The organism is Nostoc sp. (genome assembly GCF_036917155.1).
In the GTDB taxonomy this organism is placed as follows: Bacteria; Cyanobacteriota; Cyanobacteriia; order Cyanobacteriales; family Nostocaceae; genus Nostoc.
This window is the reverse complement of record NZ_JBALDZ010000096.1, coordinates 1-57671: the sequence shown is the minus strand read 5'-3', so window position 1 is coordinate 57671 and position 57671 is coordinate 1. Positions and strand designations below refer to the sequence as shown.

At 41.9% G+C, this 57671-nt stretch carries 55 protein-coding genes and 1 pseudogene; 24 read left to right on the top strand and 32 right to left on the bottom strand.

What is annotated here, in order from left to right:
- Positions 1–150: 150 nt before the first annotated feature.
- Complete coding sequence (locus V7K67_RS14365; RefSeq protein ID WP_334732417.1) at positions 151–288, top strand: hypothetical protein; 138 nt, start codon at positions 151–153, stop codon at positions 286–288.
- A gap of 103 nt (positions 289–391) precedes the next feature.
- Positions 392–580, top strand: coding sequence for a hypothetical protein (locus V7K67_RS14360; RefSeq protein ID WP_334732418.1), 189 nt, complete (start codon positions 392–394; stop codon positions 578–580).
- Between the two features lie 823 nt (positions 581–1403).
- Here V7K67_RS14360 and V7K67_RS14355 read toward each other — a convergent pair.
- A complete protein-coding gene (locus tag V7K67_RS14355; RefSeq protein ID WP_334706083.1) occupies positions 1404–2306 on the bottom strand; it encodes a S1 RNA-binding domain-containing protein in 903 nt (300 codons plus the stop codon).
- Positions 2307–2414: 108 nt separating this feature from the next.
- The gene (locus V7K67_RS14350; protein WP_335167063.1) at positions 2415–3155 is read right to left on the bottom strand and encodes a dienelactone hydrolase family protein; all 741 of its coding nucleotides are present in this window, start codon (positions 3153–3155) and stop codon (positions 2415–2417) included.
- A 299-nt stretch (positions 3156–3454) separates the two neighbouring features.
- On the opposite strand from V7K67_RS14350, the gene V7K67_RS14345 reads away from it, so the two are divergent.
- Complete coding sequence (locus V7K67_RS14345; protein WP_334732420.1) at positions 3455–4438, top strand: GntR family transcriptional regulator; 984 nt, start codon at positions 3455–3457, stop codon at positions 4436–4438.
- Positions 4439–4562: 124 nt separating this feature from the next.
- Entirely contained in the window at positions 4563–5156 is a 594-nt protein-coding gene (locus V7K67_RS14340) for a Uma2 family endonuclease (protein WP_335167061.1), read from the top strand.
- Here the strand turns inward: V7K67_RS14340 and V7K67_RS14335 are convergent.
- The 4 genes from V7K67_RS14335 to tig form a co-directional block, all read right to left on the bottom strand.
- Positions 5153–6073, bottom strand: coding sequence for an alpha/beta fold hydrolase (locus V7K67_RS14335; protein WP_335167059.1), 921 nt, complete (start codon positions 6071–6073; stop codon positions 5153–5155). The two genes, V7K67_RS14340 and V7K67_RS14335, sit on opposite strands and share 4 nt — an antisense overlap.
- Positions 6074–6222: 149 nt before the next feature.
- The gene (gene clpX, locus V7K67_RS14330) at positions 6223–7563 is read right to left on the bottom strand and encodes an ATP-dependent protease ATP-binding subunit ClpX (RefSeq protein ID WP_292849512.1); all 1341 of its coding nucleotides are present in this window, start codon (positions 7561–7563) and stop codon (positions 6223–6225) included.
- A gap of 9 nt (positions 7564–7572) precedes the next feature.
- Entirely contained in the window at positions 7573–8271 is a 699-nt protein-coding gene (gene clpP / locus V7K67_RS14325) for an ATP-dependent Clp endopeptidase proteolytic subunit ClpP (protein WP_069071412.1), read from the bottom strand.
- Positions 8272–8608: 337 nt separating this feature from the next.
- Complete coding sequence (gene tig / locus V7K67_RS14320) at positions 8609–10051, bottom strand: trigger factor (protein ID WP_334732424.1); 1443 nt, start codon at positions 10049–10051, stop codon at positions 8609–8611.
- An 823-nt stretch (positions 10052–10874) separates the two neighbouring features.
- On the opposite strand from tig, the gene V7K67_RS14315 reads away from it, so the two are divergent.
- The 6 genes from V7K67_RS14315 (at position 10875) to V7K67_RS14290 (ending at position 18104) form a co-directional block, all read left to right on the top strand.
- Positions 10875–11912 carry an aspartate-semialdehyde dehydrogenase gene (locus tag V7K67_RS14315; protein ID WP_334706074.1) on the top strand — a complete coding sequence of 346 codons (1038 nt, stop codon included), beginning with the start codon at positions 10875–10877 and terminating at the stop codon, positions 11910–11912.
- A gap of 176 nt (positions 11913–12088) precedes the next feature.
- Complete coding sequence (dapA, locus tag V7K67_RS14310; RefSeq protein ID WP_334732426.1) at positions 12089–12973, top strand: 4-hydroxy-tetrahydrodipicolinate synthase; 885 nt, start codon at positions 12089–12091, stop codon at positions 12971–12973.
- Positions 12974–13249: 276 nt separating this feature from the next.
- Positions 13250–15019 (top strand): ribonuclease J, encoded by a 1770-nt coding sequence (locus V7K67_RS14305; RefSeq protein WP_334706072.1) that lies wholly within the window; start codon positions 13250–13252, stop codon positions 15017–15019.
- 129 nt (positions 15020–15148) lie between these two features.
- A complete protein-coding gene (locus V7K67_RS14300) occupies positions 15149–15709 on the top strand; it encodes a Uma2 family endonuclease (protein ID WP_335167056.1) in 561 nt (186 codons plus the stop codon).
- Positions 15710–15846: 137 nt separating this feature from the next.
- Complete coding sequence (locus V7K67_RS14295; RefSeq protein WP_335167054.1) at positions 15847–16995, top strand: hypothetical protein; 1149 nt, start codon at positions 15847–15849, stop codon at positions 16993–16995.
- 731 nt (positions 16996–17726) lie between these two features.
- Positions 17727–18104, top strand: coding sequence for a Mo-dependent nitrogenase C-terminal domain-containing protein (locus V7K67_RS14290; protein ID WP_335155325.1), 378 nt, complete (start codon positions 17727–17729; stop codon positions 18102–18104).
- A 111-nt stretch (positions 18105–18215) separates the two neighbouring features.
- On the opposite strand, the gene V7K67_RS14285 is transcribed toward V7K67_RS14290, so the two are convergent.
- A complete protein-coding gene (locus V7K67_RS14285; RefSeq protein WP_335167052.1) occupies positions 18216–20072 on the bottom strand; it encodes a caspase family protein in 1857 nt (618 codons plus the stop codon).
- Positions 20073–20272: 200 nt separating this feature from the next.
- Here V7K67_RS14285 and V7K67_RS14280 point away from each other — a divergent pair, with 200 nt between their 5' ends.
- From V7K67_RS14280 to V7K67_RS14270, 3 genes are all read left to right on the top strand, one after another.
- Complete coding sequence (locus tag V7K67_RS14280) at positions 20273–20764, top strand: hypothetical protein (protein WP_334729985.1); 492 nt, start codon at positions 20273–20275, stop codon at positions 20762–20764.
- A 195-nt stretch (positions 20765–20959) separates the two neighbouring features.
- Positions 20960–21136 carry a 50S ribosomal protein L32 gene (gene rpmF, locus V7K67_RS14275; protein ID WP_335167050.1) on the top strand — a complete coding sequence of 59 codons (177 nt, stop codon included), beginning with the start codon at positions 20960–20962 and terminating at the stop codon, positions 21134–21136.
- Between the two features lie 239 nt (positions 21137–21375).
- Positions 21376–21981: a sulfite oxidase-like oxidoreductase gene (locus tag V7K67_RS14270; RefSeq protein WP_335167048.1), complete on the top strand. Its 606-nt coding sequence runs from the start codon at positions 21376–21378 to the stop codon at positions 21979–21981.
- A gap of 88 nt (positions 21982–22069) precedes the next feature.
- Here the strand turns inward: V7K67_RS14270 and V7K67_RS14265 are convergent, their stop codons facing one another.
- Both V7K67_RS14265 and V7K67_RS14260 read right to left on the bottom strand, forming a co-directional pair.
- Entirely contained in the window at positions 22070–23452 is a 1383-nt protein-coding gene (locus tag V7K67_RS14265; protein ID WP_335167046.1) for an aldehyde dehydrogenase, read from the bottom strand.
- Positions 23453–23633: 181 nt separating this feature from the next.
- The gene (locus tag V7K67_RS14260; RefSeq protein WP_334729982.1) at positions 23634–24782 is read right to left on the bottom strand and encodes a hybrid sensor histidine kinase/response regulator; all 1149 of its coding nucleotides are present in this window, start codon (positions 24780–24782) and stop codon (positions 23634–23636) included.
- 172 nt (positions 24783–24954) lie between these two features.
- On the opposite strand from V7K67_RS14260, the gene V7K67_RS14255 reads away from it, so the two are divergent.
- From V7K67_RS14255 to V7K67_RS14245, 3 genes and pseudogenes are all read left to right on the top strand, one after another.
- Positions 24955–25299 carry a CU044_2847 family protein gene (locus tag V7K67_RS14255; RefSeq protein WP_334729981.1) on the top strand — a complete coding sequence of 115 codons (345 nt, stop codon included), beginning with the start codon at positions 24955–24957 and terminating at the stop codon, positions 25297–25299.
- 9 nt (positions 25300–25308) lie between these two features.
- On the top strand, positions 25309–25677 hold the full coding sequence (locus V7K67_RS14250; protein WP_334729980.1) for a S1 family peptidase: 369 nt from the start codon (positions 25309–25311) through the stop codon (positions 25675–25677).
- Positions 25655–26245: pseudogene (locus V7K67_RS14245) on the top strand (ATP-binding protein); the annotation flags it as partial. The gene V7K67_RS14250 and the pseudogene V7K67_RS14245, both read left to right, overlap by 23 nt.
- Positions 26246–26700: 455 nt before the next feature.
- On the opposite strand, the gene V7K67_RS14240 reads toward V7K67_RS14245, so the two are convergent.
- The 4 genes from V7K67_RS14240 to ureC form a co-directional block, all read right to left on the bottom strand.
- Positions 26701–26928: an HNH endonuclease gene (locus V7K67_RS14240; RefSeq protein WP_334729978.1), complete on the bottom strand. Its 228-nt coding sequence runs from the start codon at positions 26926–26928 to the stop codon at positions 26701–26703.
- On the bottom strand, positions 26847–27152 hold the full coding sequence (locus tag V7K67_RS14235) for a hypothetical protein (RefSeq protein ID WP_335167043.1): 306 nt from the start codon (positions 27150–27152) through the stop codon (positions 26847–26849). The genes V7K67_RS14240 and V7K67_RS14235 overlap by 82 nt, the downstream gene beginning before the upstream one ends.
- A 270-nt stretch (positions 27153–27422) precedes the next feature.
- Positions 27423–28382 carry a transposase gene (locus tag V7K67_RS14230; RefSeq protein ID WP_334729976.1) on the bottom strand — a complete coding sequence of 320 codons (960 nt, stop codon included), beginning with the start codon at positions 28380–28382 and terminating at the stop codon, positions 27423–27425.
- 3 nt (positions 28383–28385) lie between these two features.
- The gene (gene ureC / locus V7K67_RS14225) at positions 28386–30101 is read right to left on the bottom strand and encodes an urease subunit alpha (RefSeq protein ID WP_335167041.1); all 1716 of its coding nucleotides are present in this window, start codon (positions 30099–30101) and stop codon (positions 28386–28388) included.
- 79 nt (positions 30102–30180) lie between these two features.
- On the opposite strand from ureC, the gene V7K67_RS14220 reads away from it, so the two are divergent.
- Positions 30181–30558 (top strand): GxxExxY protein, encoded by a 378-nt coding sequence (locus V7K67_RS14220; protein ID WP_335167039.1) that lies wholly within the window; start codon positions 30181–30183, stop codon positions 30556–30558.
- An 89-nt stretch (positions 30559–30647) separates the two neighbouring features.
- On the opposite strand, the gene V7K67_RS14215 is transcribed toward V7K67_RS14220, so the two are convergent.
- The 6 genes from V7K67_RS14215 to V7K67_RS14190 all read right to left on the bottom strand — a co-directional run bounded on the left by V7K67_RS14215 (position 30648) and on the right by V7K67_RS14190 (position 35259).
- Positions 30648–30953 (bottom strand): urease subunit beta, encoded by a 306-nt coding sequence (locus V7K67_RS14215; protein WP_334729993.1) that lies wholly within the window; start codon positions 30951–30953, stop codon positions 30648–30650.
- A 14-nt stretch (positions 30954–30967) separates the two neighbouring features.
- Complete coding sequence (ureA, locus tag V7K67_RS14210; RefSeq protein WP_114081110.1) at positions 30968–31270, bottom strand: urease subunit gamma; 303 nt, start codon at positions 31268–31270, stop codon at positions 30968–30970.
- A 25-nt stretch (positions 31271–31295) separates the two neighbouring features.
- The gene (locus tag V7K67_RS14205) at positions 31296–32135 is read right to left on the bottom strand and encodes an urease accessory protein UreD (protein WP_334729973.1); all 840 of its coding nucleotides are present in this window, start codon (positions 32133–32135) and stop codon (positions 31296–31298) included.
- 60 nt (positions 32136–32195) lie between these two features.
- The gene (locus V7K67_RS14200; protein ID WP_334729972.1) at positions 32196–33482 is read right to left on the bottom strand and encodes a photosystem II assembly protein; all 1287 of its coding nucleotides are present in this window, start codon (positions 33480–33482) and stop codon (positions 32196–32198) included.
- Positions 33475–34413 carry an SPL family radical SAM protein gene (locus V7K67_RS14195; RefSeq protein WP_335167037.1) on the bottom strand — a complete coding sequence of 313 codons (939 nt, stop codon included), beginning with the start codon at positions 34411–34413 and terminating at the stop codon, positions 33475–33477. The genes V7K67_RS14200 and V7K67_RS14195 overlap by 8 nt, the downstream gene beginning before the upstream one ends.
- A gap of 66 nt (positions 34414–34479) precedes the next feature.
- Positions 34480–35259, bottom strand: a complete 780-nt coding sequence (locus tag V7K67_RS14190; RefSeq protein ID WP_335167035.1) for a class I SAM-dependent methyltransferase — start codon at positions 35257–35259, stop codon at positions 34480–34482.
- An 85-nt stretch (positions 35260–35344) separates the two neighbouring features.
- Between V7K67_RS14190 and V7K67_RS14185 the strand changes: the two genes are divergently transcribed.
- Complete coding sequence (locus V7K67_RS14185) at positions 35345–35533, top strand: ParA family protein (RefSeq protein WP_265276492.1); 189 nt, start codon at positions 35345–35347, stop codon at positions 35531–35533.
- Positions 35534–35615: 82 nt separating this feature from the next.
- Positions 35616–36971: a competence protein CoiA family protein gene (locus tag V7K67_RS14180; RefSeq protein ID WP_335167032.1), complete on the top strand. Its 1356-nt coding sequence runs from the start codon at positions 35616–35618 to the stop codon at positions 36969–36971.
- 154 nt (positions 36972–37125) lie between these two features.
- On the opposite strand, the gene groL is transcribed toward V7K67_RS14180, so the two are convergent.
- Together groL and groES are read right to left on the bottom strand one after the other, a co-directional pair.
- Positions 37126–38760, bottom strand: coding sequence for a chaperonin GroEL (groL, locus tag V7K67_RS14175; RefSeq protein WP_334729965.1), 1635 nt, complete (start codon positions 38758–38760; stop codon positions 37126–37128).
- A gap of 128 nt (positions 38761–38888) precedes the next feature.
- Positions 38889–39200, bottom strand: a complete 312-nt coding sequence (gene groES, locus V7K67_RS14170) for a co-chaperone GroES (RefSeq protein WP_012407590.1) — start codon at positions 39198–39200, stop codon at positions 38889–38891.
- Positions 39201–39549: 349 nt separating this feature from the next.
- Between groES and V7K67_RS14165 the strand changes: the two genes are divergently transcribed.
- Entirely contained in the window at positions 39550–39744 is a 195-nt protein-coding gene (locus V7K67_RS14165; RefSeq protein ID WP_334729964.1) for a hypothetical protein, read from the top strand.
- 601 nt (positions 39745–40345) lie between these two features.
- Positions 40346–41023 (top strand): response regulator transcription factor, encoded by a 678-nt coding sequence (locus V7K67_RS14160; RefSeq protein ID WP_012407592.1) that lies wholly within the window; start codon positions 40346–40348, stop codon positions 41021–41023.
- Positions 41024–41107: 84 nt separating this feature from the next.
- On the opposite strand, the gene V7K67_RS14155 is transcribed toward V7K67_RS14160, so the two are convergent.
- The 9 genes from V7K67_RS14155 to V7K67_RS14115 all read right to left on the bottom strand — a co-directional run bounded on the left by V7K67_RS14155 (position 41108) and on the right by V7K67_RS14115 (position 53617).
- Positions 41108–41416: an NIL domain-containing protein gene (locus V7K67_RS14155; protein WP_334729962.1), complete on the bottom strand. Its 309-nt coding sequence runs from the start codon at positions 41414–41416 to the stop codon at positions 41108–41110.
- A 434-nt stretch (positions 41417–41850) separates the two neighbouring features.
- A complete protein-coding gene (locus V7K67_RS14150; RefSeq protein ID WP_334729961.1) occupies positions 41851–43218 on the bottom strand; it encodes a hybrid sensor histidine kinase/response regulator in 1368 nt (455 codons plus the stop codon).
- A 479-nt stretch (positions 43219–43697) separates the two neighbouring features.
- Positions 43698–44693 carry a chemotaxis response regulator protein-glutamate methylesterase gene (locus V7K67_RS14145; protein WP_335167029.1) on the bottom strand — a complete coding sequence of 332 codons (996 nt, stop codon included), beginning with the start codon at positions 44691–44693 and terminating at the stop codon, positions 43698–43700.
- 154 nt (positions 44694–44847) lie between these two features.
- The gene (locus V7K67_RS14140) at positions 44848–47106 is read right to left on the bottom strand and encodes a hybrid sensor histidine kinase/response regulator (RefSeq protein WP_335167027.1); all 2259 of its coding nucleotides are present in this window, start codon (positions 47104–47106) and stop codon (positions 44848–44850) included.
- Positions 47106–47822, bottom strand: a complete 717-nt coding sequence (locus tag V7K67_RS14135; RefSeq protein ID WP_334729958.1) for a chemotaxis protein CheW — start codon at positions 47820–47822, stop codon at positions 47106–47108. Before V7K67_RS14135 ends, V7K67_RS14140 begins: the two co-directional genes overlap by 1 nt.
- A 9-nt stretch (positions 47823–47831) precedes the next feature.
- Positions 47832–49658 carry a methyl-accepting chemotaxis protein gene (locus V7K67_RS14130; RefSeq protein ID WP_335167024.1) on the bottom strand — a complete coding sequence of 609 codons (1827 nt, stop codon included), beginning with the start codon at positions 49656–49658 and terminating at the stop codon, positions 47832–47834.
- A 291-nt stretch (positions 49659–49949) separates the two neighbouring features.
- A complete protein-coding gene (locus V7K67_RS14125) occupies positions 49950–51716 on the bottom strand; it encodes a HAMP domain-containing methyl-accepting chemotaxis protein (RefSeq protein WP_335167022.1) in 1767 nt (588 codons plus the stop codon).
- Between the two features lie 122 nt (positions 51717–51838).
- Positions 51839–53119: a CheR family methyltransferase gene (locus V7K67_RS14120; RefSeq protein WP_334729956.1), complete on the bottom strand. Its 1281-nt coding sequence runs from the start codon at positions 53117–53119 to the stop codon at positions 51839–51841.
- 21 nt (positions 53120–53140) lie between these two features.
- Positions 53141–53617, bottom strand: coding sequence for a chemotaxis protein CheW (locus tag V7K67_RS14115; protein ID WP_334729991.1), 477 nt, complete (start codon positions 53615–53617; stop codon positions 53141–53143).
- A 116-nt stretch (positions 53618–53733) separates the two neighbouring features.
- Here V7K67_RS14115 and V7K67_RS14110 point away from each other — a divergent pair, with 116 nt between their 5' ends.
- Together V7K67_RS14110 and V7K67_RS14105 are read left to right on the top strand one after the other, a co-directional pair.
- On the top strand, positions 53734–54360 hold the full coding sequence (locus V7K67_RS14110) for a WD40 repeat domain-containing protein (RefSeq protein WP_335167020.1): 627 nt from the start codon (positions 53734–53736) through the stop codon (positions 54358–54360).
- Positions 54361–54593: 233 nt separating this feature from the next.
- Positions 54594–55022: a hypothetical protein gene (locus V7K67_RS14105; RefSeq protein WP_335167018.1), complete on the top strand. Its 429-nt coding sequence runs from the start codon at positions 54594–54596 to the stop codon at positions 55020–55022.
- Positions 55023–55157: 135 nt separating this feature from the next.
- On the opposite strand, the gene asnS is transcribed toward V7K67_RS14105, so the two are convergent.
- Positions 55158–56549 carry an asparagine--tRNA ligase gene (gene asnS, locus V7K67_RS14100; protein WP_334729953.1) on the bottom strand — a complete coding sequence of 464 codons (1392 nt, stop codon included), beginning with the start codon at positions 56547–56549 and terminating at the stop codon, positions 55158–55160.
- Positions 56550–56651: 102 nt separating this feature from the next.
- Positions 56652–57014, bottom strand: a complete 363-nt coding sequence (locus V7K67_RS14095) for a hypothetical protein (protein ID WP_334729990.1) — start codon at positions 57012–57014, stop codon at positions 56652–56654.
- A 233-nt stretch (positions 57015–57247) separates the two neighbouring features.
- On the opposite strand from V7K67_RS14095, the gene V7K67_RS14090 reads away from it, so the two are divergent.
- A complete protein-coding gene (locus tag V7K67_RS14090; protein ID WP_292730277.1) occupies positions 57248–57526 on the top strand; it encodes a DUF6439 family protein in 279 nt (92 codons plus the stop codon).
- Positions 57527–57671 lie beyond the last annotated feature (145 nt).

Genomic DNA, 57671 nt, shown 5'->3' with positions numbered 1-57671 from the left:
GGAGGGAATGTAAGACCAAAAAAAACTACGGAGTTTTTGAGGCTATTCCCGATGAATTGGGAAGATCAGACTTCAGTCGTAGGCAAGTATGAGTAGTTCACTACTCTAAAAATTATCCCCCATATCTTTGTAGATGTGGGGGATAGGTTAATGAGATTAGTTTTACTGGCTCAACAAGTTGATAACTTGTTCAAGCGACATCTTAGCTTTGTGCAAATTGAGCAGGTTCTCTTGGTCGTATCGGTCAGGATAGCTCATTTTCCTGCCCTCCAGCGTTATCCGAATTAGTGCTGCATTACCAAAACCATGAAGGAAGAACTATCTACCAAGGATGATCCTCCAGAATTTTGCCGTCGTGCAATCCAGGAAGCATTAGATAAAGATAAAGAAAATGCCTAACCCTAAAGGTCATCCAGAAAATTTAAAACCATTTAAATCAGAGAGGGAAGAACCTTTAAGTGAGCGTCTTAACTTACGTGTCACAAAAACAATGAAGGAAGAACTATCAACAAAGGATGATTCTCCAGAATTTTGCCGTCATGCAATCCAAGAAGCATTAGATAAAGATAAAGAGAAGTAATCTCAAAGGGATAGTTGTCACAAGTGTGTGAATTACTGAGATGAGTCAGCAATCAAGCATATTGCTTTCTCAATGTGCTTGATTACTTGCGGAAAACACCAAAATGAGAAAGCAAACTGGGGTTTGAGAAAGTAAAAGCTCCTTTTGAGTAAGTCAAATGCTATTTTGCTTATTAAATTCGACTTGATCCATTTTTTAGATGCAATACGGTTCGGATAAGGTTTTTTGATGACACGCCCTAAATCGCAAAGACGGCGATTTATCGCGTCTCTTGCCTTAACCGAACCATATTGCGAGTGGTGATGTGATAGCAAAATCCAGGTTGCAAATTTCGGGGTGAGCGAGTCATAAAGTGAGATAAATGATAAATTATTGTTTAGTCCTCTTCAGAGGACTTTTGCTATTAGCCGTAGGTTTCCAACCTATGGCGGGTGATGGGTTCAAATGTAAGATTCTGAACTCAGGTATTTGCATCATTGCAGAATGTTGGTATTGCACACACATCCGCCTCCAATACTGCTCGGATAAGCAGGGGAAGCAGGGGAAGCAAAACTCAACGCCAGCCTCCATTTCTCCCCCGGCTATTGAACAGCTTGCCTCAACCAAGAAATTCCAAAACCTACGCAGTATTGCATCCGCCTCAGAATAAATTCTGCGGCTAATAGCGAAAGTCATCTAAAGCTGACTGAAATTCTTGTTTTACCCGCATTCCCAGCCAGAGGTAGAAATTAGTCTGGGAAAACTTTTCACAATTTAAAATCCCCCCACATCTTTGTAAATGCAGGGGGATTTAAACGCTTTGTGCAAGCAGCCCAATTCAAAACTATTCAGATGCTTTGTTATTAGCTCTATTAGCACGCGCCTCAGCCGAAGCCATCACCTCATCGAAATTTTCTAGCACTTCGCCAGGAAAGTTTTCCAAAACTCTGGTAGAAAGAGCAACCCGTCCTTTACCCTCATCCAAGTCGATAATTACAGCTTTAATTGGCTGGCCAACTTGAAAGACTTTTTCTAAAGAATCAATGAATTTCTGGCTTACCTGCTTGATATGAAGTAAGGCACTCATTCCACTTAAATCGACAAATACACCAAAAGGTTTGATACCAGTAACTTTACCTTCCACCAGTTGACCTAGTTCTAATAAGCTGAAGTTGCTAGAACGAGTTGCTAAACGCTGAGAAAGGATGAGTTTGTTGGTATTGCGATTAATTTCCAAAAAACCCACAGTCAGATTTTGACCTTTGAGTGCTTCTAAATTATCACGCTCTGCCAGGTGCGATCGCGGGATAAATCCCCGCAAAGAAAGAATATCAACAGTTACACCACCTTTATTCACACCCATAACCCTTACTTGTACAGTTTGAGCATTCTCCTGCATTTCGGTCAATCGTTCCCAGATGTGCTGAATTTCCAACTGCTTTCGAGAAAGGGTCACTTGACCTTCTGCATCCTGATCTCGGATAATCAAAAACTGCATTTCCTCTTGCAATGGCAGCACCTCCGATAAATCGGTAACTGCTCTCAAAGAAGCCTCATCACGCGGCAGAAAAGCTGACGACTTGCCACCAATATCAACATAAGCGCCATCATGGTCAAGTTGGAACACTTTGCCATGTACAACCTGTCCCTTTTGAAATTGGTAGTCGTGTTTTTCTAGTGCTTTGGCAAAATCGTCCATTGTAAAGGGCGAATTGGCTGTTTGAGAAAGTTTCGATTCGGAATTCATGACTTTTGAAGATTAGTTGTTATTTGATATGGTGCAACTGAAGTTTAAATTGTCATTTGTCATTATGTTGTTCACTAATGACCAATGACAAACCTGGCTGCGTATGCTTCAGTTTAGTTGACCAAAGAGTTGTTTTACTTGCTCCCAAGCTTCGTCCGCAGCTTTAGGATTATAACTGGCACGGTGGTTACAGAAAAATCCGTGATCAGCTCCATCGTAGCGAAACACACGATGAGGAATTTTATATTTTTCTAACTCTGCTTCAACCTCATCTACTTGTTCGCTTGGGATGCTGGCATCTTCTGTACCAAAAAAGGCATAGAGAGTACCTGTGATTTCTCTGGTACGGGTGACAGTAGGAGCTACACCCCCTGGTGTGTGGGTGGTAACTCCAGCACCATAGAAGGAAGCCGTAGTTTTAATATCTGGCAAGGTGGCTGCAAGATATGCGACATGACCACCAAAGCAGAAGCCAATACAGCCAAAACCATCTTTTTTCACTTGAGGCAGATTTTTGAGATAGTCAATTGCTAGTTGAATATCGCTCAATAACTCTGAGGCTTGAGTTTGCATGGCGTAGTTTCTGCCCGTTTCAATATCTCCGGGTGTGTATCCGGTTTCAAACCCAGGAGCAATCCGTTGAAAAAGAGCAGGTGCAATTGCTACATACCCAAGTTGGGCAATCCGTTCTGTAACTTCCCGAATGTGAACGTTAACACCAAAAATCTCTTGTAATACCACGACTCCTGGGTAAGAACCAGGTTCTTTTGGTTCTGCCAGATAAGCAGACACTTGAATATTATCTTGCAAAAGATTAACCGTTGTGGTAGTTGTTGCTTGCTCTGTCATAATAATTTTTACCAGTGCCGTGTGATTATTTGATATAACTATGCCAGTATGCCCAGCTTTTTCCTAATTAAATTATCAATTACCAATAGTGAGCGCATTAGAAATTTGTATCAGAAAAACTTTATATGTAAATAAACATATTTGAGATGTAGCAAATACATCTGTACACTGAAAGAGTGCTGAGTTAAAAGTGCTGAGTAGGCAAGCAACACTTAATACTCAAACCTCAGCACTCAAAACTCAGCACGGGCTAAACGCCCCGGTACCGCTAACAGCACTTAGTATTAGGAGGTTTGGTGATGATTCAATTCCGTATTCAGCCAGACAGCGAAATTCCCGCATCAACCCAGCTGTTTAATCAAATCCGATTTGCGATCGCTTCTCGACAATATCCCCCTGCTTACAAATTGCCAAGCACACGGGCGTTGGCAATGCAAACGGGATTACACCGCAATACCATAAGTAAGGTCTACCGTCAACTAGAGGAAGACGGATTTGTCGAAAGTATGGCTGGTTCGGGTATTTATGTTCGTGCCCAAGGTCATGAGGGCGGTAGCAGGCTGCAATCACCAATTCTCAAACAAAATCCTGATACATATCAAGTTGTCCAGCAAGCACTTGACGAGTTACTCTCCCAAGGATGCTCACTGAATCAAGCTAGAGAGCTATTTTTAGCGGAAATTGACTGGCGCTTGCGTTGTAGTGCGCGGGTACTGGTTGCAGTGCCATCTTATGATATGGGTGCTGGTGAGTTGATGGTGTATGAGTTAGAGCGATCGCTAAAAATACCAGTGCAGTTGGTAGCAATGGAAGAATTAACAGCTGTGCTAGATAAAACTACCTCTGCGACAGTAGTCACCAGTCGATATTTTATCAGTAATGTGGAAGCGATCGCAGCTCCAAAAGCTGCACGCGTAATTCCTCTTGATATCTACGACTACAGCAAAGAACTCAGCATCTTGAAAACCCTACCAAAAGAAAACTGTGTAGGCATAGTTAGCCTCAGTTCCGGGATTGCAAGAGCCGCAGAAGTCATTCTCCACGGTTTGCGGGGGGATGAGCTACTAGTGATGACTTCGCAACCAAAAGATGCTTATAAACTCCAGGCAATGGTGAAACGGGCTGAGGTAATCATCAGCGACCAAGCCAGTTTTGCGGCAGTGCAAGCAGCTGTGCAAGCATCTGATGAAGATATTATTCGTCCACCAAAGCTGATTAAGGTTGAAAATTATATCGGCACTAATTCGATTAACTTGCTAAAACGAGAACTAGGTTTGAGTTAACCTAAAAATGGTAAATAAGTTTGTAGTAAGGACTTTAGTCCTTGTTTTAAGCACAAAGCGTGCTTAAAACGTACCAGGCAAAGTTGCTGTCAATTATCCAATAAAGGAACTATTGAGAGGCGATATGAGCATCCCACTTCTGAACTATCCCATACAAGAGAAACTAGTGACCGTCGCCGATGTTTCTTGGGAGGAATTCAAAGCTATTGAGGCACAGCTAAAGGACAACCGCAATGTCCGACTCTCTTATTTGTCAGGAATATTAGAAATTATGTCCCCCATTGGTGAAAAACACGAGGAAGTGAAAACAACTCTTGGATACTTGCTAGAAGCTTACATGAGAGAGTTAGGAATCCGGTTTTACGGTCGTGGTGGTAATACAATGGAAGAACCTGGGTATGCATCTGGCACACCCGATGAGTCTTACAGCATCAACACAAAAGGAGAAGTTCCTGACATTGTTATTGAAGTTATTGTTACTAGCGGCACAATTAACCGAAAAGAGTTATACAAACCCAAGAAAGTGCCTGAAGTTTGGTTCTGGAAATCTGACCAGATAAAAATATTCCGTTTAAATGCGAGTGGCGAATATGAGGAAGTACATCGTAGTGGTTTCTTTCCGAATTTAGACCCAACTTTGTTGCTGCAATATATCGGACATCCTGACCAATACGACGCTGTTGCTGAATTTGTGCAGGCTATCCGAAAAATCACTTAACCCAGCTGTGGCTCTGGCGTGTTAATTTGCAAAAATTCTTGTACCCGTTGCAGATAAGTTGGTACATCTTCCAACATGGGGAAATGCGCTGTGTTGGGAATCATCACAAATTCCACTTTGTCACTCAGTGCCGCTGCTTGACGCCCCATCTCGGCTGGAATAATCTTGTCATACTCCCCCGCAACGAGTAAAGTCGGCACTGTCAACTTAGCAAACTCAAGGGGCATCACTTCAGCTTGAGCCTTACTGACTGAAGTAAAAATTGTTCCTAAAGCTGCATCATAATCTGCTTCCAGAAAATCTTGTAAAAAAGCTTGCCGCTCAGAATGTGGTATGGAACTATATAAAAATCTGGCCATAAACATTCGGTCAACAAATGGAATTTTGCTTAACCATTTGGGACGGAATTTCACTACATAGCCACCGAATTTATGAAAGGCACTAAAGGATTTTTCGTCGTACTCAAAAATGCCGCTACAAGTTAAAATTCCTCGTTCAACTCGTTGGGGATAGCGGTTAAAAAATAAAGTGGCAACAGAAGCGCCCATTGAATGAGCATGGATATAAACACGCTGAATATGTAACCCATCTAGCAAAGCTGCCAAATCATCAGCGTATTCCTCTAACTCATAGGTTAACTCTCTGATTGCCTCTAATTCTTCCTGTGGGGACTCAGATTCAGCAACGGCTTCACTTGCTTGAGCGATGGTTGGCTTCCCATGAGAACGACCAAATCCCCGCAAATCGTAGAGTAAACAATCAAATTGTTCTGATAAAGCATTAGCAGTATTTTGCCAATACCTAGCCGAACCAGCCCAACCGTGGATGAAAACCATCACTGGTTTTACCAAAGAACCGGATGGTTTTTTCACCCATTCGTAGTAATGCTCAACGCCACGAACATTAATATAAGGCATTTTTGAAAGTTAGGAGTTAGGAGTTAAAAGTCGGGAGTTAGGAGTTAAGAGTTAGGAGTTAAGAGTGAGTATTTATTACGCTTCCCCTATCTCCCTCATCCCCCTCATCTCCCTCAGTCCCTACTCAGCACTCAGCACTCAGTACTGATTTAGGCTGATTCCGGCTTCGGTAGTGAAGACGGATGTATTATCAGTTCAGCAGTCGATCGCTTCTCGACCATTTCCCTTGTAACTGTACAGCGTGTCACATCCTTACGGGATGGTAACTCATACATTACATCCAACATTAGTTCTTCGACAATACCACGTAATGCTCTCGCACCAGTTTTACGGCGGTAAGCTTCTTGAGCGATCGCTCGTAAAGCATCTGCTTTAAAATCTAATTGGACATTATCCATCTTCAGCAGCTTTTGGTACTGCTTCACGAGGGCGCTGCGTGGTTGAGTCAGAATCGCCATCAACGCTTCTTCATCTAGCGGATCTACTACTGCTACCATTGGCATCCGCCCAATAAACTCTGGAATCAGGCCAAATTTTACTAAATCATCCGGTTCTAGATGGCGAAGAGTGTCTGCTGCTCGTTTCTCCTTCGATTGGCCTTCTCCCGGTTGCACAAAGCCTATTGCTTTTTTGCCAACTCTCTGATCTACAATCTTGTCTAAGCCCACGAAGGCACCACCACAGACGAACAAAATATTACTTGTATCAATCTGGATGCAGTCTTGATAGGGATGCTTGCGCCCTCCTTGGGGTGGTACATTAGCGATCGTTCCCTCTAACATTTTCAGCAAGGCTTGCTGCACGCCTTCGCCAGAAACATCGCGGGTAATTGACGTGTTCTCACTCTTACGAGCAATTTTGTCAATTTCGTCAATATAAATAATTCCCCGTTGCGCTTCCTCTATATCTAAATCTGCCACCTGCAACAGTCGCAGCAAGATATTTTCTACATCTTCTCCCACATACCCCGCTTCCGTCAGCGTCGTCGCATCCGCTACGGCAAAGGGTACATCCAAGATTTTCGCTAGGGTTTGGGCTAAGAGAGTTTTGCCGCAACCAGTCGGGCCAATTAATAAAATGTTGGACTTTTGCAGTTCTATGGCATCATCCGCCCCAGGTTTGCCACTGGCTTTAGACTGAATCACCGCCAGCCGCTTGTAGTGATTGTAAACAGCGACTGACAGCACTTTCTTCGCTTCGTCTTGACCAATAACGTGTTCGTCTAGATACTTTTTAATCTCTCTGGGCTTGGGTATTTGATTAAACGAAATACTAGCAGAGTGGGTACGCCGTTTTTCAGGTGGTTCTGCTCTTGGCGCTGGTTGTGCTGCCGCACCACTGGTATCGAGTAACTCCTCGTCTAGTATTTCATTACACAAGTCAACGCATTCATCGCAGATGTAGACTCCCGGCCCCGCGATTAACTTACGCACCTGCTCTTGAGACTTGCCACAAAATGAACATTTTAAATGGGAGTCGTACTTAACCATACCAGCCTCTTATTTCAGAATGGTGACGTTTTCCCCTGCTACGGGAAGATTTTGCCTGGAAATGACCTGATCAATCAAACCGTAGTTTTTTGCCTCTTCAGCCGACATAAAAAAGTCACGCTCAGTATCAGCTTCAAGTCTTTCTAAGGGTTGACCAGTATGGTGAGCCATTAACTGATTCAACTTAGCCTTAACATAAAGAATTTCTCTGGCTTGAATTTCAATGTCAATAGCTTGACCTTGAGCGCCACCAAGTGGTTGGTGAATCATAATCCGGGAGTCGGGCAGAGACATTCGCTTACCGGCAGCTCCTGCTGTCAACAAAAATGCCCCCATGCTCGCGGCTAATCCAAAACAGATGGTAACAACATCAGGGCGAATTTGCTGTATTGTATCATAAATTGCCATCCCTGCGTAGACGGAGCCACCAGGAGAATTAACATACAGTTGGATGTCTTTTTCTGAGTCTTCGGCGTCTAGGAATAACAACTGAGCCACAATTGAGTTAGCTACGGCATCGTCTATTGGTGTTCCTAAAAAGATAATCCGCTCTCGCAGCAGGCGGGAGTAGATGTCGAAAGCCCTTTCTCCCATACCAGATTGCTCTATAACCATCGGTACGATGTTGCTAGGGCTGCTCAACTGGGAGTTAATGTTTATTCGACTTAAGTTGCTGATTGGGGAATTTCCCGACTGCGATTCAAGCATACAAGCTTTCTTTGACGATAATTTAGGACAAATGTTTCAGCAGCCGATGCTGCCTTTTCACCGAATGGAATTTGTATAAGCTACGTGTTAACCATTATGCCTCATATAATTTCCTCTCGTGTAACACAGTATCAAGCTCAGGCGATAACCGGTGTCACTATTTGCCGAAAATTCATTAATTCTTTAATTATTTGTCATGGGGCATTGGGCATTGTTTATTTCTCCCCCTACTTCCTCATCTCCCCCTACTTCCTCATCTCCCCCTACTTCCTTACCTTACCCATTTCACCAGTACTTTAACTCAGAACTGGTGAATTCATGGCTGTGGGATTTTTGATTATCCTTCTGTGACTTCTGTGGAAGTTTCGCTGTTTTCTTCCTCAGTCTGGGGTGCATTAGCATCACCATCTGATTCTGCGTCTTCCGTTTCTTCCTCTACAGGACTCAAGGAACCTTCGGGTACAAGTTCAACTGAGGAATGTTCTAATAGCCAATCAATGGTTTTTTCGTTTGATAGTTCGTTTTCCACGATTGAGCGTAGTCTATCTTCATCAACCTCTTGTTCTTCCGGGTACTGTTCCAAAAGTTCTGTGACTCTAGCTGCGATTTCTTCTGGTGTTACCTTGATAGATTCGCGTTTACCAACTTCCCGCAAGGACAAGGAGCGCGTGATGCGCTCAATTGCTTCAGTACGCGATCGCTCCCGCAATTGCGGAATAATATCTGTAGTAAACAGCTTTCTCACATCCAATCCCTGCTGAGACAGCCGCATTGCTGTTTGGGTTAGCATTGCATCCACTTCTTGCTCAATCAATGTTGCTGGTAAGTCAACTTCTACGTGCTTGAGCAGTTCCGTTAACAAGGCTTCCTGCTTATTGGTTTTTGTTTTGTCGTCCGCCTCTTTTTGATATCGCTCTACCAAAGAAGCGCGTAACTCTTCTAAGGTTTCAAAATCGCTGATTTCCTGGGCGAAATCGTCATTTATTTCTGGTAGTTCCTTTTCCTTCAGTTCTTTGAGCGTCACGGTGAAGGTTGCCGCTTTTCCCGCTAAATCTTCATTAGCATAAGGAGTTGGGAACTGTGCCGCAATTTCTTTGGTTTCTTCAGGATTCATCCCCACGATTCCCGAAATAAAGCCGGGAATAAACTTATCTTCCTGCAACTCAACTTGAAAATCAGTTGCTTCGGCTCCAGGAATCGGTTCTAGTTCAGCTGCTTCATCTTCGCCCTCAACTCTGGCGAATGAACCTTTAAAATCAACTACGGCAATATCGCCAATTTGGGCTGCACGTCCTTCCACAGGAATCAATGTCGCCAATTCTTGACGTTCTTTATCTAGAGTGTTTTCTACTCGCTCTGGATCAAACTTGACTTCTTCAGCTTGGAAAAGCAAATCAGTGTACTGCACTAGATTCACTTCTGGTTCTACATCGACAGCAGCCGAAATCGTCAGGGGTTTTCCCGGTTCATAATTCTTAATCAAATCCTCAAAAGAGGAGCGCAATTGTGGCTGACCGATTGCTGGGATGGCTTCTTGTTTGACTGCTTGCTCAATGCCATCTTGAATTAGTTCTTCCAGCGCCGCTGCTTTGATTCGAGTTGTACCCAGCCGTTGTAGTAATATCGGCCGAGGTACCTTGCCTTTACGAAACCCAGGAATATTGGCAGTACTCGCTAAGTTTTTAATGACCTGTTCGTAAGTTTGCTTGGTAATTTCCGGCGTAATCTCTATTTCCAGGCCAATTTGGCTGGCGGGAAGTTTTTCCTGGGTGACTTTCATGCTTTGTCTCTAGTTTTCTGGTATTTTATACTCCGAGTACACACAAAACGCAATAAAATAATTGTTTGCGTTTATGGCTTGATGTCTCTTAGGGGTAATGGGAGTTTGCCAAAAGGTCTTGTGACATCCAAGGATGGATGTTTGTCCTGGGGCAAAGATCCAGTTTACTGCCAATGACCAAGGACTTGACATTTTACTTTCAGAACAATTTGATTAATGGGGCATTGGGCATTGGGCATCTTTCCCTACTCCTCTCTCACCTCTCACTCTTGGGAATTAATTATTCAGTGGGCTAATGCCGTGATATCCTGGTTCTCAACGAGTGGTTAGTACCCCCAAGTTAAAGTTATAGTATTGAGTCTAGCTATTATTGAGTTATGGAACGAGAGCGTATCTGTTACCTAACCCGATAGCTCTATTCGTATATTGTGCCGATTTTGTGCATTTTGATCTTAGTATATTCATCATCTTGGTAAACAGCTTTGCAGCCAAGATTGTTTGTTGCCTTAAAGGTGAGATGCCTGTTAAACATCTAAGTGCAGATATCTTCATTTTTCTGCCAAATGGCGATTTGTTGTATAATAATATATAGTTAGAATCGATAAAAATTATAAATGCATGTCCATTGTTGTAAAATGCAACATCACTTAACTTATTAAAGAACCAAGCGAATAAATGTATTAAATATATAAAAACAGAGTAAATTAGAGAAAAATCTAAACCTAATTCAAAACCTATTTCAAGACTGCGATCGCTACTTAATATAAAAATTTTCAATTGTTCCAAGAAATTGCAGATAAGTCTCTTAAAGGAGGAAGCAAGTTTGTCGAAATCCTATCGTTTAGCTATTTTGGGAGCGACTGGTGCAGTTGGCACTGAGTTGTTGGAATTATTAGAAAACCGTAACTTTCCGGTTGCTGACTTGAAGTTATTAGCATCGGAGCGGAGTGTCGGGCGATCGCTACGCTTTAAAGGGGAGAATATACCAATAGAGCCAGTGAGCGATCGCGCCTTTGAAAATGTCGATATAGTACTGGCTAGTGCAGGTGGTTCCACATCCAAAACTTGGGCAGCAATTGCCGTCGAAAAGGGCGCAGTGGTAATTGACAACTCCAGTGCCTTTCGGATGAACCCAGAAGTTCCCTTAGTAGTGCCAGAGGTGAACCCACAAGCCGCAGCGCATCACCAAGGCATAATTGCTAACCCCAACTGCACAACGATTTTAATGGCTGTGGCAGTCTGGCCGTTGCATAAAGTTAAACCAGTGCAACGCATCGTCGCTGCAACCTACCAATCGGCTAGTGGTGCAGGTGCTAGGGCAATGGCAGAAGTCAAAACCCAAACAAGCGCTATACTACAAGGACAGCCACCGATTGCCGAAATATTGCCTTACCCATTGGCATTTAATTTATTCCCCCATAACTCCCCATTAAACGATTTGGGTTATTGTGAGGAAGAAATGAAAATGGTCAACGAAACCCGAAAAATATTTGGCACGCAGCAAATCAGAATCACTGCGACCTGTATACGGGTTCCCGTACTCCGCGCCCACTCAGAAGCCATTAATTTAGAATTTGAGACTCCCTTTAGTGCGAAGGAAGCCAGAGAAATTCTAAGTTCCTCCCCTGGAGTAAAATTGGTAGAAGATTGGGGAACTAACCATTTTCCGATGCCCATTGAAGCAACCGGTCAAGATGAAGTTTTAGTGGGAAGAATTCGTCAGGATATTTCCCATAGTTGTGGCTTGGAATTATGGTTGTGTGGCGACCAAATCCGCAAAGGCGCAGCATTAAATGCAATCCAAATCGCCGAATTGTTAGTAGAGAAAAATCTACTCAAACCATTAGCTATTAGTCATTAGTCATTGGTCATTGGTCATTAGTCCTTTGTCATTGGTTAAGCAACGAAGGACAAAGGACAAAGGACGAAGGACAAAAGACAAAAGACTAATGACACTTGAAAGCAATTTGCAGATAGGTTATTACAATAGAGAACCACCAAGATATAAAAACATGGGTAATCAGGAGTGAAAAAAGGGTGGGAGATTTTGGCAATGTTTTAACCGCTATGATTACGCCATTTAAAGCAGATGGTAGTGTCAACTATGATGTAGCGGCAGAACTGGCGGCGCATCTAGCTAACAACGGTACAGATACATTGGTGATGTGCGGCACAACAGGAGAATCCCCGACACTAAGTTGGGATGAAGAATACCAGTTGTTTGTCGAGGTATTGCAGTCCGTGGCTGGAAAAGCCAAGGTAATCGCAGGTTGTGGATCAAATTCCACTAAAGAAGCGATCGCAGCCACCCAAAAAGCGTCTAAAATAGGAGTACATGGTTCCTTACAAGTTGTTCCTTATTACAACAAACCGCCACAAGCGGGATTGGAAGCGCACTTTAAGGCGATAGCACAAGCCTGTCCCGACTTACCATTGTTGTTATATAATGTCCCCGGTCGTACCGGACAAAACCTTCAGCCAGAAACAGTTGCCCGGTTAGCTGAGGTTAGCAATATTGTCGGGATTAAAGAATCCACTGGTAGTATAGATCAGGCAAGCGAAATTCGTCGCTTGACACCAAAAGAATTCCACATCTATTCTGGTGATGATTACATGACTTTGCCCTTGTTAGCGATCGGGGCAAAGGGTGTGGTAAGTGTAGCTTCTCATCTGGTAGGAAACCAACTACAGCAGATGATCCAAGCTTTTAGTGCCGGAAAAATTGAGGTAGCAAGCGACATTCATCTCCAACTGTTCCCGTTGTTTAAAGCCCTATTTCTCACTTCAAATCCCATTCCAGTGAAAAAAGCACTGAAACTTCAAGGTTGGGAGGTAGGTTCAACTCGTCCGCCGCTATGTGAAGCTGATGTAGAAGTCAGTCAAAAATTAGAAGCGGTTCTGAAAGAACTTAGTTTAATCTAGTCACCAGCTAGTTAAGCATTGGTAATCTACTCCTTACCAAAGATACATATAAACAACAATCATAATTGTTCATAAGTTGCAATTTAAAAACCTGTGCTAGGACTGATAGATATACTATGAATCCTTGAGTGTACAGTCGATTTTATTGAATAAAAAATTGAAATCTTCAATTAAAACTTGATTGCTTTCAGACTGACTTAAGAGACAGATGATGTCTTAAATGCAAGTTCGTTAACTATCAACTTAATTAACCACAAGTAACAATCTAAGGAGAAAATGGCTAAAAACGAAGCTAATAATTCCGCCTTGAAAATTATTCCTTTGGGCGGTTTGCACGAAATTGGGAAAAATACCTGTCTTTTTGAGTATGACGATGAAATTATTCTGTTAGATGCAGGATTGGCTTTTCCCACAGAGGCGATGCATGGAGTAAATATTGTTTTACCAGATACGACCTATCTGCGAGAAAATCGCCACAAAATTAAAGGGATGATCGTTACTCACGGTCATGAAGACCATATTGGCGGGATTGCTTTTCATCTCAAGCAATTTGATATCCCCGTGATTTATGGCCCCAGATTAGCAATGGCAATGCTAGAGGGTAAATTAGAAGAAGCGGGTGTTCGCGATCGCACAGAAATTAGAACAGTTTTACCACGTGATGTAGTGCGGATTGGTAAAAACTTTTTAGTTGAATATATCCGTAACACCCACTCCATCGCTGATAGTTTCACTGTTGCCATTCATACTCCCCTTGGTGTAGTCATTCACACAGGCGATTTCAAAATTGACCACACCCCAGTAGATGGTGAAAAGTTTGACTTGCAACGTCTAGCAGAACATGGCGAAAAAGGCGTTCTTTGCCTCCTAAGTGATTCCACTAACGCCGAGATACCAGGATTTACACCCTCAGAGCGTTCAGTGTATCCCAATTTGGAGAGAGTATTTAGTCAAGCACCTGGACGACTATTTGTCACTACCTTTGCTTCTAGCGTCCATCGCATCAATATGATTTTGGATATCGCCAAGAAGCAGAACCGTGTAGTGACGGTTGTCGGGCGTTCCATGCTGAACTTGATTGCTCATGCCCGCAATTTAGGTTACATCAAGTGTGAAGATAATCTGCTGCAACCATTGCACGCAGTTCGTAATCTCCCTGACGAAAAAGTTTTAGTTTTAACTACAGGTTCTCAGGGTGAATTGATGGCAGCAATGACCCGCATTGCCAACAAAGAACATCCTCACATTAAAATCCGCCAAGGAGATACAGTAGTATTCTCTGCTAACCCAATTCCCGGAAATACGATCGCTGTAGTCAACACCATTGATAAATTGATGATTCAAGGTGCGAAAGTGATCTACGGCCGGGATAAAGGAATTCACGTCTCCGGTCATGGCTGTCAGGAAGAACAAAAGCTGATGATTGCCTTAACCCGACCCAAATTCTTTGTGCCATTTCACGGCGAACATCGGATGCTAGTGAAGCACGCAGAAACGGCTCAGAGTATGGGCATTCCCGCAGAAAATATGATCATTATTCAGAATGGTGATATTGTCGAACTGACTGAAGATGCTATTCGCGTCGCTGGTAAGGTGCCATCTGGTATTGAATTGGTGGATACTACTAGTTCGGGTATGGTAAGTGCCAAAGTCCTGCAAGAACGGCAACGCATGGCTTCCGAAGGCATTATTACGATCGCCGCTGCCATTGATTGGAATGGTAAATTGTTGGCAAAACCAGAAACTCACCTGCGGGGTGTAGTAACAAGTGTAGAGCGATCGCTGTTACAAACTTGGGTAAAACAACGCATTGAAGAAATCCTCACTGTGCGCTGGTCAGAATTTGCTCCTGGCGGTGAAGCGGCAGATATAGACTGGGGTGGATTGCAAGGTACTTTAGAACGAGAATTGCAACGTTCCATCCGTCGGGAATTGCAATGTCAGCCATCTGTGACTTTGTTGATGCAAATCCCTGATGAGCCACCTGTAAAAGTTGCTGATGGGAGAAGGCGACGCACTCGGACTGCTGCTCAAGTAGCATCGTAGGGCAAGATAACAATTTAACAAAGAGGCGCAAAGACGCAGAATTTTTCTGAACGTCTTTGCGCTTTGGCGTGAGATAGGGTCTTTTATTATGGGTATAGTAGTTGCCTATAGTTATTGGAGGCGATCGCTATGACTAAAACACCAATAAAAATTAGTACTCTTGAGGAATACATCAATTTTGATGATGGTACCGACAAGCGTTATGAAATTGAGGATGAGGTGCTGGTAGAAATGCCTCCTGGTACTGGCAAACATGAGGCGATTATCACCCTACTGTTAGTTCGCTTTTTTTTAGAAATTCAAAAAATGGGACTACCTCTACAACCGCGCCCTAACGGTACAGAGGTGTTAACCAATAAACAACTTAGAAGACCTGATGTTTGTGTAATTACCAATGAACAGGCAAAAAGTATTGAGACTACCTCGGCTATCCTCAAAACTGCTCCACCTCTCTTAGTTGAAGTAGTAAGCCCTGAATCTATTGACAGAGACTATAACCAAAAAACCTCTGAGTATGCGGCGATGGGTGTGGTCGAGTATTGGATTGTTGATCCTCTGGAAAATAAAATAATTGTGTGTTTGCTAAATCAGAGCAGTTACAAGCAAACTGTGTTTATCGAAGACCAACGGATTGTTTCTCAAACGTTCCCAGAATTAACCCTGACAGCGCAGCAGGTGCTTTTAGCTTAAAGTTAGTTGTTGGTTTGTGCTATTGCTCTAAATTAACCTACAATTTGGCTGAAAAAGATTTCATAGCCTTACTAACCCGCCTTATTCTGGCATAATCCATATACTATACGGAAACTGTTTTAGACAAAGGGTCGAATATGCGTATCAAGCGTGAGCTTAAAAACAATCTGACTTATTTATATCTAGTTGAAGAGGGTTATAGCACTGAAAAAAAGCGTGGCGAAACCAGAAAAATTAAGGAGTTAGGAGTAGAAGAACCAGCAAAGCCACTCAATGGCATGACTGAAGAGTTCGCAGTTGTTTGGGCTGAGGGTAGAACACTAGGTAATGCCGTGCCATTTAGTGAAAGAGTTATAGGACAGTTTCCAGAAGAAGCTAGCGGTAGTGGTGTCATTCTCCCCTGCGACATAGTTCCATGCGGCAAGTTTCGCAACGGGGCACAGCGTTGGTGGTGTCGTACACATCAAGTACACTGGGGTATCAAGGCGGATTTGCAGCAGGCAGCGCAAGGGGATAGGGGTATAAGCTGCTCAAACTCCACCCAGCGTATGCATTACACGAAAAACCCGTTGGTGATTAATCCAGATGATTATTTAGGAGGGATAGGTATTTGGGCGGCGCTACCAAGCGCAATTAACACTACAGACGAACCTGATATTGATGGCGTTTTAATCCATGTACACGCCAGACCTTATTCACAGGGGAAAAAGAGTATTGATAACAACTACCCTGCGGTCGTAGTAACGTCATCTGACTCGCTGCCCTTAATTGCTAATACATTAATAAAAAGGGTTGTAATTGCTCCACCTTCAGCGCTGGCATACTTAGAGGCATTGATTGAGAACCTGCCTCTCGGTACACTCTATTGTCACAGTTGCCAGCACCCACACTTAGACCTTGGTGACTTCGCTAAAAATCCACACAAAAAGCACTTCTGCGGCAACTGCGGCGTTGATTCTAACTGGTCAAAAGAACCTATAGTCAGTAGTCCACTCTACGAATTAGCAAACAAACTCACAAAAAACCCAGATTTTGTTGAAAGTGATCGCACCCTTGACCTGAGAGACTACCAGGACTGTCAGATCAAGGTATGGTCATCGACACCAGCCGTTCTCTGGACTAGCCATCTACCCCAGGAAATGGGCATCCATGTCCATATCTATCAAGGGAAAAAAAAGATTGTAGATGACTCATTTGGAAAGGTTACAGGATTTGACGGTTCGTCTCTTGAGCGTGAAAAGCTGTTAACGACTATGTTAGATAAAGCAAAAAAAACTGCTGTTTGATACCTCAAAGAAAACTTCAGTACGATTGCCTTTGATAGAGCGATCGCCCTCAATTAACCTAGAAGACTGCGATTAACACTCAATATCATCGGCAGTAATGTCTAATGATAAGCCGCTACGCGTCTACGCCTAAAAAATCCTGCATAGGATAGGTTGCAATACTGTGTAGGTTTTTTCTAAAAAATAAAAATGTGTCAGTTGGGTTGAGGCTTTGCGAAACCCAACCTACGAATATTCTGAGACTATATCACTCTCAAATTGCCACTGCCAACCTAAGTTTTGTGAAATGTCATCGATGCTAATCGCTCAAAAATCAGTGCTTCTACGGCATTCAGCCAGCGATGAACAGGACACACTTACGTGAGAAAGTGGGAACACGGAGAGGAAAAAAGCCTTCTAGGATATTACTGATGTTTATACTTAGCAAAAATACTTTCAGAAAGACCTTATATTAAGTTGTGTAAATGTTACACTAAAGCCTATCCAATGATGGATGTCTTTACTAAAATTTAAACTGTGTCAAGTTATGAACAAGATCGTAATATTACACTACCGATCCCCAGAAAATTGCGATTAACTTGACGTAGTAATAAATTAGGTTCTGACTTAAGTGGCTAATCAGGTATTACATTATATCGCAGTCAGAACGCGATTTTTCCGGGAAAGTTCGTTGCCACGTTGTATATATTCATCAAAAAGGTGAATAGCCTCAATAACACAGAGGGTTAACCATGAAGGTATTCGACAATACCACCAAAAAGATTTTCCTGGCTAGCTGGGTATCAATCAATCAAGCAGAAACTACTGACCATAAAGCAACCCAGCTTAACCATTCTCCTTCCAAGCCTTACTGGGATATTCTCCAACCCTTACGGCAGCGAGTAGAAAACATTCAAGTCCGCGATCGCCAACTAGCTCACCGTTTGTGCAAAGTGATTCCATCTCAATGCCCCTTTGAGCGCGATGTCAAATTATTTGGGAAGACCTTGTTTCACATCCCACCCATGTGCAAGCTCAATCCCTTATATGAAGAAGTGGTTGGTTTACGTTTCCGAGCGTTGTGCTATCTAGCCGACGAGTGTGGCGAAGATGTATCGCAGTACTGCTAATACTGAGATATGAACGCTGAGGAAAAAGTTAGGAGTCAGGAGTAATCTGGTTGGGGATCAATAATATAACTCCTAATTCCTAACTCTTAACCATTTTTTATTATTTTTTTACTATTTCTTTTGCCATTTTTGAATGGCATCCTGAGCATCTTCATAAGCGGCTGTTTCCTCTGGCACTAAAGCAGCGGTTGCAATTGCGGCGTTGCGTTCTCCTTCGGCGGCACGACGCTTGGCCAGGTCTAAAATTTTCTCACTCCATTTATCGATCGATTTTTGGGCTGTATCGAAGCCTGGTTGATCTGCTGGTACTTTCTTGGCAACTTCGATCGCCCGATTGTAGGTAGATGCCTGTTCAGGCTTAATTAAGGCATTAGCTGCATCTAAAAGAGTTTTGTTGCTCACATACTGTTTACCCTCTAGCCGCCACAGGTTAATTGCTGCTTGTGCTTTGGCGTAGGGGGCTTCGTCTTTGGTGATTAATTGAGCAGCAGCAATAGCGCTGGCATACTGTCTTTGTTTAGCACGACCTTCTGCTAAATCTAAAATCATCTGGCTCCAAATCTGAATATTCTCTTGAGCTTGTTCGTACAGTGGTTCACCCGATTGAATTTTTCGGGCTGTAGAGATCGCCATGCTCAAATCGCTCGCCTGAGTTTGTCTGAGCGACATTTTCGCCAGGTCTAATACTGCTTGATTCCGTTTTTTTGACTCGGAATTAGGGACTATTTGGGCACTAGATTGATTTTTGAGTCTAACTGGTGGAGTGCGATTGCTTGGTAAATTCTCAATAACTTGGCGATCGCTAACATTAGCATTGGGTGATGTGCTTGATATTTGCTTAATTCTGAAAGTTTCTTGATTACGGAGAAAAACTACAGCGATTAAACCTGCTACCAGCAAGCTGCCTCCGCCCCATAAAATAAACTGTTTCCAAAAAGGGATGCTTGGCTGATTCGCTGGTAATCGCGAGACGTAGCCTTGGGAGGAATTGGGGATAAATCTTCCTCTCGCGTTCACTCCTAAAGAAGTTTCCGCCATTGGCTGGGCAACTAAGCCGCCTCCTGATTCCTGGACTTTTTGACTTTTCACCTGTTGCGAGGATTTCACAGTAGCTTCTCCTCGTCTGCCCTGACCTGCTGAAGTTCTAGAGGAATCGTCAAGGGGAGGAGCTGCAAGGGCAACAGCAAAAGATTCTTCAGGATAAATCAGCGGTTCTGCTTGAAACTCACTTTCCATTGCCAATTCTGGCAAAATTACTTGCTGCCTTGATGGGATGATAGTGGCAGGGTTTTGGACAGGACGCCAGTGGTGGTGACATAATTTGGGCATGATCAGGCTTAGATAGCTTTCTAAATCTGCCAAGTTGCTACCATTACCAGAACCCAAAGCTTCTAACAAAGCTGCTGTAAAGAATCCGTGACCTAGTTCGCTACTCTCATGGGAAAATTGCTCTGGTTGGCAAGAAAGAATTGTTGCGAGTTGTAGTTCTTGGGCTAGTTCTATGGTTTCTTCACCAACGGGGGCATCTGCTTGAGTGCCAAAAGCGCGGTTGATATCGAGTAGTAGTAATACATTTAGGTCAGCAAGTTGCAGACTTTGCATCAGCGATCGCAATTCTATGCCAGTTTCTTGCACGAGTTCGGGGTTGCCCTCTGCTGGCATTAAGTAATCTTTGCCCTTGTAGTTGACTCCATAACCGCTAAAGAATAACCACAGATAGTCTTCTGGTTGCCAACTTGTTGCTGCCAAATCTTCAAGCAGCAGCAAAATATTCTCCTTCGTGGGGTAAGTTGATCTATCCCCAATCGGCGGCGAAGTATCTGTCATGACTAGACAGTGTTCGGGGAGAAAACCTGCCTCTGTCACCAAAAAATCGTCTAGTGCCTCAGCATCCGCTTGGGCACAACTTAAAGGTTGAAATAACTGATATTGATTGATGCCAATCGCGATCGCCCAGTAATTTGCCATCCCGCTCTTTGTCAGTTATTGTTTGCTGGTCTAAAAATTGCGGTTGGCTTTGCCCAAAAAACAAAGCTAACCTGTGTCTTATAGTCTAGAGGATTCTAATTGAATCTTCAGTTAGAATGTAATTTTTATTACGCTAGTAAACCGGAAAATACCTTTTACCTAATTTCAATAACAGATCATCATTAAGGAGATAGAAGGTCATGAGCAAGATTTCTGCTCACCTACCATCATGGATCACTCCCTTTTCAGTTATTAGCCAAATTGCCAGAAGAATCCGGATAATTCCTTTAGTAGTTTTGCTCATATCTACCGTTCCTGCGTGGTTTTTGATGGAAGCGATCACACCGCAGGTTGTGCGAGCTTACACCGCTAGAGTTGATCTAGCTATTGACCGCATGCCAGAAGAAAACTATGAAACCATTCTCAGAAGGGCGGAAGCGGCCGCGAGGGCAGCTGCTCAAAGGAGTTTTGACCAAGATATCTTGGTGACAGATGTTTCGATCATTGTGTCCGTACAAAATGATGGCGCGATCGCACCAGTTCTGGCATTAGATGTCAGTCGTCCACAATGGCGATCGCGCCCTGATGCTCAAAATTGGGCCACTTACTTTAAAACTGCGCGATCGCTACTTTTCTTTGAAAATAACTCTAATACAGTTCCGGCAACTGGCGGTGTGCCAACTAAAAAATGACGGGTTTAGCCAGACACAGAGAGAAGTTCGAGCCAAGGAAGCCTTGGCTCGAACTTTTTCTCAGAGAGATACAAAGTCCCCATGTCCCACGTAACTTTTAACCCGACTTACTTAATTCCTAACTCAACTGTTGTCCTTCGCATCAGTGAATGGCCTAGAATAAGAAGGTTGTCAAGAATCGCGATATCTGCTGACATGGCTGTTCCTAAGAAGAAAACTTCAAAATCAAAACGAGATAAACGTCGAGCTACCTGGAGGCACAAAGCCGTCGTCGAAGCTCAAAAAGCCCTGTCTCTGGGCAAATCAATTTTGACTGGACGTTCTACATTTGTATATCCAACTGCTGAAGAAGAAGAAGAAGAAGAATCTTAACAATTCAAAATTCAAAATGTAAAGACATTTTCAGACGGGGATTTAAACCCCGACTGAAACTCACAAGCTCATTAGATCGAAAAAAATTGGTAGTGAGTAATTGGGAACATCCATTACCCATTACCTAATCATTCATAAGTAACGAGCAAGCAATCATATAAGAGTCAAACATTTGGTGCTGTTGGCAACTCAGCAAAAAAGCTTGTAAATATCTTGAGAAAACTCATTTTTCTCTAACTATGCTAGGAAAATTTTTTCAAAAACCAGCGAAAGAAGAGGGCGAACGCGTCCCTCCTGGTCAACACTTAGCTAAAGGTTTCCCTGTATTAACTTACGGTGAAACTCCCCAAGTCATCACTGAAGAATGGGAGTTTCGAGTTTGGGGTTTAGCAAAATCTGCTACCTTTGGTTGGTTAGACTTTATGGCGCTACCTCAACACGAATTCACGGCAGATTTCCACTGTGTAACGCGTTGGTCTAAACTCGATGTCAAATGGACTGGCATTAAAGTTACAGATTTTATGGGTCTGATTGAAGTAGATCCCAAGGTCGCCCACGTTATGGAACACTGCTATGGTGGCTACACTACCAATATTTCTGTAGAAGATTTTATCCGCGAAGAAAACTTCTTTGCCTTTAAAGTCTTTGGTGAAGACCTTCCATCTGAACATGGTGGCCCGATGCGGCTAGTTGTTCCCCATTTATATGCTTGGAAAAGTGCTAAGTGGATTAATGGTTTGGAATTTTTAGCTGGTGAAGAATTTGGTTTTTGGGAGCGCAATGGCTACCATCGCCGTGGTGAACCCTGGGCTGAGGAGCGTTACAGCAATGCTTTTGGGATTTAATAGTTAGGAGTTAAGAAGGAAACAGGTTAAAGGTTACAGGTTACAGTCAAGAAAAACTGTACCCTATCACCTGTACCCTTTAACCTTTTTAACCCAGAAGTTTCTTTATGAAAGGCAATTTACCCTGATATGGAGCGTACCGCCATTTTAAATCAAGCCAGAAAGAGTTTTGCAATACACTTTTGTTATGAGAAAATGTGTCAAAACTAGCTTTACCGTGATAGTTGCCAATACCGCTATCTCCTACTCCACCAAATGGTAAAGATGAGACACCAACCTGCATAACTGTGTCGTTAATACAGACTCCACCAGAGGAAGTTTCCTGTAAAACTCGCTTTTGCAGGTTTTTGTCTTGAGAAAATAAGTATAATGCCAAGGGTTTTGGTCTAGAGTTAATCAAAGCGATCGCTTCTGCAATGTCAGTATATTCAATGATGGGTAGAATCGGCCCAAAAATTTCTTCCTGCATTACCGAATCTTCTAAGGAGACATTATCAATCACTGTCGGGGCGATATAACGCTCTGAAGGTTGAGTTTTTCCACCAATTATAACTTTTCCATCTTTGAGAAAGCTAACCAGTCGTTCAAAGTGTTTTTCACTAATAATCCTGGCATAATCGGGGCTGTTAATAGGATTATCGCCATAAAATTCCTTTAAGTTTTTTTCCAGACCATCTATTAAATCTTTTTTGATTTTTTTATTAACTAAAAGATAGTCAGGGGCGACACAAGTTTGTCCAGCATTAATAAATTTGCCCCAAGTGATTCGTCTAATAGTGTGTTCAAGATTAACGTCAGTATCTACGATACAAGGACTTTTGCCACCTAATTCTAAAGTCACTGGGGTGAGATATTTTGCCGCTGCTGTCATAATAATTTTGCCGACGGCTGTACCACCAGTAAAAAAGATATGGTCAAACTTTTCTGCAAGTAGTTTTTGACTCGCTTCTACGCCTCCTTCAACCACCGCAATATAAGCAGGGTCAAAATGTTTGGCAATAATTTTAGAGATGATATGGGAAGTATGAGAAGCAATTTCTGAAGGTTTGATAATTGCACAATTACCAGCTGCGATCGCACCTATTAAAGGTGAGATAATTAACTGAAACGGATAGTTCCAAGGGCCGATAATTAAGACAACCCCTAACGGTTCTGGATAAACTCTCGCTGAGTATGAAAAAAAATCCCAGGAAACCGCTGCTTTTTTGGGCTTAGTCCAGTTTTGAAGATGTTTTATGGTGTAATCAATTTCTTTAACTACGCTGATTTCTGTAATGTAAGTCTCAACTTCTGGTTTATGTAAATCTGCTTGTAATGCCTCGACTATTGACTTTTCATACTCAATGATTGCTTGCTTAAGATTTTGAAGTTGTTCAATGCGAAAAGTGACATCTTTAGTTTTTCCTGTTTGAAAAAACTCTCGCTGATTATGGAGAATATTGCCAACGTTAGATAATTCAGTGGTAATCATTATTTTCTCCTCTCAAAAACTATTTACTTAATGCTAATACTGTTATACAAATCATACTCAAATCGTCACTTTTAGTGCTGAATTTTATAATTGAAATATTTAATTTTTATTGGTAGATAGTAGTAATTATAAATTATGAATTGTCAGGGTAAAAAGCTCTAAAATTCATAATTTACAATTACTACTTTTCTAAGATTTTGGTGGGTAGAAGCACAATAAATACACTACCTTTGCCCAACTCAGAATTAAGCAGAATAATGCCTTGATGTGCCTCGACAATTCGACGAGCAAGGTATAGTCCTAACCCACTACCAGAACTCTTATGGCTACCTTGGCGAAATCGTTCAAAGATGGTGGCTTGTTCTTCAGGGGGAATACCTGGGCCTGTATCCGCTATTTCAATTCTAATGTAGTCAACAGAATTGGATCTTTCAGAGAACTGAGATTGATTACTTTTGTCGAACTGGCGTTGAGAAGTAAAACGAATAGTCACAGCCCCGGAGTCGGTAAATTTGATCGCATTGCCGATAAGATTTGTAAATAGACGATGCAATTCTAAGCGATCGCCCATCACTGTGTTTGACTCTTCAGTAAAATCCACACTTAGCGACAGTGCTTTGTCTTGAGCTAAGGGTGATAATTCTCCAATCACCTCTTCTAGCAATCGGCCCAGATTAACTGGTTGAAACGCTAAACTTTTACGACCTGCTTCAAAGCGATAAACTTCCAATAAGGTATTGACCATAGAAAGCAGGTTGATATTGCTACGGGCCATGATGGCGATTACTTCCTGCATTTGCGTTGATAATGTTCCCAACGCGCCTTGCTGAAATAACATCAACATGCGATCAGCAGCTACTAAGGGAGTGCGTAAGTCGTGGGTGAGGCGGGAGACAAAATCTTCTCGCTGGCGGGCAATTTCATCACGTTCATCCATACTATGCTTCAAACGTAAGAGCGATCGCACTCGTGCCAGCAATTCATCGACTGTTACAGGTTTGCGAATAAAATCATCAGCACCCAAGTCTAAACCGTGGGCGACGTTGGGCGCATCGTGGGCAGTTATCAGCAATATCGGGATATATTGCGGCAATTTCATTTCCCCGCGAATATACTTAGTGACTTCGTATCCATCCATATCTGGCATCATTAGATCCAGTAGAACCAAATCACAAGGAGAAGCTTTCAATTCTGCCAAGGCCGAAATCCCATTTTCTGCGGTGCTAATGGTGTAACCTTCTTCCTCCAAAATAGTTTTGATCAAAAACACGTTATCAGGAGAGTCATCAACAACCAGAATTTTGTCAGAACGAGAAGATTGTGAGGTCATATAGATGCAAGGTACGGGGTCAAAGTAAATTTCTCAGAAAACTGGTTTATTTGGTATAGTTTTTAAATAAAACTTTTAGGTAAATTCCTTCCAAATCAAATTTCTACCAATAAATTTATTTAAAAAATACTTTACTTACCTTTTTAACAGATAGCCACAAGCTAATTGAATTATGGCTCGTAAACTTCTAGAACTGAATACAGAGGATGGCGGCACGATTTTGGTAGCAGTTGAGCTACCAGAAGCATCAGTAGGTCGTGTGTCGCCCACTGGCGAGTTACCTATAGAAAAAATAGAGGCTAACTTCGATGCAGTTAAGGAATTAATTGTTCGCGGGTGTCGCCCAATTACAAAGGCGTTTCGTACCTTGCAGGAAGAATCACAACCCGTAAGCGGAGAAGTTGAGTTTGGCGTAAATTTTACCGCCAGAGGCTCGGTTTATGTAGTCGAATCCACTGGGCAGGCATCACTGAAGGTGAAAATAACTTGGAAACTGGCACTCGAAGAAAACAAGTAATAAATTTTCATGAATTGGGAATTAGTTAAAGCTTGTACCGTGGCGATCGCTACCCCAGAAGGTTACATCCAAGGCACGGGCTTTTTTATTTCACCCAATGGACGTTTACTCACCTGCGCCCATGTAGTTGAGTCGGCAGGGGGTTGGGAAAAAGTGCGAGTCAATGGGCAAGGGGTTGAGTTGGTTTATTTAGGCGATCGCACCCGTGATGATTTCGCCATATTGCAATTATCCGGTTATCAAGGTGCTTCAGTTCCCTTAGCTGTTAATTTTCAGCCGATGGATCGATTTCTGTCTATTGGCTATGGGCGAACGGATTTTCCTCAAGGTGCTTCGATTGATGGCACGATCACTGATAGGAAAAATCGAAGCAGGTAAAATGGAGCTAACTTTTACTCGAGTCAAGCTAGATGAGCTATTCAGTGATGTCGAAAGTTTCATGCGTCCCCAAGCAGAAATGAGAAACCTCAGCTTTCGGATGCAAATGCCAGCTACCTCCGATGAAATCATTGTCCAAAGCAACTACCAACGGCTGCTACAAGTTATGCTCAATTTGGTAGGTAATGCCATCAAATTTACCCATGAGGGTGGCGTTACTGTCAGCGTCGATTTAGTACTCAAAAAGGCAAAGGCGAACTTTCAAGGTCAGGAATTTCCTGGCATGCTGAGAGTACGTGTGGCAGACACTGGTATCGGTGTTTCCTTGGATAAACAAGATAAACTGTTTCAATTATTCTCTCAATTAGATGGCTCCCCTAATCGCCAATATGGTGGCATAGGTTTGGGACTGGCAATATCCCAGAAACTCATAGAAGCTATGGGTGGTCAACTAAATTTTTACAGCGTGGGCGAAGGACTTGGCTCAACAGTAACTTTCACCGTACCACTGTATCAATATCCTATAATTATTCAGCCTGAATTGGAAGACTCATCAGCGTTAGAATAGAACATTGCTCATTTATAGCTTTGTAATCACATCTTATCTAAAACCTGATTGCGCTAGAGCAATATCTGGCAAAAAGGCGCTCGGTATCTATATTTATTCCCCAGAGGTGAGGTTATCTAAAACTTGCTGGAATTCTGCTGTGGAAGGAATTGCGATTACCTCTGGTACTGGGCTTCGCCCAATCGCATACTCACTACAAAGCAGGCGATCGCATCTTTCATACTCAATTAATCATCACTTATCTCACGCACATCTTCTTGGGGAGGATGCCAACCAACTTGCACCCAAAGCCGCCGAGATTTCTGAATGAACCCATTACCATGACGTTCATCATTCATATCAAGCCGATTACAAGTTGCCCGACCTGTTAGAGTTATTCCGACAATTTTTGTCCCATCTAAAGTCCAGATAAAATGTTCTGACCATTGTTGTTTACGAGGATTAAATAAAGGGACTTACTCTTGAGTTTTCGGGTCAATTCCTAATGTAAAATTATAGCGACGTTCATTGCAACGACGGCAAGATAAAGCTAAATTTTCCAGTTCATCCGAGCCACCTAAAGACTGTGGAATTAGATGATCGACCGTAAAACGATCAGTATTTACGAATTCTGGGGAGTGACAATATTCGCAGAGGTATTTTGCTCTTTCACCGACGATTTCTCGGATGGAGTTGGAAACCATGTTGATTCAGCCGCTAAAACGGAATTAGCGTAGGTAAAAATCTGCGCCAACTCAGATATACCATCTAACTCAGCTTTTTCTTCTGGCGTGATTAATCCAGATTTGCTTCGTTCTAGCAGATCATCTGAACGCTCTTGCAGCTCCTTGGTAAACTTAAAAAGATTAAGATTATTTACTTTGTCTAGTTTGATTCCTGTTTCCAACCAGTATGAAGGTTCAATCATTAATTTCGGAGTCATCATGAGTTGAATATAGAATGTTGCACTTTGATTTTAGCTTTTAAAAAGTGCTAATGCTTACGCTCTAAACAAAAGATTAAACTCAAAATCAATAATTTGTGTTTCTTCTTCTAAACTGAGACTCGGATAAGAGAGCAATTCAATTTTAGTGATCACTGAAATAAAATATCGATCGTAACTTCAAGACAGAAAATCGATGAGGGAAACTTCACACTCATCTTTAGAAGCGATATCTAGCAATAAGCCTCTCTATATCTACGCTGATTTCCCAGAGTTGAGACTATCTAGGGCTTGCTGAAATTCTACTGTGGAAGGAATTGCGATCGCACTTTTATGAAGCATTTTGAGTACAGATGGTTCTTCTATCCTATTGATAACTTCGACAATGGAGCTTGGCACTTCTCCAAATCGTGTTTCTAGGACTGTAATGATGCTTTCTCTAGCATTTTCGACAATTCCTTCTTCTTTTGCTAGCCTTTCAATACTAGTTACGTACCGCATTCTATCTGCCTCCTCGTAACTTCTGACTTCTGTTTTAAAATTAAGCGCCAACTCTTTTGGCAAAACCATTATCCAGTCGATAAACCGAAATAGTTCCCGAATATCTTCCCGACTATATCCCCGTTCATACAGCCGTCTGACTAGGCTTAGTTTCCACTGTAGCCGATTTTCTGGGTTTCGTTGCGTTGCCTTGGTCTTGAGATGCGCCATCACAATTACACCAAAGGGGTTGGTTGTTTGCTCTAGGGTTTCCCACCCTTGCTCATAGTCCAACAGTTTCGCCACAGGAAACTCTAAGCTGACGCGACATCCGCCCAGTTGATAGCTGTAGCTGGAAGGTCGCCAATTTGCTTGTTCATCTGCTAAAACTGCTAAACTAATGACTCGCTTTTTATGGCGGTCAAACAAGCGGTAATTATATGTGTACATCCGTTCGGCAAATTGGCTGTCATATTGCCCTTGGACTTCCACATGAACCAATACCCAAGCTTCTTCTCCATCCAGTAGCCAAACTTTTGCGACTTTATCAACCAAACGCCGTCCAATTTCTGCATCCGGTTCTAGCTGTTGAAGTTCTGTGTCCAGAAATTCATAAGGTTGCGTCCAGTCGATTTCAGCATAAGCTTGGGTGAAAAAGAATTCCAGAAAGCGGGGAAAATATAGCTCAATGACTTCCTTCCAAGGACTATCGTAATCAGTAAGTTGCTCGGTCATGAATTAAAACAAAAAGTACCTCTGTGCCATTGGTAAAACTGTCGCAGGTTCACAAATCAGCAACTCTCCATCAGCCCTAACTTGATATGTTTCTGGATCTACTTCAATGTGGGGTAGTGCATCATTCAGCTTCATATCCCGCTTACTCAATTGGCGTGTCCCAGAAACGGCAACTGCTGACTTTTGTAAACCTAGCTGGCTGGGAATTTCTTTCTCTAAAGCTGCTTGGGAAACAAAAGTTAACGATGTGGCATGACGCGCCCCTGCAAAACTACCAAACATCGATCGCATATACACTGGTTGCGGTGTAGGAATACTGGCGTTAGCATCGCCCATTTGCGCCCATGCAATCATTCCGCCTTTAATCACTATCTCTGGTTTCACGCCAAAAAATGCCGGACGCCACAAACATAAATCTGCTAATTTTCCCTCTTCCACTGAACCCACATATTGAGCAATTCCGTGAGCGATCGCCGGGTTAATTGTATACTTAGCAACATATCTTTTAGCACGAAAATTATCTGCTTTTTCCTCTATTCCTTGTGGATTAAGAGTTCCCCGTTGCACCTTCATTTTGTGAGATGTCTGCCAGGTGCGAATTATCACTTCGCCTACCCTTCCCATCGCCTGGGAGTCGGAAGAAATCATGCTAAATGCGCCTAAGTCGTGCAAAATATCCTCGGCGGCAATGGTTTCTCGACGGATGCGAGATTCGGCAAAAGCGACATCTTCAGCGATCGCAGGGTCAAGATGATGGCATACCATCAACATATCTAGGTGTTCATCTAAGGTGTTGAGGGTGTAAGGACGTGTGGGGTTAGTGGAAGATGGCAGAACATTGGCTTGGCTGCAAACTTTGATAATATCTGGTGCGTGTCCGCCGCCTGCGCCTTCGGTGTGGTAGGTGTGGATGGTACGATTTTTAAAAGCGGCGATCGTATCTTCGACAAATCCAGCTTCATTCAAGGTATCAGTATGAATCGCTACTTGCACATCATAAGCATCGGCAACGCTGAGGCAAGTATCAATTGCTGCGGGTGTAGTTCCCCAGTCTTCATGAAGCTTTAACCCCATTGCACCGGCGGCTACTTGTTCGACAAGTCCTTGGGGTTGGCTGGCGTTACCTTTACCCAAAAATCCTAAGTTGACGGGAAAAGCATCAGCAGCTTGCAGCATTCGGTAAATATTCCAAGGGCCGGGGGTGCAGGTAGTGGCGTTTGTGCCTGTAGCTGGGCCAGTACCACCGCCGATCATCGTGGTAATACCAGAAGCGATCGCAACTTCAATCTGTTGGGGACAAATAAAATGAATATGGGCATCAATACCGCCAGCAGTGAGAATCATTCCTTCCCCTGCTAAGGCTTCAGTACCGGGACCGATAATAATATCTACATTGTCTTGAATATAAGGATTTCCGGCTTTACCAATTTTGAAAATCTTGCCATCTTTAATGCCAATATCCGCTTTGACAATTCCCCACCAATCGAGAATTAAGGCATTAGTAATTACTAAATCTACAGCACCATCGGCGTTAGAAATGGGGGATTGTCCCATCCCATCTCTGATGACTTTACCGCCGCCAAATTTCACTTCGTCGCCGTAGGTGGTGAAATCTTGTTCAACTTCAATAAATAATTCTGTGTCTGCAAGTCGGATGTGATCGCCTACTGTTGGGCCATAGGTTTCGGCGTAGGCGCGGCGATCCATTCTGTAACTCATAATGTACTTTTAGTAATCGAGGTTAAAATCGAGTTTAAACGCAAAGTGGCGCAAAGGTAAGCGCAGAGGTTCGCAGAGGATGGATGAGAATGATTTGAGTGGGGTGATAATTGGCTGTGGGATGCGAGTGCATACAGCGTTGGGGCCGGGTTTATTAGAGTCAGCTTATGAGGAGTGTTTGTATTACGAATTGAGAAAGAATAGATTAAATGTTGGTAAGCAAGTTCCATTACCGCTTATTTACGAAGAGGTAAAATTAGATTGTGTTTATCGATTAGATTTAATTGTTGAAAATAAAGTAATTATTGAAGTCAAATCTGTAGAATCCATCAACCCAATTCACTCCGTACAACTTTTAACTTATCTCAAACTCACTCATTGCAAACTTGGTCTTATTCTCAACTTTAACGTTCTCCATCTCAAAGAAGGCATTAAACGTGTGGCAAATAAACTCTAACTCCGCGTACCTCAGCGCTTCCCTCAGCGACCCTTTGCGTTTAAAAAATTTTATAACGCAGAGGCACGCTAAGGTAAACGCGGAGGTTTTTAGAGGTTTCCGTTAATTTTGGCGTTGAAGCCGTAGACTTGGCGACTACCAACGAGGGGGATTAGAGTTATTTCTTTTTCATCACCTGGTTCAAAGCGAACGGCTGTGCCGGCGGGGATATCGAGGCGCATTCCTCGCGCTTGTTCTCTGTCAAAGTTTAAGGCGCTGTTAACTTCATAAAAATGATAATGGGAACCGACTTGGATGGGGCGATCGCCTGTATTTGACACTTGTAATTTTATAGTTGGACGACCAACATTTAGTTCAATTTCACCTGCTGGTGTAATAATTTCTCCAGGAATCATCATAAATTCAAAAATTAACGAATTGGATTATGTACTGTCACTAACTTTGTGCCATCAGGAAAAGTTGCTTCTACCTGCACATCATGCACCATTTCTGATATCCCTTCCATCACATCATCCCGCGTCAATAGAGTTGTACCATAACTCATTAATTCAGCTACAGTTTGCCCATCTCTTGCACCTTCTAAAATGGCAGCAGAAATATAAGCGATCGCTTCGGGATAATTCAGTTTCAAACCCCTTCCTTTACGTCTTTCTGCTAATAAAGCAGCTGTAAAAATTAATAGCTTATCTTTTTCCTGCGGCGTGAGTTGCATTCGTACTTCCTCCTCTGTGGTTCGTTCAAACCTGCCACACTCTTGGTATACAATTACCACGATTCAAGAAAGAAACTCGCAGCAACTGCCAAACATCAGTAAACCAGTTTCTCACCTCAGATGTAGAAGCACCGCGATATCGACACAATAATCCATGTTGCAATCGGCTAACACCCACTTCTCCTTCCCCATCCCACAAACTTCGCGTTTTTTCGACAATTTCTGCCGAAACTGCACCACCAACCCAAACGAGACTACCTACGATTGGTTTTCCAGCCAAGCCGTGGGGACTGTGGAAAATGTCTTCGCTACCCCGTAACCATTGCCGGTCAATCCATAAAGGGACATCTTGTTGCCATATTTCCGTGTGCGATCGCCATTCTCCTTGCAAGAATTTTTCTCCTCTAGCACTGCGACCAAATCGGGTAATTTCCCAGCCTAACCAACTGGCCCCGGTTGCTAATTCTACCCGTAAATCTTGCCGATAAATTGCACCGTTAAATAAAATTGTCTCTTGCGGCAACCACTCTAAACAAGCACCAGCGTCAACCTGCATCTGGATGGTTTGTCTTGCTTGTAAGCCATTGCTGCGGTATATCTTGCTTGCAGCCGCCGTGGTAATTAAAGCTTGGGTTTGGGGTTGGAGTTGGATGTTAGAGGATAAGCGATCGCCTCCCACCATTCCCCCAGCCGTGTGTAAAATGACGCTGTGACAAACTTTTTGCCCTTCTGGATAAAATGGGCGTTGTACCTTCAGAGGCGCTTGTTGGTGATTGTAAATTAATTGGGTTGCACCTTGGCGATCGGCATAGACTAAATTAAGTTTTCCATGCCAACCTTCTGCTATTTGTGAGTTGCAGGTCATTTATAAATTCAAGATTAAATTTCAGATATCTTATATTTTTGGTGCTTTACTTGCAATTTATCATGATTTTTTCGCCAGGATCACATAATCATCTAATATATAGTGTGACTGATACTTCTGACCAAAATACTGTTGGAGTATTGGATTCATATACAGTTGTTTTGGTAATTTTTCTCGAGCAAACTTACCAAAATCAGCACCAGACAAAGGTTTTCTTGAACCTGTTGAGGTTAGATATTTATACCAGACTAACTCTAATCCAAGTTCTGCCAGAAATTTATCCACTACATTTTTTTCCTGTTCTTGGTTTTCAACTTGGTGAACATCGTAAATTTTGAATAACTTCTTATCTTGCACAACTAGCAGGATATAACCTGAATTTTTTAAGCTAGTGGCAAATATTTGTTTGTAAGTATTATTAGCTTCAACCCTCTTCGTTGTATCTATAAAGAAGCAGTGGGAAATTACGATAAAGTCGAAAAAATCTTTGGGTAGATTATTCGATTGAGTTTTCCAATTAAAAATATCAGTAGTAACAAAGCGGAAGAAAGCATTTACAGGGGTTAGACGCGATTCTATGTATCGTCGCCAAAACTGAAGTCCACGAAACTGGAAAGCATCTTGTTTTTCTAAAGAGTAGTAGGATATGTGCATTTGCGGGATATGAAAAAAACCGCTACTACTTTGGAGAAATAAAGCTAAACCATAAGCAACTGTTCCTGGTCCTGCTGCAATATCAAGGATATTAACCTTACTTGGTAGTAAATTATCCTGGTAAATGAGAAACCAAGCTAAATATATGCAATATACATTTTCTAAAAAATACTTCATAAAGTAGACATGAGCAGTTAGACTAAAACGATAGTCTGGGTCTTGTCCAATTTTTAAGTTATTAATATCCTCAAGAGCATCTTCTAGCTTAATAAATAATTGTTTTTCAGGAATCTTGCTAAATTCTTCTTTGAGATATTCAACTAGTTTTGATTCAAAATCATCAAATATACGTTCATCAATACCAGTAGATTGCAGTTTATATTCATCGTGCTGTATTAAATTAAAAGCTTTATAGATATATTTAACAAATTCTTTATCTGGGATTAATATGAGATCATCTTTTTTTGGGGATACTTCTGTTAATTGTTTACTTAAAGTTTCTGTTTGTCGTTTGTATTCTTGAGAATAACGTTCAAATTGAAGTTTATCCCTAAATAGTTTTTCTAACCATGAGAATCTTGCACCTGATTTTTGAATCTCTTGCAATAATTGCGTTGCACGTCGGATATCCCCGCGTTTTAAAGATAATTTTAACTGCTGACTTCGCCACCAATTTATGATAGGATTATTCATAACCAAATCCATCTTTACCTTCCATAATTTCTACACCTGGAAAGCGATAAACTAACTTTTCCTTAAATTTCATATAGCTTAATTGCTCATCCTCGTACCACCAAGCGTATTTTTGCTTAATTTCTTCAGCTTCTTGGCGAGTTGATGCGATGAGAGAACGACTCTGACTTGCATGAAAAGCTTGAATTACAACCCTATCAGCGATAGCTAGTTTGTCAATAAAAGCAGCTTCATCTGTTGGTAAAGTAGGAAGTAGAGGGGTAATAGTGATAGAAATTTTAGGAACAAAACCTTTGAAGTAATCAATACTTTGTTGAACTTTAGTGATAGCATTTAGTCTGGCTTTAATACTGGGCGATCGCGGTTCAAAATCTTTTCTCACTAATTCACTCCCAGTAGGAATGCTCATATTAATTCGCAATCGCTTAAATCGTTGTAAATAATCAATATCTCTAGTAATAATTGGGCTACGAGTTTGAATCACCAAAGTTGGAGTTGGATAACCGTCAATCCCCATATCTAGCATTACCTCCAATAACCGACGAGTCAGTTGATGTTTAGACTCAAGTGGTTGATAAGCATCAGTAACGCTACTCATGTATATACTAGGAGGAGTCTGGGGATTTTTTTCATACCACTTTTTTAATTCTTTCGCTAAAATTTCAGCAGAATTTTCCTTAAAAATTACCCATTTACCCCAATCTTGCCGCATTTGAGCATTAGGGCTAAATGCAGCAGCATAGCAATAACTACAACCGTATTGACATCCCCTGTAAGGATTTAGAGTAAAATCATAATTACCAATAAAACCAGTAGCTTTTGTTAAGAGTGATTTAGCATTTTGTGCATAAACATTGACATCTCCAAACTTTTCTCTGACTAATTTGGTAGGAGTGCATTCGCAATAACCTTCATATTTTGGTTGTGCCATCTGAATCCTGATATTTATTGAGAGTGAGTTAACACACCCTACTTCTTATGATTCCCATTTTTATTTTTAAATTACTTCACCAAGATGTACGTTAGTCCGATAGACCATATAGACAAAACCACTTTCATCACGAAAGCGCTGATATAATTCTTGAAAACTATCAATAAGCTGTTCGTATGCCGAGCCTTCATGTGGCAAATAAGAAACACTCATTGCTCGTCCAATAAGTCCAGTTAAATCTAACTGTTGCCTATAAGTAAAATTATATTCCTGGATGTTAATAAAATGGGGAGTTACTAACAGTGGCTCTACCGACTGCATTCGAGATTCTGCTGGGTGATTATTAGATGCTTGGCGGACTATTCGGCTATATTCTGTAGTTAATGCATCTTCTTTATCTCGATTATTCCACACCACAGCCAAGCGTGCTGATGGTTTTAAAATGCGGTGAAATTCCAATAAAGTTGGTTCGGGATTGAACCAGTGAAAAGCTTGAAAACAAGTAACTAAATCAACTGAATTATCAGGTAGTTGGGTAAATTCTGCTGTTCCATCACGAAACTCTATCAAAGGATGTGATTCAGCAGCTTCTCGCATCACCGCGTTTGGTTCTATGGCTATGACATTAACTCCCCGTTCAGCTAACAATCTTGAAGAAATCCCTGTACCTGCACCAATATCTGCTGCTACGATTTTTGAACTTTCACCTAATCCTTCCAAGATAATATCAATCGCATCTGCGGGGTAGCTTGGTCGATATTTTACATAATCCTCTGCTCTGTCAGAAAATCGGTTGAGTGGGTTTAAGGTATATAAGGGGGTTGTTTCAGGATTAATTTGGCTCATGGGTTTTTATGTAAAAGTAAAAATGAACCTGTTAGTTGGGCATATTTTCAGGGAAACATAGAGCTATAGCCTATGAAATGCGTCAATCTACCAGAAATGTGGAGTTGGCAAAACTACCATCGTTATGGCATTAGCGGAACATTTAGCCGGCGATACCATGTACAAAAAGCGTGTACTTGCTATTGACCTTGCTCCTCAAAGTAATTTGACTAGTACAGGTCGGCGTAAATACACATACCATTTTTTAGCCTTGCAATCAATCAAATTTTCGTAACTTTTAATGGTCTGCTTATTTCTGTCGTAATCTTGTTTTAGTTAGAGCAATACTTTTTAATTTAAAAAAATATATACATTGTATGTATTACGCTAAATTTATACTTGACGGCGGCTATATTATTTGTGCTGATGATGCAGATTACTCAGATTATCTAGAAAAAGGGATGAGATGTCTTGTCTGTGGTCGTGATGTGCATTTAAAGAAAGGAGAATTTAAAAAGCCTCATTTCGCTCATCACAAATTTTTTGATGAAAGTGATTTAGAGTGTCCATTAAGAGTTATGGGATTCAGTCAAATTTGGAGTAGTTTAACTGCTCAAGGCAGAGGTCAAAGACGAAAGATATTCGACAGACACTTATTAAATATAACAAGTATTAACTATACTGATTTTGAAGCTTCCACGAAAAGGATTAAAAAGAAAACTCACTCTCTTAAATTAGAACTTATTACTCAACAGATATGTCAGCTTTTCTATACAATTAAAACTGATTTAATACGTGAATGTCGCTCTTTTCCTGTAGATAGTGATGATAATAAGCTAGCATTGCAAAAGCTAATTGCTTGCGAAATTATCGATTATCTCTCCATACCATATAGCAATCATTTACTGAAGGAATTAATTCATTATAGTATTTATAAGTGTTGTGATTTACTGTCTCAAGATTTAACAACTGCCGTATCTCTAGTTAAACCTGTTGATGTTTGTCAAAAACTAAAACAAATTATTCTAGAAAATGATTGGGTGTCTTATATCGCAGAAAAGTTAGATAAAAAGAAAAATTATGTAAACCAAAAAACCTCTACAGCAGATATAGAAACATCTTTAGCTATAAGATATCCCTTACTAAGTGAGAATGAACTTAAGGGAGCTATTAGTCCATTTATTAGTAATGAAGATGAATTTCCCTTATTCTCTGTTGGTCGCTTTCAGAATGTTAAACTTTACCTAAATGATTTATATATATATTTAATAATTCCCACCGATACATCCAATACTATACCATCTATTCTAGCTATAATAAAAAATTTCTCTATTGACCGGAATAGCCAAAAAATTATAATTTTTTGGAAATTTGTTGAATACAACTGTATTGAACCTCGACAAATCATGGAATTCCAGAAATTCCAGAACAGTATAGTGTTGGATAAATTACAAATAACAATTGAAGAATTTTTAAAAAGTAAATTTATGAATAATATATCTATCAAGTTTGTTCGTACTTATTTTGATATTCCATATTGGGGGAATAATTTTGGGAAAGACATTGACAATAATTCTAGTTTTATTATGAAAGAAGAAGGAACGGCAAAAAAATTAAATTTATTCCCACAAAATAGCTTGATCCATTGTCCATGTTGTACAACGAAATTGAATATAGAAAATTCTATCAGACATTTTAGAACAATTCATGCACAACCAAATAAATATTATTAATCTAGTTGTGTTTTTTAACGCCCACCTATTTACTGTTCAGCTAAATATTTACAAGCGTTGTCGTAACTCACCGTCTTCCTCTTCTACTGACACAAAAAAATAGCCGCCTCCACAAGGAAAGCAGCTATTTTTACAAACAAGGGACTACAAAGTATTAGTAATCGAAGTCACCGCCGCCAGCACCAGCGCCAGCAGGAGCGCCATCCTTAGGTTCAGGCTTGTCAACTATAATACATTCGGTTGTCAACACCATGCCAGCGATGGAAGCAGCGTTTTGCAGAGCAGAACGAGTCACTTTCGCGGGGTCAACAATACCAGCCTCTAACAAATCGACGAATTCGTTTGTCGCAGCGTTGTAGCCAACGTTGAATTCTTTCTCTTTCACGCGTTCAGCGATCACAGCACCATTCTGACCGGCGTTTTCAGCAATCCGCTTCAGAGGTGCAGGTAAGGCGCGAACGACAATCAACGCACCAATCAACTCTTCATCTTTAAGATTGCTCTTTGCCCAAACTTCCAATTCAGGAGCCAGGTGAGCCAGAGTTGTACCACCACCAGGAACGATACCTTCTTCCACAGCAGCTTTGGTGGCGTTGATAGCGTCTTCTAGGCGCAACTTCTTATCTTTCATTTCGGTTTCGGTCGCTGCACCCACTTTCACTACAGCAACACCACCAGAGAGTTTAGCAAGACGCTCTTGTAATTTCTCTTTGTCGTAAGAAGATTCGGTTTCATCGATTTGACGGCGAATCTGTTCAACACGAGCCTTAACCGCAGCTTCGTTACCTTCGGCAACAATTGTGGTGCTGTCCTTGGTAATGGTGACGCGGCGAGCTTTACCCAGGCTATCCAGCTTGGTATTATCCAGCTTCAAACCAGCATCTTCGGTAATTAGTTGACCACCAGTTAAAACAGCAATGTCTTCTAGTAGTGCTTTGCGGCGATCGCCAAAGCCAGGAGCCTTAACAGCAGCCACGTTGAGTACACCGCGTAAACGGTTTACTACCAAGGTTGCTAAAGCTTCTTTTTCAATATCTTCGGCGATAATCACCAAAGGACGACCAGCACGAGCTACTTGCTCTAACACTGGTACAAGGTCTTGTACCAAAGCGATTTTCTTATCGGTCAGCAGGAGGAAAGGTTCATCAAAAACCGCTTCCATCCGTTCAGCGTCGGTAGCGAAATAAGGAGAGATGTAGCCTTTGTCAAAGCGCATCCCTTCAGTGATTTCCAACTCGGTGAACATAGATTTCCCTTCTTCTAGGGAAATTACGCCTTCCTTACCCACCTTGTCCATTGCTTGGGCAATCATCTGACCAACTTCTTCGTCATTACCAGCCGAGATCGCACCAACTTGGGCAATGGCTTTGGAATCTTCCACTGGACGGGCGTGTTCTTTGATTTTCTCTACGAGGAAGGCAGTAGCTTTGTCAATGCCGCGCTTCAGTGAAATTGCATTAGCACCTGCTGCAACGTTCCGCAAGCCTTCTTTGACGATCGCATGAGCTAAAACGGTGGCAGTGGTGGTACCATCGCCCGCAGCATCATTGGTCTTAGAAGCAGCTTGACGAATCAGAGCTACGCCAGTGTTTTCAATATGATCTTCTAATTCGATTTCTTTGGCGATCGTTACACCGTCATTAACAATTTGCGGTGCGCCAAATTTCTTTTCTAGAACTACGTTACGACCTTTGGGGCCAAGGGTAACAGCTACAGCCTCAGCCAGGATGTCAATGCCTCGTTCTAAGGCGCGACGGGCGTTTTCGTTGTAGATAATGCGCTTTGCCATAGGTGTCTAAATCCAGGGATTAGGTCAATTTTTTCTTGAATTGGGCAATGGGCAATGGGCATGGGGCATGGGGCATTGTCTTTATTTTTGACATTACCTGTTCCCTGTTCCCTATTCCCTATTCCCCACTAGATAACAACTGCTAAAATATCTTTTTCAGAAAGCAGTACATATTCTTCGGTGCCGAGCTTGATATCAGTGCCAGCGTACTTGGAGTACAACACCTTATCGCCGACTTTAATTTCCAATTCCTGACGGCTACCGTCTTCGTTACGCTTGCCAGGGCCAAGGGCAACTACTTCCCCTACCTGGGGCTTTTCCTTGGCGGTATCGGGCAAATACAGACCACCTGCGGTCTTTTCCTCTGAGGCGTTCACTTTTACGAAAACGCGATCGCTTAGAGGTTTAACTGTAGAAACGCTTAGAGATAAAGCTGCCATAATTATTTTCTCCAGAGTTTAGCACTCTCAACTCCTGAGTGCTAATCTACCTAAAAGTGGCGTCCAATGACAAGAATCCCTTGAGTACGGGTTCCCGAACTATAGGGTCATAGATGTACTTAAGTATAAATGCTTAATTATTTCTACCTTTCAGGTTTTGTTCTGTAAGCTACGAAGAGAGTAGAAAGAAGAGGAAGCAGGGGAGCAGGGAGCAGAGCAGAGGAAGAAAATATTACCTCATTATTTCCCTCATCCCCCAATCCCCATTACCCCTTATCCCCAGAGGGGGCCCCACCTTCCCTAATCCCCAATCCCCAATTTTCAAAGCTTGGAAAAGGGATTCTGCTCGATGAGTAACAACACAGTGATCCAGTCCAACCATCAAATCCCCAAAATCACTAAGTCTCTAGAACATAAGACCCTGAGTAATTGTGTAGAAAGTTTAGAAATTGCAAAAATCAGCAACACATTTTTATTTGTGCTGACCAGACAATTGTTAATTACTACTCAAAACGAGCTACTCTGGAATCCTGGGAATGCTTAAAAAGCGACTTAAAGAGTTCAAACTCAATGAGCCGCATACTAGAGTTATGCAATTTGCGTCTTTAGAAGAAAAGCCAACTGCTTGCGTGTTTCTTGTTCTAGACTCATAATGGTGGTTTACCCTGATGGTGTCGCCAAGCAAACCCGGAAGTTACCCTGCGGATGATCCAAGAACACTGAATAGGCAATAAGGTGGTAAAAGAATATGCGTTTTTAACCCATCCTTTGCCAAAAACTTCCCTAGTTTCTTGTGAACTCCTCATAGAGGCTTAACAACCGAAGGATATGTTATGGCAGTAAGCTTAAAGAAAGTGCGGGTTGGTTTTGAGGTAGGGTCATCTTTAAGCCAATACTTAACTTGTGAGTCCGAAGGATTATTATTTTATCAGTGTTTTTTACCCCGCCCCTTTCAATGCGATATATAATAGCGCATTATAGATACTACTGCTATACGTATCCTTGCTGGACTTTTGCTATCGAGCTACCAGTCTATTGAAAATGCTCGGCATTTTTGAGACTTCGAGACAGCAAAGGCAAGTTAAGTAGGAAAAAGGACAACATCTCGAATAACCCACCATAGAGGATAAATATTCAAGACTTTGATGGACCGAAGCGCGACAAGTGCCACTGCTATGAAAGAGCCCAGCATGAAAGATCACAAACGACTTCTATTGATTGATGATGACCCTAACCTCATCTTGCTGGTGAAGGATTACTTAGAATTCCGGGGATACGAAGTCATCACCGCCGAAAATGGACGTGAAGCTCTGGAAATTTTAGAGCAAGATGTTCCAGACATGATCATCTGCGATGTGATGATGCCGGAAATGGACGGATATACTTTTGTGGAACAAGTCCGGCAAAACGAACGCACCAGCTGGATTCCGGTTCTTTTCCTTTCAGCTAAGGGACAAAGTGCAGACCGAGTTAAGGGTCTGAATAAAGGTGCTGATGTTTATATGGTCAAACCCTTTGAACCAGAAGAACTCGTAGCGCAAGTTGAATCCTCGCTGAAACAAACTATCCGTTGGAAAGAACACCAAGCAAAAGGAGGCGAAAACGGTTCCCGTATCCAGGTTCCCTTCGATGTCCAGTTAACCCCAACTGAACTGAAAGTAGTTCAGTTTGTTGCTAGGGGTTTAGCTAATCGTGAAATTGCTGAAGAACTAAATGTTAGTCAGCGCACGGTTGAAAGCCATGTGTCCAATATGTTGGGCAAAACCAATCTCCACAACCGCACTGAATTAGCGCGGTGGGCGATTGAAAATCAAATGGCTTAAACAAAGTTAAGAGTTAAAAGTTAGGAGTTATGAATTATGAATTTTTTAACTCCTAACTCCTAACTCCTAACTCCTAACTAAGATTTACCAACCATCTTCTTCAGGGCTGGATTGGTGCAAAACTTCTAAATCCAGTTCATCCAGGTAAGTTAGGGCGCTTTCAATTTGGGAAACAGTACCTCGCAGTTCCAGATCGAAGCAGCTATATTGTGGCACGTTTGCGCTTACCTGAGCATCAGTAATAATGACTGTGATGCCATAGTGAGAAACCAGTCGTGAAATGACTGGTTCCTCATTCAAGTCTTTAGGAATCCAAACCTGGATACGAGTTTGGGTGCGTCTATTATCTAAAATATCAGTATTAGATTTTACTTGTTTATTTGGAATTGCCATTGTAGCTTCCTATTCGACTTCTTGGATAAGGGTTTAGCTTTGCATGATTTCTTTTAACACTAGCGTCACTCATCCCATGCACGCAAGCGGTAGCAAATGATTCATAATTCATCATGAAGGTTAGATGATATTAATTATGGATTTCTATAAACAAGTGCGATCGCATCTAATGCAATACGGTTCGGTTAAGGTTTTTTGATGAATATTATAGAGCGCAAAGATGCGATAAATTATTGTAGAGACGGCGATTCATCGCGTCTCTTGTCTTAACCAAATAGTATTAGTATCTAATGGATTATGTATTTATTAAAACAGAATTCAGCATTCTTCTTTAGAAACTTATAAGTTAAATTTTGTTAGAAGATAAATCAACGTCCTGAAAGATAATTCTCCAGTGAAGTCTTAGTTTAAGTATCGCTTTTATGATTAACAGCTCATGCTATTGGAATTTCGATCGCAAATTCAGTTCCATAGCCAAATTCAGACTTTAGCTGGATATTTCCCTGATGTTTCTCAATAATTTGATGGCTAATTGCTAAACCTAATCCCGTTCCTTTGTTGATAGGTTTAGTTGTAAAAAAAGGATCAAATATCTTGCTTTGAATCTCCGCATCTATTCCATCACCGTTATCTCTGAATGTAATTATCACTGTTTCTAATTCAGTTACTTCAGTTTTAATCACAATTTGCTTTTGGATCTGATTATCTAGGTCTAGTAAAGCATCAATGCCATTACTCAGAATATTCATGAATACTTGGTTTAGTTGCGCTGGATAACATTGAACTGGTGGGATATCTCCATATTTTTTAATAATTTCAATTTTTGGGTGTAGCCGATGATTTAAAAGTAATAAAGTACTCTCAATACCTTCATGAATATTAACAGCTTTTTTATCTGACTGATCCAGTCGAGAGAAGTTTCTTAGGGACAACACGATGTCACGAATCCGATCAGTTCCTATCCTCATGGATGAAAGAATTCTTGGCAAATCATCAATGATAAAATCAAGATTCAAGTCACCAAATTTTTCTTCAAATAAAGAATATAAATCTGGATGTTCTTGTTGATATAGTTCAATTAAATTTACAAGACAGTTTACATGGTTATTAAGATGATTAAAATTGCCATGAATAAAATTAACAGGATTATTAATTTCGTGGGCTAAACCTGCAACCATCCGACCCAAGCTAGACATTTTCTCAGTCTGGATCAATTGAACTTGGGTAGTTTGCAATTCCTGTAAGGTATTTTTTAACTGTTGTGCTTGAAGTTGGGCAGTAGCAGTTGCAGTAGTGAGTGCTTTAAGATTATTGTATGCTTTGGAATGATAACGAATGCGGGCAATTAACTCAACGGCATCGGGTAACTTAATTAGGTAATCATTTGCACCCTCAGTAAAGGCATCGGCTTTGAGCTTTGCTTCTTCTTTGCTGGATAGCATGACGATCGGAATATCACGAGTTACTGGATGAGAGCGAAACCAACGCAGTAACATTAATCCATCGATATCTGGCATGATCATATCCAAAAAGATCACCGTTGGTTCTATGGCGATCGCATCTTGAATAGCTTTAGCTGGATTACTTGTGTAGTGAAGGGAAATATCTGTTTCTGTCGCAACGATCCGACGGAAGGCTTCGCTGATAATTACCTGATCGTCAATTAGCAAAAGTCTGACTGTGGATATTTTGGTATCCAGAATAAGTGGAACAGCTTGGGGAGTTTGTGGTTGACTACACTTTGGTGATAATCTTGCTGTCTTTGGAGATATTTGTAAGAGTGCTGTTTCTTGCAGATTCATTTAGCACCTTTAAATGATGTTTACTTTGAAAAATCACAAACTACTAATAATGGAAATTTATTAATTTGTAATGTCGTAATTGTATATCAGTAATCAAGTAGTGGCGGTAATTATAAATACTTTTTAGGGATGCTCTAATAAGTTACTATAATTTACAGTAACTTATTACACTAATGCGATCCAGGGTAATACTAATGAAGTTGAATAGTATAACTCAGGAAGAAGTATTAAGTATTTTCTATGAAATAGAGCAAGCCTAATCAAAACCGAGACTTGGGCATGGGATATTGGGAAATAGATAATTCTCTGCCTTTTGTTGAACATTTAAAACTCTCCACGTCCGCTTCCGTATCTTTATGTCAGCCTGAAGTAGGTCGGCGTAAATAATTATCGTTGGGATAAGGCAGGGAGCAGGGGGAAAAAGGTTTGAGCCTTGTTTACTTTTCTTTACACAGTTTGGTTTTATTGTGCCGACTTACTTAACCTGACAATTTTGAATTGGGTAAAATCTTGATACAGATTGGTGCGATCGCTTCAACTGGCAAAACCTGCACCGCCGCTTTTAATTCCACCGCTACTTTTGGCATACCATAGACAACGCAAGTTTTGCGGTCTTGGGCAATAGTGTGCCAACCTGCTTCGCGCAATCGTTTTAAGCCTTGAGCGCCATCTCGACCCATACCCGTCAGCAACACCCCAACCCCCTTTCCAGTCCAATTTTTAGCTACACTCCTGAAGAAAACATCCACAGATGGACGGTAGGAAAAATCTAGTGGTTCTTTGTCATAACCAAGGGTGAGGTCGGGACGCATTACCAAATGAAGATTTGTGTCGGCAATCAAAACTTTACCGAGCTGTGGTGTATTGCCTGTGATCGCTAATTGCACAGGTAGAGGAATTTGCTCATTCAACCAGGCGGCAAAACCTTGGATAAATTGAGCATCGACATGCTGAACAACAATTACAGCCGCCGGAAAATCTTGGGGAAATTGGGAGAGAATAGTTGTCAATGCTTGGGGGCCACCAGTGGAAGCCCCGATAACAATTAGCGGTGGAAGTGATTCTGGGCGATGGATAGGAAGCGATCGCTGTTCTGAAGATTTACCAATTAAGCGAGCGATCGCGGCAATTTTATTTAGTAGCCCATCATCACCGAAAACTGGCGTATTGATGGCATCCAAGGCTCCATAGCCCATTGCTTCAAAAACCTTGGCTGTATAGCGATTAACGCTAGCTGTCACCATCACAATGGCGCAGGGAGATTGGCTCATGATGCGCCGTGTAGCTTCTACTCCATCCATGCTAGGCATCAGCACATCCATCAAAATCAGGTCGGGAGTATCAGCCGCACATTTGCTCACAGCTTCCGCACCATCGTAAGCAACCCACGCCAACTTGTAGCCTGGTACTTTTTCCACAACCCGCCGCAGTACCTCTACAGCCATGAACATATCGTTAGCGATCGCAATTCTCACAGGCTATACCATTTTGGATTTTGGATTTTGGATTGTCAAAGGTTTATTTCTAAATTCAAAGTTGACACAATAAATAGTTCGGTTAAGGCAAGAGACGCGATAAATCGCCGTCTCTACAAAAGATTTAATCCAAAATCTAAAATCTAAAATTGGTTTATGCCTCTCCAATTAAATCAATCACCGCCTTTAACAGAGTGTCATCATGAAAGCTACTCTTAGTTAAGTAGTAGTCTGCACCTGCTTCTAAACCTTGCAGTCGGTCTTCTTCCCGATCTTTGTAGGATACGATAATCACAGGTGTTTGCTTCAACTTGGCATGAGTTTTTATTTGGCTGGTGAGTTCAAAGCCGTTCATTCGAGGCATATCAATGTCTGTCACCACCAAGTCATAATCGCCGCTGCGGATTGCATTCCAACCATCAATGCCATTAACTGCAACTTCAGCTTTGTAACCGTTGTTTTCCAAGAGTTTGCGTTCCATTTCGCGCACAGTGATCGAATCATCCACCACTAACACTCGCTTGTAAGTTTTGGTAACTGCTTGATGAGTAGACTGATTTACCTGAGAAAGTTGTCCACTAGAAAACACCTTAGCAATGGAACGTACCAAATCTTCGACATCGACAATTAACACTGGCGAACCATCATCCATCAGGGCACTGGCGCTAATGTTGGGGACTTTACCAAGACGGGGATCTAAGGGTCGGACAACCAAACTGCACTCACCGAGAAACCGATCTACAACTAATCCGTAACGATTAAGGCGATCGCTAATTACAATTACTGATAACGATTCCATATTCACCGCAGGCGAGGCTAACTCTAAAACTTGACTTGCCAAAATCAACTCCACAGGTTGATTATTCATCACTAAAAATGGGCGATTTTCCGATACAGCAATCTTAGACTTGGATAATATCAACACCTGTTCAATGCGTGTCAACCCAAAGGCATAGGGTTCACCAGCAATTTCCACTAACAGGGTGCGAATCACAGATAGCGTTAGCGGTAACTGCAAGCAAAAGGTCATACCCCTTCCCAACACAGAAACCGCCCGTAGCGTCCCGCCAACTTCCCGCACTGCGCTATGGGCTATATCCAAACCCACACCGCGCCCCGAAATTTCGGTGACAGTCTGGGTTGTGGAAAAACCAGGCAAAAATAGAAACTCCATCAACTCAACTTCGGTAAGTTGAGTAGCCATTTCCGGGTTTGTCAGTTGTTTGTTGATGACTACTTGGCGCAAAAACTCGATATCGATTCCCCGTCCATCATCTGCAACAGTGATAAACAGCATTCCGGCGCGATGGGTAACTTCAATACGAATAATTCCTTCTTCTCGCTTTCCGGCTGCTAGGCGTTCCTGGGGCGTTTCAATGCCATGATCGATCGCATTCCGCAAGATATGAGTCAATGGGGCTTCTAGGCGTTCTAGAATATCTCGATCTACCAAAGTAGACTTGCCGACGATTTCCAATTTCACCCGTTTACCCAATTGTCTAGCTAAGTCACGTACCATTCGCGGAAATCCCTGTCCCCCATCAGCAAAAGAACACATCCGGGTAGCAATGACTTCCTGATATAGGCGCTGGGCAAGATTAGCAGAACGCTGAGAAAATTTTTCTAGTTCGTTTTGGCGATCGCTCATCATCTGGTAACATTCATTAGCTTTTTGATGAGTTGCACTCAAGGTTTCCTTAATTTGCCGATCCAGATGATAGTTGCTCAATAACTCCTGTAACTTTTCCAGTAGGTTGGACAATTCCCCCTGGTTGCTTTTCAGTTTGAGCAAAGAGTTAGCAAATGGTTCTAATAAATTCGCCTCAACTAAAGACTCTCCTGCTAAACCCATTAAGCGATTGAGATTTTCAGTACTCATTCGCACCGCCCGATTTTGGGTGATGCCTAGTTCTTCTAGTGGGGATGGGGAAACAAGGATTGTCTGTTGGTTGTCTTCTAACTGCGCTGTTGTTACTAGGGGATGAATTTCTGTAGAGGTTGCCTCTGGAGTTAGGATATTAGCGATCGCACTCACCAATGATTGAATGCCGATATCTTCTAACATCTGTAAATTTGGGTTGGCTGTAACCCTTTCAGCTATACACAGGAGCATATCTACCCCTTGCAGCAACACATCAATGCGATCAGTAGTTAAGGTAACTTTTCCCTCTTGAGCCGCCACAAAGCAGTCTTCCATGACATGGGCAAGGTTGACAGCCGGATCGATTTGGACAATTCGGGCAGCGCCTTTGATGCAATGGGCTGCCCGCATTAAGGCTGCCAGTTCTTGTTGCGGATCGGGTTTCGTCTCTAGTGCCAACAGGCAATCATTTAACACTACAACTTGAGCTTTTACTTCCATGTTGAATAAATCAAGCAAGGAAAGATTGCTGACATCAAATTCTTCTAACATCACAGCACCTTCCTAGCTAAGGTGGTGAATAATAATTCCTCATCCAAATAGCTGACACTGTGCGATCGCTCCTGTGAAACGCCAGGTTGCCAGTGAAATAACCCTTTAGTATAGGTTTGAGTCAGACTCTTGGGCGGATCTTGTAATTCATCCTGGTGGAATTGGTGTACTCCATAAAGTTCATCTACAGCAAACACCCAAGTTTTATCTGCCTTTTCCAGCACCACCAGGCGCGAATACACTACTGGACTCAGCGTTTGTACTGCTGTATCAGCAACTTCCAGATTCAGCAGATGACTCAAAGAGATACACAATCGCAATTCGCCTCGGATACTTACCAAGCCCCGTAAGATTTGGTTGCTGCGATGCGGTAGGGTATGAACCACACTCGGAGGGGAAATTTCCTTGAAGATTTGGGCAGAAAGTGCCAGCCATTCCCGTTGCAGACGAAAAATCACAACCGTAATTTGAGTTGTGCGTAAAGCATGGGATATCTGGGAATTTTCATCGGCTCTAGATTTAGCCAGTAACTCAGTCCACTGATGGCGATAATCTTCAGGTATGGAGCGCTCTAGCAAATAGCGTCCAGCAGTAGAGTAAACGGGGCAATTGCGGCAATGGGTATAGGTGGCTAATTGGGGACAGGAGCGATCGCCCTCAATGCCGATAAAATTCCAACAACGTTCAATATTTAATGGCGTAGCGATCGGGTTCATAAGGGCTGCTCAAGAGAATTGGTGAATCAGGGGCAAAGCGTCTTCTGTTTTCACCTGAAAGCGGGCAATCTCTTGACGCAATCCCTGCGTCACTTGGTTAAGTTGGGTTATGGCATGATTAATTTCCCGCAAGGAATCCGCACTTTGCACCGAGGTACTGCTCAACTGCACCATCGCCTCACTAATTTGTTGCGCTCCCACAGATTGGGTTTCCATACCCTGGTTGACAAACTCAAATCGTGGATTCAAGTCTTGCACTTGCTGGATTATTTGCCCAACCTGCGTACTAATGCTGGCAACATCTTCTATATTCCGCCCAACTTCTGCGGCAAACTTGTCCATCTCCATCACACCTGTAGAGACTGACGATTGCATCTGCTTCACCATCTGCTCAATGTCGAGGGTAGCAACGGCGGTTTGATCTGCTAATCGGCGAATTTCTCTCGCAACTACAGCAAAGCCCAAGCCATACTCGCCAGCTTTTTCGGCTTCGATCGCCGCATTTAAAGATAGCAGATTGGTTTGGTCTGCCACCTTGGTAATTGTGACAACAATAGTATTAATGCTATTTGCCTTTTCGCTAATTACTCCCAGTCGGGCAGCGATCGCATTAGTGGCTTCTGCTAACTGCCGCATAGTGGTTTCCATCCGCACTATGTCTTTTTGGCTATCGTTGGCTGCTGTCGTCGTGATTTGGGAAATAGTCGCAACTTGTTCCATTGCAATTACTAATTCCCTAGAGGTGGCAGAAATTTCTTTGGTAGCGGCAGTTACCTCATTCGTAGAAGCTATCTGCTCGGTGAGCGTCGCTTCTAATTGTTTACCCGAAGCTGCTATTTGAGTAGCTGAGGTAGTTACTTGAATACCTGAATGCTGTACTTGACGAATCAAAGTGTTGAGACTCTGAGTCATGGTTTGGAAAGCAGTTAAGAGTCTATTCATTTCATCTTTGCTGTTGGGGTCAACCTTGACCTGAGTTGTTAAGTTCCCCGTGGAAATTTGCTCTGCAAGCCCAACCACACCCATAATCTGACTAATAATCTGCGATGCAACTTCCCTTGCGATTACAATCCCCAAAATAATTGCAGTTGTGGGGCCAATGAAAATTCCTAGACAAATCCAGAAAATGCTGCGAGCTACATTATGTTCGACTTCTTTTTGTACATCTGATATGTAATTTTCATTAAGTTTTAAAATTTTGTCTGCTTGCTGCTCAGTTATTTTAAATAACGGTTCCTCCTTATTTGCGCCATCAGAATCCATGTGATTACGTAATTCAATTGCCGCTTGAACAATGGCAAAATCCGCTGATTTTTCTTTTCCTTGACGCATTAATTCAATTTGTTTTTTCCAAGGATTGCGAACACCAAGTTGATTGAACTGTTGCTCAATATCTAACAATTTCTCATGGGCTTGCTTCCAGAGGCCCAGTTGTTTTTTAAGAAAGTCATACTGTTTTCTTTCTTCTTCGGTGAATGGCGTTGCTTCGTACTCTTTAATACCTTCGTTCATCTGTTTCCAAGCGTCCTGGATTTGAGTTATTGCACCCTGTCTTTCACTAACAGTGACTTCAGGATCAAATAGTAATCGTTCTGCCGATTGGATTTGTGTCTGACCTTCGTTCATCTTCCATATTCCGGACAGGGTGGGGATGTTATTCGTCGCTAGTTCGTTAATTGACTGATTTAACTGGTTGGTGGTGAACCATCCCAGCAAGGCCATTATGAGTACAATCAGTCCCATGAATAAAAATGAACTGATCAACCGTGTTTGCAAGGTCATGTTCTTGAACATTGAATATCCTACTGTTCCTCTGCTGCTATAAAACGCGTTCATCTCTTAAAATTCCCAAATCACAAACGAGATGAACAGTCTGTATTTTAATTTTTGAACAAATTATTAAGTAGGTAGCTTAGTTTAGAGACTAGTACATCACGGCGGAAATAGACCTACCATCCTAAATGGGTAAAAAGCTTGCGGTATAAGTATTCTTTCTTTTTACTTTTTACTTTTTACTTTTTACTTGTGATGTGAAAGTGTTGAGTGCTGAGTAAGAAGTTTGAGTATCTGAGGTGGATGAATCCAGTTCTTCTGAGGTTGATGAATCCACTCAATTTTTGATTAGATTTATTGCTGACGAGTTAAACCGGAATATTCTGCTTCCACCTGGAAGCGAGAAATTTCTTGACGCAATCCTTGGGAAACTTGGTTAAGTTGGGTTATGGCATGATTAATTTCCCGCAAGGAATCCGTAGTTTGCACCGAGGTGCTGCTCAACTGCACCATCGCCTCACTAATTTGTTGCGCTCCCACAGATTGGGTTTCCATACCCTGGTTGACAAACTCAAATCGTGGATTCAAGTCTTGCACTTGCTGGATTATTTGCCCAACCTGCGTACTAATGCTGGCAACATCTTCTATATTCCGCCCAACTTCTGCGGCAAACTTGTCCATCTCCATCACACCTGTAGAGACTGACGATTGCATCTGCTTCACCATCTGCTCAATGTCGAGGGTAGCAACGGCGGTTTGATCTGCTAATCGGCGAATTTCTCTCGCAACTACAGCAAAGCCCAAGCCATACTCGCCAGCTTTTTCGGCTTCGATCGCCGCATTTAAAGATAGCAGATTGGTTTGGTCTGCCACCTTGGTAATTGTGACAACAATAGTATTAATGCTATTTGCCTTTTCGCTAATTACTCCCAGTCGGGCAGCGATCGCATTAGTGGCTTCTGCTAACTGCCGCATAGTGGTTTCCATCCGCACTATGTCTTTTTGGCTATCGTTGGCTGCTGTCGTCGTGATTTGGGAAATAGTCGCAACTTGTTCCATTGCAATTACTAATTCCCTAGAGGTGGCAGAAATTTCTTTGGTAGCGGCAGTTACCTCATTCGTAGAAGCTATCTGCTGGGTAAGCGTCGCTTCTAATTGTTTACCCGAAGCCGCTATTTGAGTCGCTGAGGTAGTTACTTGAATACCTGAATGCTGTACTTGACGAATCAGAGTGTTAAGACTTTGGGTCATGGTTTGGAAAGCACTTAACAGTCTATTCATTTCATCTTTGCTGTTGGGGTCAGCCTTGACCTGAGTTGTTAAGTTACCCTGAGAAATTTGCTCTGCAACCCTAACGACACCAAAAACCTGAAGTGTAATTTGTCGAGCGATTACAAACCCAAGAATAATCGCAGTTATCGGGCCAATGGCAATTCCTATAGAAATCCATAAAATGCTGCGAGCCACATTCTGTTCGACTTCTTTTTGTGTATCTGATATGTAACCTTCATTAAGTTTTAAAAGTTTTTCTTCTTGATCGTCAGTTATTTTAAATAACGGCTCTTCTCTATTTACTCCCTCAGAATCCATGCGATTACGTAGTTGAATCGCTGTTTGAACAGTGGCAAAATATGAAATTTTTTCTTTTCCTTGATGCATTAACTCAATTTGTTTTTTCCAAGGATTGTGAATACCAATTTGATTGTACTGCTGCTCAATATCCAACAATTTTTCATGGTCTTGTTTCCAGGTATCCAGTTGTTCTTTAAGTAAGCCATATTCTTTTTTCTCTTGTTCGCTTAATGGCGTTGCTTCGTACTGTTTAATGCCTTCGTTAATCTGTTTCCAAGCGTCCTGGATTTGAGTTATTGCACTCTGTCTTTCACTAACAGTGATTTCAGGATTAAATAGTAACCGTTCTGCCGATTGGATTTGTGTCTGACCTTCCTTAATCTTCCATATCCCCGACACACTGGGGATGTTATCCGTCGCTAGTATGTTAATATACTGATTTAACTCGTTGGTGGTGAACCATCCCAGCAAGGCCATCGTGAGTACAATCAGTCCCATGAATAAAAATGAACCGATCAACCGTGTTTGCAAGGTCATGTTCTTAAACATTGGGTATCCTACTGTTCCTCTGCTGCTGTAAAACGCATTCATCTTTTAAAATTCCCAAATTACAAACAAGATGAACAGTCTGTATTTTAATTTTGAAACAAATTATCTCCTGCTCGATCTCCTCAGAAATGCTTATCCTTCGTTAATCGGTGAATTCGTTGCCAGAGAAGATTTGCACTATCCGCGTTTCCTTGATGTTCTTTGAGTAATGCCAGATGAGTCAGCGCTTCTTGGTGAGTAGGTTGTAAATAAATTGCTTTTTGAAAAGATTGTGCCGCCCGCTCATTTTGTGCCATCGCTTGCTGCACCTGACCTAATAAAAGATATGCTTCAGTACTCGCCTGATTTTGGTTGAGATAGTCGTTGCAAAGTTTAACCGCCTCATCCAATCGACCTTGATCGGCTAAAGCTCTAGCTGTTTCTAACAAATTTACCTTCAGGTCTTTTGGCAATATGAGGTTCTGGGGAGCAACATTTAACCTCTCTTGGGCAACAAACTGGGAATGGTTTTTTTTGGATAGCTGTCGCTTGTTGACAACATCTATATTTTTGCCTGTGAAGCCTTGTCTCTGAATATTGGGATGATGATTTTTGCGAACATTTTCGCCCGTTGTAGACTTTCGATGAGCAACTACTGAATCTTGACGAACTGAGATCAATTGAGTTTTAAACAATAACCAAGCTTCAGCATGTCCAACAAATAGTAAGCCTTCTTCCCTTACCAACCTTTCTAGAACTTGAATGGCGCGCTCTTTTGTTGTCACATCGAAATAAATCAATAGGTTACGGCAAAAGACTACATCATAAAGTGGCGTGTCAGCTAGAAAAGCCGGATCTGCCAAGTTGCCATTAATAAAATTCACCATACATCTCACCTGTTCACACAGGTGAGATCCTGCCTCAGTTGACTGAAAATAGCGCTCTTGAAAGGATCGGCTATTACCGCGAAACGAGTATTGATGGTAGATTGCTCGTTGGGCTTTTAGTAGGCACTTTTTGCTAATATCAACAGCATCAATGTGAATGTTTGCAGGGTTTAATCCTGCTTCCAAAAGAGCGATCGCAATGGAATATGGTTCTTCACCCGTTGCACATGGTACACTTAAAACCCGCAGTACGCCCTGGGGATTTTTTGGTAACCACTCAGATAATACGTAATGCTTCAGAAATGCAAAAGACTCTGATTCTCGGAAAAACCAAGTCTCTGGAACAATTACAGTATCAATCAGTGCTTCCCATTCCTGGGTAGATACCTGTAACTTCTCCAGATAGTGAGCAATATCCGTGATGCCGCAATCTGCCATGCGTTGATAAATTGCACTTGCGATCGCATCAGCACCAATAGAATTTGCATCTAAACCAATCTTGCTTTTTAGTAAAGCCTCAATCACAGATTGTGCCATTTATAAAGTCTTCAGACCAATCTAAAATCCAGTATTGTGATAACTTTCTGCCAAGAGATTGACTTGCTGTGCTTCTGACAACAAGTACTCAATGCGAAGACACTGAATCATCCCTTGATCATCTACAATCATTTTGCCCAAATATAGCGCTGTATCTATCTGGATATTGGAATCAGCAAATTTAGACTCAGACTGGTGTAATGTTTCTACAACTTGTTCTGTCATCAAACCCAAAATATAGGGAGCCTGAAGTTCTGTATTATTACTCCCCCAATAATTGACTAGTATAATCCTAGTACTCAAGTACTCACTGGAGGGTTTACCACGCATCAACTGACATAAATCGATTACTGGTACAATGCGTCCCCGATAGTTAAAAACACCAGTGATATACTCAGGCTGGTGGGGCAAAGTTTTTAGCATAACAAGTGGTATTACTTCTACAACCTGTCGGCTTTCTATGGCATATCGCTCATTCCCAATGTTGAGAAGTAACATTAACACTAATTTACATCTCCATTGCTAGCTTTGATGTTCCTTGTAGGCCATGCAAGATGCCTATCCTACGATGATGAGAAATTTATTGCAGGCATATTCTAAAAACTATATGCTACTTGGTCAGAGTTTTAGGGAACTTAGTTGCCACTGGCTATACTCAGGGTAAAGCAGGAGAGTTAGAGATTTGGGATTATGAAACCTATACTCGTCGCTTCCATCATCAATTTCAGGATTGGGCTTTAGTACCTTTTAGGAATTTGCCTTTGGGTAACGCCATATCACCCCTTCTCTTCACTCCTGATGGAAAATTGTTGGTTGCATACTTCAAGCAGAGATTGCAAAATAGGCTACAACTCTGGAATAGCGAAACAGGAGAACTTATTCAAACATTGGATAATCTACCTGCTATGACAGTGAATGGACTTGCAAACCGCTTTGATGGGCAAATTTTGGCTTGCGGAATCCGGGAAAAGAAGGTGTGTGTGTGGGAATTGATCAGCGATCGCATTCTCTATACATCTTCGGGTGTTGCTCCTTGCGTTATGAGTTCAGATGGTAGAGTTTTAATCTACTGTACAGACAACTACGAAATAGTTGTTTGGGATTTGGCAATGAACAGAAAATTATGTACATTGCAGGGGCATACAGCGCCAATTGGTTATGTTGCCATGAGTAGTGATCGTAACTTCATTGCTAGTTATAGCATTGATAGAACAATTAAAATTTGGGGAGTACCAGAGTAGACATCTGGTGAAAATGAATGTAGAGACGTAGCACTGCTACGTCTCTACAAGGACTCTGGATAACGCATATTTAATTTCTGGAGATGTCTAGTCCCTTAAATACCTGTAGCGACCTGTAAATAACGTCCGAAGGGAGAACACATTATTTACAAATAACAAACAGTTTTAGATTAAATAACACTTACCATCAGTTTGAGGTAATACGTCTGTGGGAACAACCAACAGAAAGGTTTTTGAGTATTCCAGGTCTATTACCCTTTGCCGTGCTAAGTCAGACAAACGATCCTACAATGGTATTAACCCAAGTAGCCAAAGCGGTTGAAGCGATTAGCGTAGGCGTAGCCCGCCGCAGGCATCGCCAGCTACAAAGAAATATAGCTGCTGCCAGTGGCATTTTAGCAGGACTGGTGTTAAAGAAAGATGTAATTAGCAAGATTTTAAGGAGTGAGATTATGCGCGAATCAGTCATTTATCAACAAATCCTAGAAGAAGGCGAAGCCAAAGGTAAAGCAGAAGGTAAAGCAGAAGGTAAAGCAGAAACAACAAGAAAATTGGCTTTAAATTTGTTGCGAATTGGCATGAGTTTAGAACAAATTGCTCAAGTTACTGAATTATCCCTTGAGCAAATTCAAGTTTTACAACAGGAGATTCAAAATCCTTAATTTTAATTAATCGCTTTAGAAAATACGTGCCTGTACAAGCAAAACCCGCGAATGCGGATTTTGGAGTTTTTATGAGTCAGCGCAGACGGATTTGGTTTTTGTAGACGCGATTTTTAATCCTCTTATTGAATCAAACTAAAACTCAGCACTTTGCGGTGTACGCGGAAACGGAATCACATCACGAATATTTCCCATACCCGTTATAAATTGCACGAGTCGTTCAAAACCCAGTCCAAAACCCGCATGGGGAACAGTACCGTAACGACGCAAATCAAGATACCACCACAAATCTTCTGGCTTTAATCCTTGCGCTAATACACGGCGTTCTAATACTTCTAAGCGTTCTTCGCGCTGGGAACCGCCGACAATTTCGCCTATTTTGGGTGCGAGAATATCCATTGCCCGAACAGTTTTTTCATCGTCGTTCAAACGCATATAAAATGCTTTGATTTGTGCTGGATAATCTGTAACAATTACTGGCTTTTTAAACTGTTGTTCTGCTAGGTAGCGTTCGTGTTCTGATTGTAAATCTAAACCCCAACTTACAGGATATTCAAATTTAACATCAGCTTTTTCTAAAAGTTTGATGGCTTCTGTATAAGTTAAGCGTTCAAATTGATTATTAATAATATTTTCGGCTGTCGCCAACACAGAATTATCAATGCGTTCATTGAAAAATTCCATATCTTCTGGGCAAGTTTCCAACACATATTTAAAAATGTGCTTCAGAAACGCCTCAGCTAAATCCATATCGCCTTCTAAGTCACAAAAAGCCATTTCTGGCTCAACCATCCAAAATTCTGCTAGATGGCGCGAGGTGTTGGAATTTTCGGCACGGAAGGTAGGGCCAAAGGTGTAGACGTTACTAAACGCCATCGCCATCACTTCCGCTTCTAACTGGCCGCTAACTGTTAAATATGTGGGTTTGGCAAAAAAGTCTTGGCTGTAATCTACTGCTTGGTTTTCTGTGCGGGGAATATTCTTTAAATCTAAACTGGTAACGCTAAACAGTTCACCTGCGCCTTCGCAATCACTAGCGGTGATGATGGGTGTGTGTACCCACAAAAAGCCTCTTTCTTGGAAGAATTGGTGAATTGCTGCTGAACAAGCATTTCTAACGCGGAAAACTGCACCAAAGGAATTGGTACGCGATCGCAAATGTCCAATGGTTCGCAGAAACTCAAAGGAATGGCGTTTCTTTTGCAGAGGATATGTATCGGGATCAGCTTCACCGTAAACTTTTACTGTCTCGGCTTTCAACTCAATTCGCTGTCCTTTACCCAGAGAAGCCACTAGTACTCCTGTCGCTTCCACAGCAGCACCCGTATTCAATTTTTTTAATACAACTTCGTAATCTGGCAAATCCTGATTGATGACGACTTGCAAATTAGCTAGTGATGAGCCGTCATTGACTTCAATAAAAGCAAACCCTTTAGACTCGCGCTTCGTCCGCACCCAGCCTTGCACTTGGAGGGATTCATCAGGTTGGCCACTTCGCAATATTTCTGCAATCCGTCGATTTGCCATATCTTACAACTTATATTTCGTCAACTTAGTAAGTAAAAATATTAAAGAATCTTAACCATTTAACCCAATCCAAAATCTAAAATCCAAAATCCAAAATTGGATTTATCCAGCATAAGACTTTAATATCCAGCCTATGATAACGCCCATTCCACCAAAGCGGACGACTTGCCAGAAAGGTTTTTTGAGGCTATGCCAAGAAAATAACTGGCTTTCTAAGTTTAGTTCTAGCATTTCCAACTGCCGTTGAATTTGCCGTAACTCTGCTTTGATTTCTGGTGTCTGAGATTTATTGTGCTTTAGTTGATCCCGACGCTGTTGCCATTGTGCCTGTTGTTGGCGATCGCGTTGTACTTGATCGTAACGTTCTTTTAAGGATAAGAGCGATCGCTCAACTTCCTCTAACTCTTGTTCAAAATCTGGTTCTGGAGTTTCCCCTGACGGTTGTGATTGTTTAGACGGCTTCATGTACAAGTAGTAAAGTAAGATTAAATGTGAACCAATAGTCATTAGTCATTGGTGAGCCAGTGCGGTCTTCTCCCAAAGGGAGAGGCTAGCGCCAAGGGGGTTTCCCCCATGAGCAACTGGCGTTCGCCCTTGGCGTGCCGGAGGCATCACCCGAAGGGTCATTAGTCATTTTCGGTTATTCACCAGGGACAAAGGACAAATGACAAAGGACAAAGGACAAAGGACTTAAAATTATGTCTCAATCTACTCAGCTGCCGAAAACCAGTCAACTGAATGAACTTAGTACTCTGGAACTAGCTCAAGCCCTCATGGAAAGGCTGACTATTTCCCCTAACGATTGGCATCGCCTCAAGTCTAACCGCAATTCCCGCGCCAATGAACAAGTGGCAGCAGCGATTGTGTATCTTTTAAAAAATCAGCCAGAAGAAGCTCAAGCTAGATTACAACAAGCAGTTGGTTGGTTAGATCGCTCTATTTCTGCGCCTCCCTGTCCAACTCACGGAAAAAGTTAGGAGTTAGGAGTGATGAGTTAAAAGTTTTAAATTCCTAACTCCTAACTCCTAACTCCAAACTCCAAACTCCAAACTCCAAACTCCAAACTCCAAACTCCAAACTCCAAACTCCAAACTCCAAACTCCAAACTCCAAACTCCAAACT

Coding starts and splice junctions, on each gene's coding strand:
- groES (WP_012407590.1), bottom strand. CDS start 39,200: ATGGCAGCTTTATCTCTAAGCGTTTCTACAGTTAAACCTCTAAGCGAT.
- V7K67_RS14230 (WP_334729976.1), bottom strand. CDS start 28,382: ATGACCGAGCAACTTACTGATTACGATAGTCCTTGGAAGGAAGTCATT.
- V7K67_RS14205 (WP_334729973.1), bottom strand. CDS start 32,135: ATGACCTGCAACTCACAAATAGCAGAAGGTTGGCATGGAAAACTTAAT.
- tig (WP_334732424.1), bottom strand. CDS start 10,051: ATGAAAGTCACCCAGGAAAAACTTCCCGCCAGCCAAATTGGCCTGGAA.
- V7K67_RS14190 (WP_335167035.1), bottom strand. CDS start 35,259: ATGAGCCAAATTAATCCTGAAACAACCCCCTTATATACCTTAAACCCA.
- clpP (WP_069071412.1), bottom strand. CDS start 8,271: ATGCTTGAATCGCAGTCGGGAAATTCCCCAATCAGCAACTTAAGTCGA.
- ureA (WP_114081110.1), bottom strand. CDS start 31,270: ATGCAACTCACGCCGCAGGAAAAAGATAAGCTATTAATTTTTACAGCT.
- ureC (WP_335167041.1), bottom strand. CDS start 30,101: ATGAGTTACAGAATGGATCGCCGCGCCTACGCCGAAACCTATGGCCCA.
- V7K67_RS14335 (WP_335167059.1), bottom strand. CDS start 6,073: ATGCCTTATATTAATGTTCGTGGCGTTGAGCATTACTACGAATGGGTG.
- V7K67_RS14125 (WP_335167022.1), bottom strand. CDS start 51,716: ATGTTTAAGAACATGACCTTGCAAACACGGTTGATCGGTTCATTTTTA.
- V7K67_RS14265 (WP_335167046.1), bottom strand. CDS start 23,452: ATGATTACCACTGAATTATCTAACGTTGGCAATATTCTCCATAATCAG.
- asnS (WP_334729953.1), bottom strand. CDS start 56,549: ATGGCAAATCGACGGATTGCAGAAATATTGCGAAGTGGCCAACCTGAT.
- V7K67_RS14160 (WP_012407592.1), top strand. CDS start 40,346: ATGGACCGAAGCGCGACAAGTGCCACTGCTATGAAAGAGCCCAGCATG.
- V7K67_RS14260 (WP_334729982.1), bottom strand. CDS start 24,782: ATGACCTCACAATCTTCTCGTTCTGACAAAATTCTGGTTGTTGATGAC.
- V7K67_RS14095 (WP_334729990.1), bottom strand. CDS start 57,014: ATGAAGCCGTCTAAACAATCACAACCGTCAGGGGAAACTCCAGAACCA.
- V7K67_RS14270 (WP_335167048.1), top strand. CDS start 21,376: ATGCTAGGAAAATTTTTTCAAAAACCAGCGAAAGAAGAGGGCGAACGC.
- V7K67_RS14365 (WP_334732417.1), top strand. CDS start 151: ATGAGATTAGTTTTACTGGCTCAACAAGTTGATAACTTGTTCAAGCGA.
- V7K67_RS14285 (WP_335167052.1), bottom strand. CDS start 20,072: ATGGCAAATTACTGGGCGATCGCGATTGGCATCAATCAATATCAGTTA.
- V7K67_RS14180 (WP_335167032.1), top strand. CDS start 35,616: ATGTATTACGCTAAATTTATACTTGACGGCGGCTATATTATTTGTGCT.
- V7K67_RS14280 (WP_334729985.1), top strand. CDS start 20,273: ATGAGCAAGATTTCTGCTCACCTACCATCATGGATCACTCCCTTTTCA.
- V7K67_RS14150 (WP_334729961.1), bottom strand. CDS start 43,218: ATGAATCTGCAAGAAACAGCACTCTTACAAATATCTCCAAAGACAGCA.
- V7K67_RS14220 (WP_335167039.1), top strand. CDS start 30,181: ATGGATGAGAATGATTTGAGTGGGGTGATAATTGGCTGTGGGATGCGA.
- V7K67_RS14235 (WP_335167043.1), bottom strand. CDS start 27,152: ATGATTGAACCTTCATACTGGTTGGAAACAGGAATCAAACTAGACAAA.
- groL (WP_334729965.1), bottom strand. CDS start 38,760: ATGGCAAAGCGCATTATCTACAACGAAAACGCCCGTCGCGCCTTAGAA.
- V7K67_RS14360 (WP_334732418.1), top strand. CDS start 392: ATGCCTAACCCTAAAGGTCATCCAGAAAATTTAAAACCATTTAAATCA.
- V7K67_RS14295 (WP_335167054.1), top strand. CDS start 15,847: ATGCGTATCAAGCGTGAGCTTAAAAACAATCTGACTTATTTATATCTA.
- V7K67_RS14250 (WP_334729980.1), top strand. CDS start 25,309: ATGAATTGGGAATTAGTTAAAGCTTGTACCGTGGCGATCGCTACCCCA.
- V7K67_RS14195 (WP_335167037.1), bottom strand. CDS start 34,413: ATGGCACAACCAAAATATGAAGGTTATTGCGAATGCACTCCTACCAAA.
- rpmF (WP_335167050.1), top strand. CDS start 20,960: ATGGCTGTTCCTAAGAAGAAAACTTCAAAATCAAAACGAGATAAACGT.
- V7K67_RS14135 (WP_334729958.1), bottom strand. CDS start 47,822: ATGAACCCGATCGCTACGCCATTAAATATTGAACGTTGTTGGAATTTT.
- V7K67_RS14350 (WP_335167063.1), bottom strand. CDS start 3,155: ATGACAGAGCAAGCAACAACTACCACAACGGTTAATCTTTTGCAAGAT.
- clpX (WP_292849512.1), bottom strand. CDS start 7,563: ATGGTTAAGTACGACTCCCATTTAAAATGTTCATTTTGTGGCAAGTCT.
- V7K67_RS14305 (WP_334706072.1), top strand. CDS start 13,250: ATGGCTAAAAACGAAGCTAATAATTCCGCCTTGAAAATTATTCCTTTG.
- V7K67_RS14345 (WP_334732420.1), top strand. CDS start 3,455: ATGATTCAATTCCGTATTCAGCCAGACAGCGAAATTCCCGCATCAACC.
- V7K67_RS14090 (WP_292730277.1), top strand. CDS start 57,248: ATGTCTCAATCTACTCAGCTGCCGAAAACCAGTCAACTGAATGAACTT.
- V7K67_RS14290 (WP_335155325.1), top strand. CDS start 17,727: ATGAAGGTATTCGACAATACCACCAAAAAGATTTTCCTGGCTAGCTGG.
- V7K67_RS14340 (WP_335167061.1), top strand. CDS start 4,563: ATGAGCATCCCACTTCTGAACTATCCCATACAAGAGAAACTAGTGACC.
- V7K67_RS14355 (WP_334706083.1), bottom strand. CDS start 2,306: ATGAATTCCGAATCGAAACTTTCTCAAACAGCCAATTCGCCCTTTACA.
- V7K67_RS14120 (WP_334729956.1), bottom strand. CDS start 53,119: ATGGCACAATCTGTGATTGAGGCTTTACTAAAAAGCAAGATTGGTTTA.
- V7K67_RS14140 (WP_335167027.1), bottom strand. CDS start 47,106: ATGTTAGAAGAATTTGATGTCAGCAATCTTTCCTTGCTTGATTTATTC.
- V7K67_RS14240 (WP_334729978.1), bottom strand. CDS start 26,928: ATGGTTTCCAACTCCATCCGAGAAATCGTCGGTGAAAGAGCAAAATAC.
- V7K67_RS14200 (WP_334729972.1), bottom strand. CDS start 33,482: ATGAATAATCCTATCATAAATTGGTGGCGAAGTCAGCAGTTAAAATTA.
- V7K67_RS14115 (WP_334729991.1), bottom strand. CDS start 53,617: ATGTTACTTCTCAACATTGGGAATGAGCGATATGCCATAGAAAGCCGA.
- V7K67_RS14300 (WP_335167056.1), top strand. CDS start 15,149: ATGACTAAAACACCAATAAAAATTAGTACTCTTGAGGAATACATCAAT.
- V7K67_RS14130 (WP_335167024.1), bottom strand. CDS start 49,658: ATGAACGCGTTTTATAGCAGCAGAGGAACAGTAGGATATTCAATGTTC.
- V7K67_RS14165 (WP_334729964.1), top strand. CDS start 39,550: ATGAGTAACAACACAGTGATCCAGTCCAACCATCAAATCCCCAAAATC.
- V7K67_RS14155 (WP_334729962.1), bottom strand. CDS start 41,416: ATGGCAATTCCAAATAAACAAGTAAAATCTAATACTGATATTTTAGAT.
- V7K67_RS14215 (WP_334729993.1), bottom strand. CDS start 30,953: ATGATTCCTGGAGAAATTATTACACCAGCAGGTGAAATTGAACTAAAT.
- V7K67_RS14255 (WP_334729981.1), top strand. CDS start 24,955: ATGGCTCGTAAACTTCTAGAACTGAATACAGAGGATGGCGGCACGATT.